This window comes from Paenibacillus sp. alder61, assembly GCF_020179875.1.
In the GTDB taxonomy this organism is placed as follows: Bacteria; Bacillota; Bacilli; order Paenibacillales; family Paenibacillaceae; genus Fontibacillus; species Fontibacillus faecis.
In genome coordinates, this window is sequence record NZ_JAIUDG010000018.1 from 57,672 (window position 1) to 113,336 (window position 55,665).

General features: G+C 53.0%; 59 protein-coding genes, 1 tRNA gene and 1 other annotated feature (2 of these 61 running past the window's edge). Of the genes, 26 read left to right on the forward strand and 34 right to left on the reverse strand.

Going from position 1 to position 55,665, the window contains the following annotated elements:
- The 4 genes from LBW89_RS18860 to LBW89_RS18875 form a co-directional block, all read right to left on the reverse strand.
- On the reverse strand, positions 1-860 hold the start of the coding sequence (locus LBW89_RS18860) for a helicase-associated domain-containing protein (RefSeq protein WP_148451700.1). The gene continues 1,021 nt to the left of window position 1, outside the view; 860 of the gene's 1,881 nt are visible here — the first part of the coding sequence; it begins with the start codon at positions 858-860; its stop codon lies off the left edge, out of view.
- On the reverse strand, positions 857-2,542 hold the full coding sequence (locus LBW89_RS18865) for a DNA repair helicase XPB (protein ID WP_148451699.1): 1,686 nt from the start codon (positions 2,540-2,542) through the stop codon (positions 857-859). The genes LBW89_RS18860 and LBW89_RS18865 overlap by 4 nt, the downstream gene beginning before the upstream one ends.
- Positions 2,543-2,645: 103 nt before the next feature.
- Positions 2,646-3,071 (reverse strand): CBS domain-containing protein, encoded by a 426-nt coding sequence (locus LBW89_RS18870; RefSeq protein ID WP_148451698.1) that lies wholly within the window; start codon positions 3,069-3,071, stop codon positions 2,646-2,648.
- 46 nt (positions 3,072-3,117) lie between these two features.
- Entirely contained in the window at positions 3,118-4,302 is a 1,185-nt protein-coding gene (locus tag LBW89_RS18875; RefSeq protein ID WP_148451697.1) for an amidohydrolase, read from the reverse strand.
- A gap of 203 nt (positions 4,303-4,505) precedes the next feature.
- Between LBW89_RS18875 and LBW89_RS18880 the strand changes: the two genes are divergently transcribed.
- Both LBW89_RS18880 and ftsW read left to right on the forward strand, forming a co-directional pair.
- Positions 4,506-4,847 (forward strand): YugN family protein, encoded by a 342-nt coding sequence (locus LBW89_RS18880; protein ID WP_148451696.1) that lies wholly within the window; start codon positions 4,506-4,508, stop codon positions 4,845-4,847.
- A gap of 11 nt (positions 4,848-4,858) precedes the next feature.
- Positions 4,859-6,106: a putative lipid II flippase FtsW gene (ftsW, locus tag LBW89_RS18885; protein ID WP_148451695.1), complete on the forward strand. Its 1,248-nt coding sequence runs from the start codon at positions 4,859-4,861 to the stop codon at positions 6,104-6,106.
- A 99-nt stretch (positions 6,107-6,205) separates the two neighbouring features.
- On the opposite strand, the gene LBW89_RS18890 is transcribed toward ftsW, so the two are convergent.
- On the reverse strand, positions 6,206-6,568 hold the full coding sequence (locus LBW89_RS18890; protein WP_148451694.1) for an Asp23/Gls24 family envelope stress response protein: 363 nt from the start codon (positions 6,566-6,568) through the stop codon (positions 6,206-6,208).
- Between the two features lie 189 nt (positions 6,569-6,757).
- Between LBW89_RS18890 and cax the strand changes: the two genes are divergently transcribed.
- On the forward strand, positions 6,758-7,828 hold the full coding sequence (gene cax, locus LBW89_RS18895) for a calcium/proton exchanger (RefSeq protein WP_148451693.1): 1,071 nt from the start codon (positions 6,758-6,760) through the stop codon (positions 7,826-7,828).
- An 80-nt stretch (positions 7,829-7,908) separates the two neighbouring features.
- Here cax and LBW89_RS18900 read toward each other — a convergent pair whose 3' ends face one another.
- From LBW89_RS18900 to LBW89_RS18920, 5 genes are all read right to left on the reverse strand, one after another.
- Positions 7,909-8,199 carry a DUF1507 family protein gene (locus LBW89_RS18900; protein WP_148451692.1) on the reverse strand — a complete coding sequence of 97 codons (291 nt, stop codon included), beginning with the start codon at positions 8,197-8,199 and terminating at the stop codon, positions 7,909-7,911.
- 183 nt (positions 8,200-8,382) lie between these two features.
- Positions 8,383-8,628, reverse strand: coding sequence for an HPr family phosphocarrier protein (locus tag LBW89_RS18905; protein WP_148451691.1), 246 nt, complete (start codon positions 8,626-8,628; stop codon positions 8,383-8,385).
- An 81-nt stretch (positions 8,629-8,709) separates the two neighbouring features.
- A complete protein-coding gene (locus LBW89_RS18910; RefSeq protein ID WP_148451690.1) occupies positions 8,710-9,825 on the reverse strand; it encodes an aminopeptidase in 1,116 nt (371 codons plus the stop codon).
- Positions 9,826-9,966: 141 nt separating this feature from the next.
- Positions 9,967-10,800, reverse strand: a complete 834-nt coding sequence (locus LBW89_RS18915) for a hypothetical protein (protein WP_148451689.1) — start codon at positions 10,798-10,800, stop codon at positions 9,967-9,969.
- A 661-nt stretch (positions 10,801-11,461) separates the two neighbouring features.
- Entirely contained in the window at positions 11,462-13,453 is a 1,992-nt protein-coding gene (locus tag LBW89_RS18920) for a sensor domain-containing diguanylate cyclase (RefSeq protein ID WP_148451688.1), read from the reverse strand.
- 469 nt (positions 13,454-13,922) lie between these two features.
- Here LBW89_RS18920 and rpsD point away from each other — a divergent pair, with 469 nt between their 5' ends.
- Complete coding sequence (gene rpsD, locus LBW89_RS18925) at positions 13,923-14,522, forward strand: 30S ribosomal protein S4 (protein WP_148451687.1); 600 nt, start codon at positions 13,923-13,925, stop codon at positions 14,520-14,522.
- A 192-nt stretch (positions 14,523-14,714) separates the two neighbouring features.
- Here rpsD and tyrS read toward each other — a convergent pair whose 3' ends face one another.
- Positions 14,715-15,968 (reverse strand): tyrosine--tRNA ligase, encoded by a 1,254-nt coding sequence (gene tyrS / locus LBW89_RS18930; RefSeq protein WP_225039875.1) that lies wholly within the window; start codon positions 15,966-15,968, stop codon positions 14,715-14,717.
- Positions 15,969-16,043: 75 nt separating this feature from the next.
- Positions 16,044-16,321, reverse strand: a binding site (T-box leader).
- A 155-nt stretch (positions 16,322-16,476) separates the two neighbouring features.
- On the opposite strand from tyrS, the gene LBW89_RS18935 reads away from it, so the two are divergent.
- The gene (locus tag LBW89_RS18935) at positions 16,477-19,581 is read left to right on the forward strand and encodes a transglycosylase domain-containing protein (protein WP_148451685.1); all 3,105 of its coding nucleotides are present in this window, start codon (positions 16,477-16,479) and stop codon (positions 19,579-19,581) included.
- 71 nt (positions 19,582-19,652) lie between these two features.
- On the opposite strand, the gene acsA is transcribed toward LBW89_RS18935, so the two are convergent.
- Positions 19,653-21,377 (reverse strand): acetate--CoA ligase, encoded by a 1,725-nt coding sequence (gene acsA / locus LBW89_RS18940; RefSeq protein ID WP_148451684.1) that lies wholly within the window; start codon positions 21,375-21,377, stop codon positions 19,653-19,655.
- 279 nt (positions 21,378-21,656) lie between these two features.
- Between acsA and LBW89_RS18945 the strand changes: the two genes are divergently transcribed.
- Positions 21,657-22,289 carry a GNAT family N-acetyltransferase gene (locus LBW89_RS18945; protein WP_148452673.1) on the forward strand — a complete coding sequence of 211 codons (633 nt, stop codon included), beginning with the start codon at positions 21,657-21,659 and terminating at the stop codon, positions 22,287-22,289.
- Between the two features lie 31 nt (positions 22,290-22,320).
- Complete coding sequence (locus LBW89_RS18950) at positions 22,321-23,514, forward strand: acetoin utilization protein AcuC (RefSeq protein WP_148451683.1); 1,194 nt, start codon at positions 22,321-22,323, stop codon at positions 23,512-23,514.
- A 17-nt stretch (positions 23,515-23,531) separates the two neighbouring features.
- Here LBW89_RS18950 and LBW89_RS18955 read toward each other — a convergent pair whose 3' ends face one another.
- The 4 genes from LBW89_RS18955 to LBW89_RS18970 form a co-directional block, all read right to left on the reverse strand.
- The gene (locus LBW89_RS18955; protein WP_148451682.1) at positions 23,532-24,245 is read right to left on the reverse strand and encodes a 5'-methylthioadenosine/adenosylhomocysteine nucleosidase; all 714 of its coding nucleotides are present in this window, start codon (positions 24,243-24,245) and stop codon (positions 23,532-23,534) included.
- A gap of 137 nt (positions 24,246-24,382) precedes the next feature.
- On the reverse strand, positions 24,383-25,387 hold the full coding sequence (gene ccpA / locus LBW89_RS18960) for a catabolite control protein A (protein WP_148451681.1): 1,005 nt from the start codon (positions 25,385-25,387) through the stop codon (positions 24,383-24,385).
- Between the two features lie 111 nt (positions 25,388-25,498).
- Positions 25,499-25,840 (reverse strand): bacillithiol system redox-active protein YtxJ, encoded by a 342-nt coding sequence (ytxJ, locus tag LBW89_RS18965; protein ID WP_148451680.1) that lies wholly within the window; start codon positions 25,838-25,840, stop codon positions 25,499-25,501.
- 109 nt (positions 25,841-25,949) lie between these two features.
- A complete protein-coding gene (locus LBW89_RS18970; protein WP_148451679.1) occupies positions 25,950-26,393 on the reverse strand; it encodes a hypothetical protein in 444 nt (147 codons plus the stop codon).
- Between the two features lie 170 nt (positions 26,394-26,563).
- On the opposite strand from LBW89_RS18970, the gene LBW89_RS18975 reads away from it, so the two are divergent.
- The gene (locus tag LBW89_RS18975) at positions 26,564-27,091 is read left to right on the forward strand and encodes a type 1 glutamine amidotransferase domain-containing protein (protein WP_225039876.1); all 528 of its coding nucleotides are present in this window, start codon (positions 26,564-26,566) and stop codon (positions 27,089-27,091) included.
- Positions 27,092-27,706: 615 nt separating this feature from the next.
- Here the strand turns inward: LBW89_RS18975 and ptsP are convergent.
- The 6 genes from ptsP to LBW89_RS19005 all read right to left on the reverse strand — a co-directional run bounded on the left by ptsP (position 27,707) and on the right by LBW89_RS19005 (position 34,246).
- A complete protein-coding gene (gene ptsP, locus LBW89_RS18980) occupies positions 27,707-29,443 on the reverse strand; it encodes a phosphoenolpyruvate--protein phosphotransferase (RefSeq protein WP_148451678.1) in 1,737 nt (578 codons plus the stop codon).
- 158 nt (positions 29,444-29,601) lie between these two features.
- Positions 29,602-30,027 (reverse strand): CoA-binding protein, encoded by a 426-nt coding sequence (locus LBW89_RS18985; RefSeq protein WP_148451677.1) that lies wholly within the window; start codon positions 30,025-30,027, stop codon positions 29,602-29,604.
- A gap of 23 nt (positions 30,028-30,050) precedes the next feature.
- The gene (gene aroA / locus LBW89_RS18990; RefSeq protein ID WP_148451676.1) at positions 30,051-31,343 is read right to left on the reverse strand and encodes a 3-phosphoshikimate 1-carboxyvinyltransferase; all 1,293 of its coding nucleotides are present in this window, start codon (positions 31,341-31,343) and stop codon (positions 30,051-30,053) included.
- Positions 31,344-31,374: 31 nt separating this feature from the next.
- Positions 31,375-31,887 carry a shikimate kinase gene (locus LBW89_RS18995; protein WP_148451675.1) on the reverse strand — a complete coding sequence of 171 codons (513 nt, stop codon included), beginning with the start codon at positions 31,885-31,887 and terminating at the stop codon, positions 31,375-31,377.
- A 196-nt stretch (positions 31,888-32,083) separates the two neighbouring features.
- Entirely contained in the window at positions 32,084-33,493 is a 1,410-nt protein-coding gene (gndA, locus tag LBW89_RS19000; RefSeq protein WP_148451674.1) for an NADP-dependent phosphogluconate dehydrogenase, read from the reverse strand.
- A gap of 156 nt (positions 33,494-33,649) precedes the next feature.
- Positions 33,650-34,246: a hypothetical protein gene (locus LBW89_RS19005; protein ID WP_148451673.1), complete on the reverse strand. Its 597-nt coding sequence runs from the start codon at positions 34,244-34,246 to the stop codon at positions 33,650-33,652.
- Between the two features lie 290 nt (positions 34,247-34,536).
- Between LBW89_RS19005 and LBW89_RS19010 the strand changes: the two genes are divergently transcribed.
- Positions 34,537-35,160: a YktB family protein gene (locus LBW89_RS19010; RefSeq protein ID WP_148451672.1), complete on the forward strand. Its 624-nt coding sequence runs from the start codon at positions 34,537-34,539 to the stop codon at positions 35,158-35,160.
- Between the two features lie 27 nt (positions 35,161-35,187).
- Here the strand turns inward: LBW89_RS19010 and LBW89_RS19015 are convergent, their stop codons facing one another.
- Entirely contained in the window at positions 35,188-36,456 is a 1,269-nt protein-coding gene (locus LBW89_RS19015) for an MFS transporter (RefSeq protein WP_148451671.1), read from the reverse strand.
- Positions 36,457-36,640: 184 nt separating this feature from the next.
- Between LBW89_RS19015 and LBW89_RS19020 the strand changes: the two genes are divergently transcribed.
- Positions 36,641-38,116, forward strand: a complete 1,476-nt coding sequence (locus LBW89_RS19020; protein WP_148451670.1) for an aminotransferase class I/II-fold pyridoxal phosphate-dependent enzyme — start codon at positions 36,641-36,643, stop codon at positions 38,114-38,116.
- A 66-nt stretch (positions 38,117-38,182) separates the two neighbouring features.
- Here LBW89_RS19020 and LBW89_RS19025 read toward each other — a convergent pair whose 3' ends face one another.
- Both LBW89_RS19025 and LBW89_RS19030 read right to left on the reverse strand, forming a co-directional pair.
- Positions 38,183-38,506: a DUF1292 domain-containing protein gene (locus LBW89_RS19025; protein WP_148451669.1), complete on the reverse strand. Its 324-nt coding sequence runs from the start codon at positions 38,504-38,506 to the stop codon at positions 38,183-38,185.
- 114 nt (positions 38,507-38,620) lie between these two features.
- Entirely contained in the window at positions 38,621-39,178 is a 558-nt protein-coding gene (locus tag LBW89_RS19030; protein ID WP_148451668.1) for a copper amine oxidase, read from the reverse strand.
- A gap of 170 nt (positions 39,179-39,348) precedes the next feature.
- Here LBW89_RS19030 and LBW89_RS19035 point away from each other — a divergent pair, with 170 nt between their 5' ends.
- Positions 39,349-40,083 (forward strand): MBL fold metallo-hydrolase, encoded by a 735-nt coding sequence (locus tag LBW89_RS19035; protein WP_148451667.1) that lies wholly within the window; start codon positions 39,349-39,351, stop codon positions 40,081-40,083.
- 67 nt (positions 40,084-40,150) lie between these two features.
- On the opposite strand, the gene LBW89_RS19040 is transcribed toward LBW89_RS19035, so the two are convergent.
- The 3 genes from LBW89_RS19040 to LBW89_RS19050 all read right to left on the reverse strand — a co-directional run bounded on the left by LBW89_RS19040 (position 40,151) and on the right by LBW89_RS19050 (position 41,407).
- The gene (locus LBW89_RS19040; protein WP_148451666.1) at positions 40,151-40,390 is read right to left on the reverse strand and encodes a DUF3892 domain-containing protein; all 240 of its coding nucleotides are present in this window, start codon (positions 40,388-40,390) and stop codon (positions 40,151-40,153) included.
- 72 nt (positions 40,391-40,462) lie between these two features.
- Positions 40,463-40,909, reverse strand: a complete 447-nt coding sequence (locus LBW89_RS19045; protein ID WP_148451665.1) for a GNAT family N-acetyltransferase — start codon at positions 40,907-40,909, stop codon at positions 40,463-40,465.
- Positions 40,910-41,116: 207 nt separating this feature from the next.
- Positions 41,117-41,407, reverse strand: coding sequence for a hypothetical protein (locus tag LBW89_RS19050; protein ID WP_148451664.1), 291 nt, complete (start codon positions 41,405-41,407; stop codon positions 41,117-41,119).
- A 139-nt stretch (positions 41,408-41,546) separates the two neighbouring features.
- On the opposite strand from LBW89_RS19050, the gene LBW89_RS19055 reads away from it, so the two are divergent.
- Positions 41,547-41,619, forward strand: a tRNA-Val gene (locus tag LBW89_RS19055).
- A 528-nt stretch (positions 41,620-42,147) separates the two neighbouring features.
- On the opposite strand, the gene LBW89_RS27560 is transcribed toward LBW89_RS19055, so the two are convergent.
- Positions 42,148-42,276 carry a hypothetical protein gene (locus LBW89_RS27560; protein ID WP_263639231.1) on the reverse strand — a complete coding sequence of 43 codons (129 nt, stop codon included), beginning with the start codon at positions 42,274-42,276 and terminating at the stop codon, positions 42,148-42,150.
- Positions 42,277-42,631: 355 nt separating this feature from the next.
- Here LBW89_RS27560 and LBW89_RS19060 point away from each other — a divergent pair, with 355 nt between their 5' ends.
- The 3 genes from LBW89_RS19060 (at position 42,632) to LBW89_RS19070 (ending at position 43,782) form a co-directional block, all read left to right on the forward strand.
- Positions 42,632-42,781 (forward strand): hypothetical protein, encoded by a 150-nt coding sequence (locus LBW89_RS19060; protein WP_249043383.1) that lies wholly within the window; start codon positions 42,632-42,634, stop codon positions 42,779-42,781.
- Between the two features lie 58 nt (positions 42,782-42,839).
- On the forward strand, positions 42,840-43,082 hold the full coding sequence (locus tag LBW89_RS19065) for a hypothetical protein (RefSeq protein WP_225039877.1): 243 nt from the start codon (positions 42,840-42,842) through the stop codon (positions 43,080-43,082).
- A gap of 307 nt (positions 43,083-43,389) precedes the next feature.
- Positions 43,390-43,782, forward strand: a complete 393-nt coding sequence (locus LBW89_RS19070) for a hypothetical protein (protein ID WP_148451663.1) — start codon at positions 43,390-43,392, stop codon at positions 43,780-43,782.
- Positions 43,783-44,498: 716 nt separating this feature from the next.
- On the opposite strand, the gene LBW89_RS19075 is transcribed toward LBW89_RS19070, so the two are convergent.
- Positions 44,499-44,807: a hypothetical protein gene (locus LBW89_RS19075; protein WP_225039878.1), complete on the reverse strand. Its 309-nt coding sequence runs from the start codon at positions 44,805-44,807 to the stop codon at positions 44,499-44,501.
- A 139-nt stretch (positions 44,808-44,946) separates the two neighbouring features.
- A complete protein-coding gene (locus LBW89_RS19080; RefSeq protein WP_148451662.1) occupies positions 44,947-45,516 on the reverse strand; it encodes a hypothetical protein in 570 nt (189 codons plus the stop codon).
- Between the two features lie 163 nt (positions 45,517-45,679).
- On the opposite strand from LBW89_RS19080, the gene LBW89_RS19085 reads away from it, so the two are divergent.
- From LBW89_RS19085 to LBW89_RS19110, 6 genes are all read left to right on the forward strand, one after another.
- The gene (locus LBW89_RS19085; RefSeq protein WP_148451661.1) at positions 45,680-45,856 is read left to right on the forward strand and encodes a YjfB family protein; all 177 of its coding nucleotides are present in this window, start codon (positions 45,680-45,682) and stop codon (positions 45,854-45,856) included.
- A gap of 121 nt (positions 45,857-45,977) precedes the next feature.
- On the forward strand, positions 45,978-46,934 hold the full coding sequence (locus LBW89_RS19090; protein WP_148451660.1) for a TolB family protein: 957 nt from the start codon (positions 45,978-45,980) through the stop codon (positions 46,932-46,934).
- A gap of 143 nt (positions 46,935-47,077) precedes the next feature.
- A complete protein-coding gene (locus tag LBW89_RS19095) occupies positions 47,078-47,443 on the forward strand; it encodes a YidH family protein (protein WP_148451659.1) in 366 nt (121 codons plus the stop codon).
- A 66-nt stretch (positions 47,444-47,509) separates the two neighbouring features.
- Positions 47,510-47,707 carry a hypothetical protein gene (locus LBW89_RS19100; protein WP_148451658.1) on the forward strand — a complete coding sequence of 66 codons (198 nt, stop codon included), beginning with the start codon at positions 47,510-47,512 and terminating at the stop codon, positions 47,705-47,707.
- A gap of 199 nt (positions 47,708-47,906) precedes the next feature.
- Positions 47,907-48,170 carry a DUF2642 domain-containing protein gene (locus tag LBW89_RS19105; protein WP_225039879.1) on the forward strand — a complete coding sequence of 88 codons (264 nt, stop codon included), beginning with the start codon at positions 47,907-47,909 and terminating at the stop codon, positions 48,168-48,170.
- A gap of 232 nt (positions 48,171-48,402) precedes the next feature.
- Positions 48,403-48,942, forward strand: coding sequence for a DoxX family protein (locus LBW89_RS19110; protein ID WP_148451657.1), 540 nt, complete (start codon positions 48,403-48,405; stop codon positions 48,940-48,942).
- Positions 48,943-48,998: 56 nt separating this feature from the next.
- On the opposite strand, the gene LBW89_RS19115 is transcribed toward LBW89_RS19110, so the two are convergent.
- Positions 48,999-49,697, reverse strand: a complete 699-nt coding sequence (locus LBW89_RS19115) for a PIG-L deacetylase family protein (protein ID WP_148451656.1) — start codon at positions 49,695-49,697, stop codon at positions 48,999-49,001.
- Positions 49,698-49,815: 118 nt separating this feature from the next.
- On the opposite strand from LBW89_RS19115, the gene LBW89_RS19120 reads away from it, so the two are divergent.
- Both LBW89_RS19120 and LBW89_RS19125 read left to right on the forward strand, forming a co-directional pair.
- Positions 49,816-50,712, forward strand: a complete 897-nt coding sequence (locus LBW89_RS19120) for a rhodanese-related sulfurtransferase (RefSeq protein ID WP_148451655.1) — start codon at positions 49,816-49,818, stop codon at positions 50,710-50,712.
- Positions 50,713-50,743: 31 nt separating this feature from the next.
- Positions 50,744-51,370, forward strand: a complete 627-nt coding sequence (locus LBW89_RS19125) for a helix-turn-helix transcriptional regulator (RefSeq protein ID WP_148452664.1) — start codon at positions 50,744-50,746, stop codon at positions 51,368-51,370.
- 92 nt (positions 51,371-51,462) lie between these two features.
- Here LBW89_RS19125 and LBW89_RS19130 read toward each other — a convergent pair whose 3' ends face one another.
- Entirely contained in the window at positions 51,463-51,717 is a 255-nt protein-coding gene (locus LBW89_RS19130; protein ID WP_211373279.1) for a DUF1450 domain-containing protein, read from the reverse strand.
- Positions 51,718-51,907: 190 nt separating this feature from the next.
- On the opposite strand from LBW89_RS19130, the gene LBW89_RS19135 reads away from it, so the two are divergent.
- Positions 51,908-52,525, forward strand: coding sequence for a superoxide dismutase (locus tag LBW89_RS19135; protein ID WP_148451654.1), 618 nt, complete (start codon positions 51,908-51,910; stop codon positions 52,523-52,525).
- A gap of 102 nt (positions 52,526-52,627) precedes the next feature.
- Here the strand turns inward: LBW89_RS19135 and LBW89_RS19140 are convergent, their stop codons facing one another.
- On the reverse strand, positions 52,628-53,656 hold the full coding sequence (locus LBW89_RS19140; RefSeq protein ID WP_148451653.1) for a substrate-binding domain-containing protein: 1,029 nt from the start codon (positions 53,654-53,656) through the stop codon (positions 52,628-52,630).
- Between the two features lie 112 nt (positions 53,657-53,768).
- Between LBW89_RS19140 and LBW89_RS19145 the strand changes: the two genes are divergently transcribed.
- A complete protein-coding gene (locus LBW89_RS19145; RefSeq protein ID WP_148451652.1) occupies positions 53,769-54,695 on the forward strand; it encodes an ROK family protein in 927 nt (308 codons plus the stop codon).
- A gap of 26 nt (positions 54,696-54,721) precedes the next feature.
- Positions 54,722-55,665, forward strand: the 5' portion of a protein-coding gene (manA, locus tag LBW89_RS19150; RefSeq protein WP_148451651.1) for a mannose-6-phosphate isomerase, class I. Its footprint extends 1 nt past the window's final position; the window shows 944 of its 945 coding nt (coding positions 1-944); the start codon lies at positions 54,722-54,724; its stop codon straddles the right edge of the window (only 2 of its three bases are visible, at positions 55,664-55,665).

The window sequence follows — 55,665 nt, forward strand, 5'->3', positions numbered from 1 at the left end:
GGCTTTTTCCGCCAGCGGAAGCAGCCTTCGCCCCCCTCATCGGTCCCGAAATCCACCCAGCCGAAACCCGCCAGGGCTTTAAGCCAGTTCTCCAGCCATCCCTGGAGAAACTCCGGCGGACTGCCGGGGACCATCCCTATGGATTGCAGGGACTTGATCATGTCTTGCAGCGAGTACCATGTCCCTTCCCGCAGATCGGGCTGAATCAGCCTGTATACGCCGTGCTGCGCGGAAACATCATCAGGAATATAGCGGTGAAGCAGTTCGCGGAACAACAGCGCATCCATCTCCTCTTGTTCCAAGCTCAGCCAGGCCGAAAGCTCCCGGGAATTCAGACTCCAGCTTGCGCGCTCCTTCACCAATAACTCGAAGGAGAGCAGCAAATCGAGCACCACGGCCAGTTGGGGGGGATAAACGTCGTGGTGGGGATAGCGCAGATGGAGTCCGGCGATATCGTTCTCCTGCAAGTACAAGTGCCCCGCCAGCTTGCCGATCGACCGTTGATGAAGGGTTCCCTTGGAGGTAACGGGCAGCCCGTTCCGGCCGGCCCACGTCAGGGCCCGGAATAGGTCCAAGGCCAGGCCGGGACCTGCTTCTCTTTGCAGCCGGGCATCCGTAGCTGCCAAAGGCGTAAGCTCGGGAAATGGCGTTCGTCCCCATAACTCCGGCAGCCGCTCCGCGGGGATGTAGTACAGCATTTCCCCCCAAGCCTTTTTGACGGCGGCCAGTTGTCCGCCTCTCAGCAGCCCCGGCAGGGCCGCTCTCAGATCGGCTCCGGTCAATCGGCCGGACGCCGCCTCATCAAGCTTCTCCAGCTTGAACGGCAGTCCGGCGAACCGCCGGAAAATCGCTTCGATCATGCGCCCTCCCCCCGTTCTCCCGTAACGGCGTATTCATAACCTTGTTCGATCAGGAACAATTGGCGCCGCAGCGCAAAATCCTGCTCCCGGGTCTCCTCCGAGACCAGGGTGTAAAAATAGGCGCCTCCGCCATCCTGTTTGGGCCGCAGTATTCTCCCGAGCCGCTGCGCCTCCTCCTGACGGGAGCCGTAGCTTCCGGAAATCTGGATCGCGACGGACGCATCGGGCAAGTCGACGGCAAAGTTGGCCACCTTGGAAACGGCAAGCACCGGGATCTTCCCCTCGCGAAACCGGGCGAACCAGGTTGCCCGCTCCTGCTGCGGCATACTGCCGGTAATAAGCGGAACGCGCAGCGTTTCGGCCACTTCGCGCAGTTGATTCAAATACTGCCCGATAATTAGAATTTGCCGGCCGGCATGGCGGCTGACCAAACGCCGCACCATTTCCGTTTTTCGCGGGTTCTCCGCCGCAATCCGGTATTTCTCCTTTCCCTCCGCGCGGATATAGCGCTCTCTGACCGCATCCGGCATGCCGACCCGGACTTCCCGGCATTCCACCGTCGCGATGAACCCCCGTTCCTCCAGCGTCTTCCAAGGGATTTCGTAACGTTTCGGCCCGATCAGCGAGAAGACGTCGCGTTCGCAGCCGTCCTCCCGTACGAGCGTAGCGGTTAACCCAAGCCGGCGGGTCGCCTGGATATCGGCGGTTGCCCGGAACACAGGAGCGGGAAGCAAATGTACCTCGTCGTAAATGATCAGCCCCCAATCCCGCTGATTGAACAGGCTCATATGCTTAAAGCCCTCTTCTTTCTTAGCGCGATGGGTCAGGATCTGATAGGTCGAAACCGTAACCGGGCAAACCTGTTTCTTCTCCCCCGAGTATTCGCCGACCGCGTCCTCCGGCAGTGTCGTTTTATCCCGGATTTCCGCAATCCATTGGCGCACCGAGGTGACGTTGGAAGTCAGAATCAAGGTTTCACTCTGAAAATGGGCCATCGCCGCGAGCCCGATGACCGTTTTTCCCGCGCCGCAAGGCAGAACGAGGACACCGCTGCCTCCGCCGTCGCCTCCCCCGGCAAACGCTTCGACACCCGCTTGTTGATAGGGCCGGAGGGCGAAAGGTTTCCCGCCGCCCGTTACGTCCCGTAAGGCCATGGGCAACGATTGTCCGTGATGATACCCGACTTCGTCCAGCACAGGGTACCCGAGATGGGCAAGGGATTGTTTAAGCGCTCCGCGCCACACCTGGGGCAGGAAGCAGCGGTAGTCACCGGCCGGCTCAAGCTTGTACGGCTCAAGGGATTTCTCCTTCAGCAGCCGGGCCATCAGGCCTTCCTCCCCGCTCACGCATTCCAGGACCAGGCGTCCCGGCTCTTCCGCCCTGAACAGCTTGAGGCTGCCGAATCTGGAAACCCACATCCGGACCTCCTCGTCCACTCCGCCCGGCAGCTCCCAGCGGGACAGCCGCCGCAGCTCTGTCAGAATGTCCTCCGCGCTCATCCCGGCCGCGGCGGCGTTCCACAAAGACAACGGGGTAACGCGATATGTATGGTAATAAGCCGGACTCTTCACCAGTTCCGCAAACCCGGCCAGCCTTTCCCGCGCCGATTCGTAGCCGGGATGTTTTTTTTCAAGCAGCACCGTCAAATCCCGCTGCACAATGCAGGATCCTTCCCTGTTCATCGGCATCCTCCCTTTCACACTGTTAAAAAACAAAGAAGCCCGCAAGCCGGTCGGCCGCGAACTTCTTCTCCCGCGCCTCCCCGTAGACCGGGGGTCGGCTGCCCTAATGCACCTGCTCCGATATCTCCGACAACGCTTCGCCGGCATTGTCGGCAAAGATGCCCCGCACGGCCAGGTCGCCGATCGAAACGACCCCGATCAGCCGGTCGCCCTCGGTCACCGGCAGCCGCCGGATTTGCTGCTCGGCCATCAGCTCGGCCGCTTCGTCCACCGAGGTGTCCGGCGTAGCCGTTCTGAGACCGCGGGTCATGACTTTTTCGACGGCGGTCGAACCCGGATGCTTCTCGGCGATGCCCCGGATGACCAGGTCGCGGTCCGTAATGACCCCGAGCAGCCGATCGCTTCCTTGTTCGCAAACCGGAATAAAACCGGTGTCATGCTCCTTCATTTTGACCGCCACTTCAAAAACGTTGTCTTCGGGAGACACCGTTACGACGTTACGGGTCATAATTTCACTCACTTTTCTCATGTTGGATCCCTCCTTCGGTCAATAGAATTCCAAAGGAGGAGCCGGTTTATGCGCCGGATCCGGACGCATGCTCCGCAAAGTAGGCATCGGCCATCGCCGCCATGAGTAAGGCGGCGTGAAGCATCGCCTCCTCATCGATATCAAACCTCGGATGATGATGGGGATAAACCGCCCCCTTCTCCGCGTTTCCCGCCCCCACCAGCATAAAGCAGCCCGGAACTTGCCGCAAATAATAGGCGAAATCCTCCGCCGGCATAATCTTCGGCGAGGTGGCCGGCTTTAATCCCGCATCGGGGGCTCCGGACTCGTAAAAACGCTGAAATTCGCCGGGATGGTTGACCAGACAGGGATAGCCCATCATATAGTCGACGTTGGCCGTAGCTCCATAAGCCGCGGCCGTTCCTGCGGCCAGTTCATGGATCCGCGTCCGGATCAGCTCCCGGGTGTCCTCGTCGAAGCAGCGGACGGTCCCCGATAACCTGCAGCGGTCGGCGATCACGTTCTGCGCGGTCCCCCCTTGAATCGATCCGACCGTAACCACCGCCGGATTGAGGGGATCGACCGAGCGGCTGACCACGCTTTGCAGTTGGAGGACCAGCGCCGAAGCCGCGACGACACTGTCGATCGTTCTGTGCGGCATCCCGCCGTGCCCGCCTTTCCCTTGGACGTCGATGAAGAACTCATCCGTGGAGGCCATCAGCGGCCCCGCCGCACTCATTGCCGTGCCCGCGGGGATCGGCGTCCATAGATGGACCCCGTAGATGACGTCCACCCCGTTCAGCGCGCCGGCCTCGATCATCGACACCGCGCCGCCAGGGCAAACTTCCTCCGCCGGCTGGAACAGCAGCCGCACTTCCCCGCTCAGTTCTTCCCTCCGGCCGCTATAATATTCCGCCAAGGCCAGGAGAACGGCCGTGTGCCCGTCATGACCGCAGGCATGCATCACCCCGGGAACGCCGGACGCGTAATCGCAGTCCTTCTCGTCCTGAATGGGCAGCGCGTCCATGTCCGCTCTCAGGGCCACCGTCTTCCCGGGTCGGCCGCCGCGCACGCGCCCGATGATGCCGAATCCCCCGACGCCGGCCGTCACCTCCACGCCGAGTTTCTCCAGCCGCTTTTGCACGTAATCCGCCGTTTCTTTTTCCATAAAAGAGAGTTCGGGATGCCGGTGCAAATAGCGCCGGTCTTCCACCATGCCTTTAAATAAAGCCTTAAGCGCTCCCCTATCCATTCGCCCACTTCCCTCTCTACCGAAATCATTGATTTCATTGTAACAGAAAACAAGTCTTCTTAATATGCGCGGCCCGCGGACGAAAAGGCGGAAACTTCACTTTGCACAAGGCTTTCCGTGCTTGCACAAGTGATGGAAACATAATATCATGGGGAGAGAACTCATGACTTTTTTACGAACATTATAAGGAGGCCTTCCGACAGATGATAGTTGAAAATACAGGTTTGGATGGACTAAAGAGCGATTTGGCCTATTTGGACGAATCTGCCGAGAAAGTTGGCTTTATTCGCTGGCAGTGGGAATATTACCGCGCTACATACGACTATAAAATCGAACACAACAACGATGAATACTACCTTCGCATCAATACGCGAGCGGTTGAAGGCAAGTTGGAGCGTCCGGACACGATTCTGGCAATCGAAGCGGTCTACATGGGGCGGGCCACTTTCCCACACGGGCTGGAATACGAATCGGAAATTCCGGCGCTGGTCATGAAGACGGCGACGCATAAGCTCGCAGAGTTGAAGGAACTCCTCGAGGCTTAAGCCCGGCTTTCATGAGAGACAACAAAGAAGAGCCCCGGCGCGGAACCCCTGATTTTCAGCTTCTCGTACTGACGCTGCTTATGGTGGGGTTCGGGATTGTGATGGTGTTCAGCTCCAGCTCCAGCATCGCCATGGTCAACAAAAACTTCGGCTACGATCCGTTGTATTTTACCAAAAAGCAAATCATATTTGCTTTTGTAGGCCTAATCGGCATGTTTATAGCGATGAACATTCCCTATGAGAAATATAAGAAACTGTTTGTCCCTGTATTTATATTAGCCATTATTCTATTGATGATCGTTCCGTTCTCCGGCGGCATCAACGGGGCCAGCAGTTGGCTGAACGTCGGCTCGCTCGGGATTCAGCCCACGGAATTGGCCAAGGTGACGACCATCATGTATTTGTCCGCCCTGATTTCCAAGAAAGGCGAACGATTCCGCGATCTTCGCACAGGCTACATACCGGTCATGGTCATTGTAGGTTTTGTGGCCGGTCTGATCATGCTTCAGCCCGACCTGGGTTCCTGTATGATCCTCGTCGCCACGGCGGGCCTGATTATTTTTGCGGGCGGAGCCAATCTGAAGCATATCATGGGTTCCATCGCGCTGCTGGTTCTGGGAGCGAGCATCGTGATGGGGGTCGGAGCCCTTTGGGACAAGATCAACCCGGGCGATACCGCCGACACGGGGAGCGATTACAAGATGGGGCGGATTCAGGCTTATCTGGATCCGTGGGCGGATCCGCAGCATACCGGATATAATCTGATTCAATCCCTGACGGCCATCGGACATGCCGGCGTGACCGGTACCGGATTTGGACAAGGCATACAGAAGTTGCATTATCTTCCGAACGCCTATAACGACTTTATTTTCTCCGTCATCGGGGAAGAATTCGGTTTTCTCGGCACCCTGATTTTTCTGTTGTTTTACATTTACTTTATATGGAGGGGTCTGCTCGTGTCCCTTCGCTGCCAGAGCGCCTTCGGAACGTTGATGGGGGTGGGGATCATGGGCCTGATCGCGATTCAGGCTTTCGTTAACATCGGCGGCGTTACCCGTACGATTCCGGTCACGGGGGTCACGCTTCCGTTCATCAGTTACGGAGGCTCCTCGCTGCTCGTGATGATGGTGGCGATGGGTATCGTTTTGAGCATCTCCCGCCAATCCTCCCTGCCGGCCAAACAGGAGCGTACGAAATCCGTGGTCATGAAAGAATCGGCCACTTACGACTGGAGCCAACGCAGACGCCGTCAAGGCTGACGAATCCAGGTGAACGCAAAAAAAGACTTCAGGATCCTTTCCTGGAGTCTTTTGATTTTTGCAGGAACAATGCCGATCGGACTGTGGACGCCCGGGCGCTTAGGCCTCGTCGTCTTTAAACGCCACGCCTTCGACCTTCACGTTCACTTCCACCACTTTCAAACCGGTCATGTTCTCAACGGCTTCACGTACATTCTGCTGCAGCATCCGGCACACTTCGTGGATCGGAGTCTCATAAAGCACGATGATCCGCAGATCGATCGCCGCTTCCAGTTGACCGACTTCTACGGTGACGCCCTTTTGCACATTTTTGCCGCTTAACCGCTTGGCCCATCCTTCGGACAGCCCGCCGGACATCGCCGCAATGCCGGGGGTTTCCAGGGCCGCCATTCCCGCGATTTTGGAAACTACATCATCAGAAACCCGAATTACCCCCAAATCCAGTTGCAATTGCTCGGTCATGGTCTTTCCTCCTTCAAACCTCATTATTACCCATTGTAATTGCTAATTTCTTATTAAGCAAATATAGACCAATTTTCACGTTTCGTTTATAATCATCACGTTATTGGTTATATTGAACTTGAAGTGTAGTTATTCCCTACACCTGCCGGTTTCACTGCCAATGCAAAATTAAATAACAGGGGTGTAAAAATGAAGAAATATTTGTCTCCCGGTTTACTCATTCTTTTCTTCGTACTCAGCGCCATCGGTCACTACGCCCACTGGCCCGCCACCTTGGAGTTCTTTATCGCCGCGATTGCGGTTATTTTTGTCGCGGGATTCCTGGGAAAAGCGACGGAGAGCGTCGCCCATTACGCCGGGCAGCGGCTGGGCGGGTTTCTGAATGCCACCTTCGGCAACGCGGCCGAACTGATTATCGCGATTTTGCTCGTGAAGGAAGGCCTTTTTGATATGGTCAAGGCCAGCATCACCGGATCGATTATCGGGAACCTGCTGCTTGTCCTCGGACTTAGCCTGTTTGCGGGCGGATTAAAGTTCAAGGTACAGAAATACAACGTCACGTTAGCCGGAATGAACGGCTCTTTGATGATTGTCGCCATCATCGCGTTGTTCGTACCGGCCATATTCCTGAACACGCATGTGCTCCATGAGGAAGACCGGAACTCGCTCAGCCTTGTCGTGGCCGGAATTCTGATCGTGGCTTATCTGCTGTGGCTGGTGTTCTCCATGATCACGCATAAAAACTACTTGGCCGATGTGACGGAAGGCGGGGATCAGGAACTCCCTCACGAACACGAGCCCGCCTGGTCCAAGAAAAAGTCGATTCTCTACTTGGTCGTTGCCACCGTCATGGTCGCTCTCGTTAGTGAATGGCTGGTACATACGCTGGATACGCTCACTTCCCGCTTCGGGCTCAGCGAGCTCTTCGTCGGGGCCTTCGTCGTTGCCATCGTGGGGAACGCCGCGGAACACAGCGCGGCGATTATGCTGGCGATGAAAAACAAAATCGGAGCCGCGGTCGAAATCGCCGTCGGCAGCAGTTTGCAGATCGCCCTTTTTGTCGCGCCGGTCCTCATCTTCGTCAGCCATTTGTTCGGCAAACCGATGGATATCGTGTTCACGGTGATCGAGCTTGCGGCCATCGGGGTATCCGTTTTTATCGCCAAATCGATTACACAGGACGGTCAGACCAACTGGTACGAAGGTTTTCTTCTGCTGGCCGTTTACCTGATTCTCGGCGTTTCTTTCTTCCTCGTCTGATCAAGATATCAAAAAAAAAAGCGCATGGCCCTCTGGAGGGTCATGCGCTTTGTAATATAACCGCTGTATAAAGGCTATGGCTACTGCTGCTTATTGTTCATCGCTTCGTAAAGCGTAGCCAGATTCCGCTCCAGCTTGCTCAGGATCTGCTTGCCTACCGTTTCCTGAACGAGTCCGACGCGTACCGCATAATCGACTTGTCTGGAGAAACCGTACATCTGGGTATCCAATACTTCCTCATAGAGAGGGCAGTAACGTGTAGCCAGATTCTCCATCTGCACTTCGATCAGCTTTTCTATTTTATCGGCATCTTCTTTCAGAAGATTCAGCGCTTTAAGATTCAATTGCTCCTGCAAATCAGATGAAGTCATGTTCATCCCCCCTATGTCCTCCAAGTCTCCACACATTCATATTCTTAATATTAGACGAAATCGGGGGCCAATACAAGAACCTCGCCAAATAATCGCCGTCCCGGAAAGCTTTGCCGGTCAAGCCTGTGGACAAATAAAAAAGCACATCTGCCAGGGAAAGGCAGATATGCTTCTTGGACCCGCTTACTCGGCCACTACCTTCACGTCCAAACCGTGCTTCGCGAATACTTCCGATACCGCCTTCTTGGCTTCATCCGCGTCCGGCCCGTGAACATGCAGTTCATAGCTCTTGGTATTCACCAGGGTTGTGAAAAGACCTAGAATACTCTTAACGTCGATATACTTGTTGTCCGCCTGCAATACGATCGAAGAAGTGAATTTCCCCGCCGTTTGGGCGATTTCCACAACTGCTTGATTATTTGTGGCCATAGCGATCCCTCCGTGTCAACTTTGAGATAAACATATTATCATGATACATTGAATCCGCTTTCCAGGCAAGGGATTTTCTCCTTATTTGAGGTTCTCCGGATTCAAAGCTTCCAGTTCCGGAAGCACGAAGATGCCGTCTTTACGAATCAGGCGGTCGTCAAAATAAATTTCTCCGCCACCGTACTCGGGACGTTGAATCAGCACGAGATCCCAGTGGATCGACGAGCGGTTTCCGTTATCCGTGTCGTCATAGGCTTGGCCCGGGGTGAAATGCAGGCTGCCCGCAATCTTCTCGTCAAAAAGGATATCCTTCATCGGATGCAGGATGTAGGGATTAAAGCCGATAGCGAACTCACCGATGTATCTGGCGCCTTCGTCCGAATCGAGAATCTCGTTCAGCCGCTCCGTATCGTTGCTCGTGGCCTCCACGATCTTGCCGTTTTCGAAACGGAACTTGATGTTCTCGAACGTAACTCCGTTATACAGGGTAGCCGCGTTGTAACTGATCGTCCCGTTGACGGAATCCCGTACCGGCGCGGTGTAAACCTCGCCATCCGGAATGTTTTTCTGCCCGGAGCATTTTTCCGCCCCGATTCCTTTAATGGAGAAAGTCAAATCCGTGCCCGGTCCGGTGATGCGGACTTTGTCCGTGTTTCTCATCAATTCGGCAAGCGGGTCCTGGGCTTTGTCCATTTTGGCATAATCGAGATTGCACACGTCGAAATAGAAATCCTCAAAAGCTTCCGTGCTGACGTTGGCCAGTTGAGCCATGCTGGCGTTCGGATAGCGGAGTACGACCCATTTCGTATGCTTGACCCGCTGCTCACTATGTACGGGATGGGAATACAGGGCATTGTACATCTTCATCTTGTCTTCCGGCACATCGGAAAGGTCGTTCACGTTGGAGCCGGCGCGGATACCGATGTAACAATCCATCATTTTCATCCGGGCCAAATCATACTCCGCCCATATTTTCATGCCTTCTTCGGTGGCGTATTTCAGTTGCGTGCGCTGAACGGCTTTGTCCGTGAGCTCGACAAACGCATGCCCGCCCTTCTTGCCGATCTCCTCGATAACCGCCTTAAGCAGATCGCGTTCTTCTCCGATCATTTCCACCAGTACCTTTTCCCCTGGCTGCACGTCTACCGAATAACCTACCAAATTCTGCGCCAGCTTCTGGATTCTTGGATCTCTCATTACAGCTTCAGCCTCCTCAAAATAACGGGCTCCCATAAAGCCCTGCGGATTCATCATATGGATCCTGCAATGTGTTGAACAATGGTTAATTCTTCTTACCTATTGTAGCACGGTGTTTGCGCGAAGTCAGCCTCCGGGGGATTAGCGGTAGTTTTCAAACCGGTTGTCCGTCAACAGGGCCTCCTTTACTTTAAGCCCCAGTCTGTTCGGGTACACCAATTCGGTTTCCGACGTCAACCGGGTCGGCAGCCCGTTGTGACGGTCGATGGTCAGGTGGTAAACCACCTTGGCTTCGGATTGGTCGAGCATCGTCAACAAGCGTTCTTTGCTGTCCGACCAGGCCTCGTTCAGTTCGGCCTCCATCCGGGGGCGGCGGGGCGCTTCAACCTGCTGCAAACGCGTCTTCCAGCCGTTCTTCACCGCCTCCATCTCCTCCGTTAACTTTGCCTTCAGGCGGGCTTTGGCCTCATCCGGGTCAAGCTCGATCCTAAGCACCTTGGTTCCCCGGGCCGCTCCTTTATCCGAACTCATCACTTTCCGCGCGGTCCGAATCCCCTCCAACTGATCCAGCGGGTTCAACCGGGCGAGTCCCTGGAGGACGGCATCCCCCTCGTTCGCTTCCAGACTCCAGTTCCCGCTTTTCCACAGCAAGTTAACTTGATAGGCCTTCGCCTTGGACTCCGCGGTCCTCGGCAGCCGGCCTGTTCCCTCCGCCGGAACGGGAAGAACCGTGGCCATTCGCAGACGGTGATGATCGTCCAGCTGACCCGAATAAGCGAATGATTCCGTAAGCTTGCCTTCAGCCCCGCTAAACAAAGCCGCCTCGCCCCGGAACGTAAGCGAGTCGCATCCGGCGAGCCCCGACCAGGTGACCCGGTACCATTGCTCCGGCGTCTTATTGTCGCGAAGGCTGCAGGAGACCAACAGAAGAACGGCAAACAGCAGAGACATGAAACTATAGTATGCGGATTTCATTTCATTCTTGCGCCCCTCTACTTCCGGCAACTAGGATGATCCGGAAAACGTATTTACGCAGTATCCTTTCCCGCCCGTTGGAAACTATGCGCAAATCAAAACCACCCGTGTGAACGGGTGGTTTGCTCTAAGGCTATAAGCCTTTATTACCGGCTCGCGTCTAAAGGCGCTTGCTTTCACTACGTTCAAGCTACATGCGCCGTTACCGCTTTTGCCTATCTCTGAAGGGGTGCGATTATTTACTAAACCCCTAGTACCTCGTCAAACAACCTTGATAACATAAAATTCCTGCATATCTGCATGCTTTTTTCCTGTTTGGACTCAAAATTTCTAAATACCTGCAAATCTGCATGAATTTTCGACGAAACCGGCTCGTTTCTCTAAAATCGCTGGAAATGCCTGCAGATTTGCATCTTTTTTCGCATTCCCCCGGGAATCGGCCTAAAACACCTGCAGATTTGCATCTTTTTGGAGTTCGAAGCCTGGAAGCACACAGGCGCCCTCTTTGGATGTGATTATGATAACCGACCCCATCAGGTGGTTTTTGACTATAAGCATCACTATACCCCCCGCATAGCAGGTGGTTTCGCACGCTTCACCAGCTCAACTGGCTAAAGCCCCAAACAAAAAGAACGTCCACCAAGACGTTCTTGCCAATTGGTCATCGTTCCCCCTCGGGGCTAAGGCCGATCTGCGTTTGATTCCGGCCGTTCTTCTTCGCTTTGTAAAGCGCCATATCCGCCAGATAAAAAAGCGATTCGACGCTGATTTTATCGCTCTCCTGGTTCCATTCCGCAATCCCGCAAGAGACGGTGACCCGGGGTTCGCACTCCGCCGCTACCTGAAGGCGAATCGCCTCGGCGATCTGGTAGCCGCTATGAATGTCCGCCCCCGGCAAATAAATAGCCAACTCTTCGCCCCCCCAGCGGGCGGCGATGTCCGTTTTGCGCACCGTACGCAGAATGATCGAACAAACCTGTTTCAGGATTTTATCCCCAATCTGATGGCCGTACGTATCATTGACTTGCTTAAACAGATCGATGTCGACGATGATGAGGGAGCCGCCTTCGTCCCGCTTCTGGAAACTCTGGATCCGGTCATCCAGATAGTGCCGGGCGTACAGGCCGGTAAGCATATCGTGATTGGCCATTCGCTGCACTTCGGCATGCAGGGACGCATTGGCTATCGCAAGACCGATGTGAGAGGACAGCACCTGCAATAGCCTGTAGTTCTCGTAGGAGAAAAAGCGTTCCGCCCGATGGGCCAGCATAATCGCCCCCATCCCCTCGCCCCGCACGATCAGCGGAGCTACGATCAACGACCGGGAGTCGGTTTCATCCATCAGCTTGGAGCTTACCTTTCCGTAGGCCTTGTAATCGGATAAAATCACCGGCTCCCTTGTGTTCAGTACAAGTCCGCTGAAGCCGTAATCCTTGGAAAAAAACGCTTTGGACAGGGCCGGGACATTCGACGCCATCACTTCAAAAACTTCGCCTTCCTTGTCCAACTGCGTGATGCAGCAAAATTCGGCCCGGAAAATGGAAAGGAGCTCCTCGGTGGCGAACTTGAAAACTTCCTTCAGCCGCAAGCTCTGATTCAGGCGCTTCGTCAATTCGTTTATAAGCCGGAGCTCACTGACCAGAAGGTTCGACTGCTCATACAGCTTGGCGCTCTCAAAAGCGGATCCCGCGGTATCCGCGAGCATGCTGACCAATTGCAGATCCACCTCTTCGACATCCCCGGGAGGCATAACCAAATGAAAAACGCCATAAACCCCTTGTTTTCCCACAAGCGGGACCGCGATTTCCAGGCAATCTTCGCCGTCGCCTCCCCCATTCCCGGAACGGAGGGGCACGCCCTCCATGAAGGCCCGCGCGCAGATGCTATCCCGCGCCTCCTGCAGTTGCAGGGATTTAACCCGTGGATCCCGACTCAAGTAATCCTGGGACATCAGCAATTCCACATCGGCTTCCGGAAACAAGCCGGCGATTCGCCCGAACACCTCGGTTAATACGGAATCCACGTCTTTCTTATCGTGCAGTTCTTGAATGACCTGGAACAAAATCGACCGGCGATATTCTTCCCGTTTGGCCAGCTTTTGAACGTGCAGCAGGTCGGAGATAAACATCGCTTCAAATTCCTTATAGAAGCAGGTTTTGAAAAACTGGGCCGCCATCACGACCCAGCTTTCGGCGAAATCCGCCGCTGTCTCCGGGCCGCGAATCGTACATCCCAGCACGGCGAACAGCTCGGCCGTATGCCTGGTCAGTACGGGGGCCGCCACACAGAAGCCTCCCGGAAAGCGGGAAATGACCACCTGATTCTCCTTGAGACAGCGACGGGTCATCTCGACGAACGTCCGCTCCGTTTCAGGCGGCGGGGAATCCTCTCCGGATTTTACGAACTCCCCGGCCGAATCCGTAACAAACCATTCCGCCCGGTAAGAAGCCAGCGTCGAGGGCAGCTGGGGGGCCCAATTACGGCAGGTATTCTCGAGCAATGCAATAATATATGGATAGTCATGAGACGTAATATCCATCAATCTGAGCCAGTTGATCGGATCCTGATCTTCCTCGGGATTCCAACTCGGCAGAGTGTAGATTGGTGTTGGCATGAACGCTTGCATCGAGTCGTCTCTAGTTTGTTTTGTCATGTAAAAGCTCCTTTTCGCCGCTCCCAGCCCCGCAGCGAGATAATTTAAACGAAGCCGTCTCACTCTGCCTTTTAGAATTACACGAATATCATAGTAATATTTGTTCAGTTCCTTGTTTATATGTTCATTTTACTATCTTCGTAGCCGTTTTGCATTATAATTTGCTTCATTTTCAAAGTATTATTAGGCCCAAAGGCCTATCGTCAAAATCCTTTATATTTAAACAAAATCCACCGCTTGACAATACTCGCCGGGGTCCTATAATATATATTGTTGATAAAGACTGGATAGAGTCTTTGATTAGGGCGTAAATCATGCGAAGCACCCTCTCGGTTTTTGTTGCTGACAAGACAGCGGCTGAACTTTCTTGTCAGAGAGCGGATTATCTATCCTCCGCCCGCCCAAACAAAGCCCGCGCAAGTAGAACCCTACCCATAAAATTTTATGATAAAAGGAGTCTACCTATACAATGGCACGTTACACTGGTCCTAAATTTAAACTCAGCCGCCGCCTTGGCATTTCCTTGAGCGGAACAGGCAAAGATTTGAAACGCCCTTTCCCTCCGGGACAACATGGTCCTAACCAACGGAGAAAGGTATCCAACTACGGTATGCAGCTTTTGGAGAAACAAAAACTGCGTCACATGTACGGTTTGGGAGAAAAGCAATTCCGCACTTTGTTTGCCAAAGCGCAAAAAATGCCGGGTATTGCCGGTGAAAACTTCATGGCGCTGCTTGAAAGCCGCCTGGACAACCTGGTATACCGTCTTGGTTTCGCCAACTCCCGTGCGGGTGCCCGTCAATTGGTTTCCCACGGTCACATTACCGTAAACGGCAAGAAAGTGGACATCGCTTCCTACCGTGTAAGCATCGGTGACGTCATCAGCCTTCGCGAAAGAAGCCGCGGTTTGTCTTCCGTTAAGGAAGCTCTGGAGAACCGCACGCATCTTCCAGCTTACCTGGAATACAACGATACGGCGATGGAAGGCAAATACATCCGTTTGCCTGAACGTTCCGAGCTGTCGCAAGATATTGACGAGAAACAAATCGTCGAGTTCTACAACCGTTAAGATTCGCAAGCTAACCGGTCCAAGTCGCTCCGACTTGGACCGGTTTTTTTATGAAAATCCCCCTCTTCCGCCACTCCAGCGATTAACGGAAGCTATTCCCGTTATATGCTAACTGCAACAAAACCGAAAAAGACCTGACCCGGACACTCACCCGGATCAGGCCAATCAGGCATTATAAATCTATTTGGCAGTTTATCTAACCAACAGCTTGGCGAATTTACGCTTGCCGACCTGAATGACTTCGCCTCCGGCCAGGGCGATCGCCGCGTTGACATCGGTCAACTTCTCTTCATTGATCTTCACGGCTCCCTGTTGAATGCTCCGCTTCGCTTCCCCGTTTGACGAAGCAAACCCGATCAGCGTGAGCAGCTTGATCAGCTTGATGCTTCCGTCCTCCAGCTCCCCGGCAGGCACCTCGATCTCCTCGATATCCTCCGGCAGCGCACGCTGCTGAAATACGGTAACAAAATGCTCTTGTGCGCCTTCCGCGGCGTCCATCCCATGGTACATGCGGACAAGCGTATGCGCGAGCTTCATCTTCGCGTCGCGGGGATGAACCGCCCCCGATTTGACGCCCTCGCTCAGCGTCTCCAGCTCCTCATTCGACAAATCCGTAACCAGCTCGTAGTATTTGAGCATCAATTCATCCGGAACCGACATCGCTTTACCGTAGATTTCGTTCGGCTCCTCGTCGATGCCGATGTAGTTTCCGAGGCTCTTGCTCATCTTCTGCACGCCGTCGAGCCCTTCGATCAGCGGGGTCATGATGGTGACCTGCGGGTCCTGGCCGTATTCCTTCTGCAAGGTTCGGCCCATCAGCAGATTAAATTTCTGATCCGTTCCGCCCAGCTCGATATCGGTGTGAAGTGCGACGGAATCCATCCCCTGCATCAGCGGGTAGAAAAATTCATGGATGCTGATCGGTTGACCGGTGGAATACCGTTTGGTGAAGTCATCTCTCTCCAGCATCCGGGCAACCGTCACCTTCGCCGCCAGTTTGACCACATCCTCAAACGTCATCGGTGCCAGCCACTCCGAATTGAAGTGTACCTTGGCTTTCTCCGGATCCAGAATTTTAAAGATCTGCTGACGGTAGGTTTCGGCATTCCGCTGCACATCCTCTTCCGACAGCTGTTTCCGGGTTTCCGACTTGCCGGTCGGATCGCCAATGCGGCCGGTAAAATCGCCGATGATCAACTGCACTTGATGCCCCAACTCTTGGAATTGGCGCAGCTTTTGCATGACGACCGTATGCCCGACATGGATATCCGGAGCGGAAGGGTCCAGTCCCAGTTTAACTTTCAGCGGCGTTCCCGTAACCACCGATTTCATGATTTTCTTCTTCAATTCGTCCTCCGGCACGATTTCCACCACGCCGCGGGAGATTACCTTGAGCTGACGCTCGACCTCCGCTTGCTGAGCCTGTGTCAATTCTTCCCACTTCATGTTCTTCATTCCTCCACATGTGATTGAAATTTAATTTTTTGCGCGCTGAAAACGACAAAAAAGCTCCTTCTCATCCCAAGGGACGAGAAGGAGCCGCTCGCGTTACCACCCTAATTAAAACCGCGCATCGCCACTACCGCTAACCAGCGGGCTTGTCGACGCCTCGGTTTTCACCTCATTTCCATAACGGTTTCCCGGTACCGGACTACTGACAGCATGAGCGTGGCCCATGGCGTTCCCCCGGACGGCTCCAGACGGTAATTCAAAGGGGATCCGCCCGTTCGGTTCGCAGCAACCACCGATTCTCTGAGCGGCGGGATTCCGCCTTCTACTGTGTCTATCCAAGCCTTTAACGATATACAATTAGCTATTTTATATCACAGGTTAAATTCCAAAGTCAAACGGAATAAATATGAAAACCCTGGCGAATGACCGGGAAATAGGCTGAAAAATCAACCATATCCCTCTTTTTATGCTATAATGTTGCTGTTAAAAAGGAGGAGCATCCATGGTTCATGAGAACGAAAACAATTCCGGAAAGCTGCAGAGAAGAAACCGGAACAACAAGCCTTCCGCCAAACCCGCTCCCAAACGGAAGCGCGGACGCTGGGTATGGTCCACCCTCGGCTGGCTTGTGCTGCTCGGTTTTGCCGGAGCTTTGTTTGCCGGAGGCGTTGTATTCGGATACGTCTCCTCGATCGTCAAAGACGAGCCGGTGAGATCGCGTGCCGATATCGAGCAAAAAATCAATCATAACGACATAACCGGATTCGCCTACTTCCGGGACGGGCAGGCGATCGGCCAGCTTCGTTCGGAAGAAGACCGGCGGCCTGTCGCCTTCGAAGAAATCCCTTCCTCCGTCATCGACGCGGTCATCGCCATCGAAGACAACCATTTTCAGGAGCACAAGGGCATCGATTTTAAGGGAACCATGCGGGCCGTGAAACAAAAAGTGCTCAAGGAAGACATTCAGACCGGCGGCAGTACGCTGACCCAACAATTGGCGCGTCGCGTGTTTTTGAATTTGGATCGGACGGATAACCGGAAGGTCAAAGAAATTTTGCTGGCTTTGCGTCTGGAGCGTTTCCTTCGGAAGGAAGAGATTCTTACGGCGTATCTGAATAAGGTCCCTTTCGGCAACGGCTCGAACGGATACCAAGTTTACGGAATCAAAGCGGCGGCCAAGGGAATTTTCAACATAACCGACCTGAAAAAACTGAACATTGCGCAGGCCGCCTATTTGGCGGGGATGCCGCAGCGACCATCGGCCTATTCGGCCTTCAACGGCAAGGGCGAATTTAACCAGGAAAACTTTGACCGCGCCATAAAAAGACAGCAGTTGGTGCTTCAGCGGATGCTGGAGGAGAACAAAATCACCCGAGCGCAATACGATGAGGCGTTGGCGTTTGATATCAAAGCGTCGCTCGCGCCCAAGACGAAGAAGGCCTATGAAACTTATCCTTACCTGATGCTTGAAACGGAGCGTCAAGGAGCGATCGTGATCGCGATGATGAACAACCCGGGAATGTCCAAGGAGGAAATCGCCAAAAATTCGCAGATTCTTGAAGAAGCGCGTCAGGAGCTGTTGACCGGCGGTTACCGGGTATACACCACGATCAACAAGAAAGTATACAACTCCATGCACAAGGTTGCGGAGGATAAGGATAACTTCTCGCCTTACAGCAAAACCAAAGGGCTGGAACAAGTGGCTAGCATGATGATCGATAATCGGACCGGCGCGATTCTGGGCATGATCGAAGGCCGGGATTTCCACACGGAGCAGATGAATTACGCTACGCAAATGGTACGTCAACCCGGCTCGACGATGAAGCCGATCGCCGCTTACCTGCCGGCCATGGAGGCCGGATTGATCCAACCGGCGAGCATCATCGACGATTCGCCGGTGATTTTGCGGGACGGCGCGAAAGGATATCATATCCCGGTCAACTCCAGCGGCGGCTATAAGGGGCTTGTCACCGCCCGTACGGCGCTGAACGAATCCCGCAATATTCCGGCCCTGAAGGTATTCAACGATGTGGTCGGCATCGATAAAGCCTGGGATTTCGCCAAGAAACTCGGCATTACGACGCTGGATGAACGGGATTACAGCGCGCAGACGGGCGTGCTCGGCGGCTTGAGATACGGGGTAACCGTCGAGGAGCTAACGAACGCCTACAGCGCCATCGCCAACGGCGGCGAGTTCAACGACGCCTATATGATTTCCAAAATTACGGATTCGCAAGGGAACGTCGTTTATCAGCATAAAGCCGAACCCAAACGCGTTTTTTCCAAACAAACCGCTTACCTGATGACGGATATGCTTAGAACGGTTATTACGAGCGGGACCGGCAAATCCATCAAAAGCGATTTCAAGAATTACGGCAAAATTCCGATCGTCGGCAAAACCGGCACAACGCAAAACTATGCCGATGTCTGGTTTATGGGATATACCCCCGACGTGACGCTCGGGGTTTGGATCGGGTACAAAGAACCGAAGAACACCTTGTCCGATGCCGGCAAATCGCGGGCCCGCTCCATATGGGCCAAGGTGATGAACGAAGTGACCAAGAACGAGAAAGAATTGTTCGTTACACCGGAGTTTTCCAAACCGGACGGCATCGTTACCGCCACGGTATCCGGATTCAGCGGCAAGCTGCCGACCAAGCTGACCCGGCAGGCCGGCAAGATGGTTACGGATATTTTCAACGCGAAATACGTTCCTAAAGAATCCGACGATGTTCTGGTCCGCATGAAGTATATCACCTATAACGAGATCAATTATATCCCGAAGGACACGACGCCTTCGGATATGGTCCGGGAGAAGGTCGTAATGAAGCGGGAGAAACCGATCAAGGAACTGATCGACGAACTGCAGAAGGCCTTCGGATCGATGCGGGGCGGCCACCGCTCGCTGAGCTACTATATTCCGAAGGACGCTGGCGAGGATGCGCCGACGAAGCAGGATCCCCGGGCGGATGACGGGGCGCCGCCGGCTCCCCCGAGCAATGTGAGGCTTAACTCGGGAAGCGTGAGCTTCAGCAAAAACGCCGAGAAAGACGTCGTCGGCTATCGCTTGTATCAATCCGCAGACGGAGGATCCTTCAAGTATACGGGGCAGGCCGCGTTGACCGGGGAAGCGACTTCCTTTAGCGTGGGAGCCCAGGACGGCTTCGCCACCTCCTATTATGTAACGGCGGTTGATGTCGCAGGCAAGGAATCCCAGCCTAGCGCCATCGTAGGAGCCAACAATACCCCGCCCGAAGGGTCCGGGACAAACGAAGGCGAACCCACCGATCCCGCCACGCAGTCAGGCGAGGGGGGCGACTTAGCGCCGGAAATCACGGCTCCTCCCGGAGCTCCCGGCCAGGTTGTAACACAGGTCAACGATAAGGATGTCACGGTGAGCTGGGGAGCGAACGCTTCCGCCGAACAGGTATCCTCCTACAATGTCTATGTCGCGGAAAGCGCGAAAGGACCGTTCAAGAAGCTGGGCAGCACCGCAAGCACCCAGTTCTCGTTCAAGCATGAAGCCGCCGGCGGTTGGATTCAAATCACCGCGGTCAACGACGCGGGTGAGTCGGCCCCTACGGCCGCGGTTCAATACGGCAAGTAAAACAAATAAACCTCCCTACGGTTCCATGGATTGTGTATCCATGCACCGTGGGGAGGTTTTCTCTTTCCGGTTTAATCTTCGATGGTGGACAGATCGCCCGCCGGAAGGTTCAGCTCCCAGGCTTTCAGGACGCGCCGCATAATTTTACCGGAACGGGTCTTCGGCAATTTATCCTTAAACTCGATTTCGCGTGGAGCCGCGTGCGCCGACAGGCCTTCCTTCACGAACCGGGCGATCTCCGCTTTCAGTTCCTCGGACGGCGTATATCCCTCGCGAAGCGAAATGAACGCTTTAATGATTTCGCCGCGCGTCGGGTCGGGTTTGCCGATGACGCCGGCCTCGGCTACCGCCGGGTGCTCCACCAGCTTGCTCTCCACCTCGAAAGGCCCGATCCGTTCGCCGGAGGAATTGATGACGTCGTCGATCCGCCCCTGGAACCAAAAATATCCGTCTTCGTCCATGTAAGCCGTGTCCCCGGAAATGTACCAGCCGGGAATCCGGAAATACTCTTCATACTTCGGCGCGTTGTTCCAGATCAGCCGCATCATCGAAGGCCAGGGCGTCCGCACGGCCAAATTCCCCATCCGGTTCGGCGGGAGGATTTTGCCGTTGTCGTCAATGATGGCGGCCTCGATGCCGGGAACCGGCTTGCCCATCGACCCGGGCTTGATCGGCATGGACGGATAGTTGCAGATCAATTGCCCTCCGGTTTCGGTCATCCACCACGTATCATGGATGCGGTGCCCGTAAACTTTATGTCCCCAGCGAACCACCTCGGGGTTGAGCGGTTCGCCGACGGATAGAATATGCCGGACATGAGAGAGATCGTACTGCTTAACGATATCCTCCCCAGCCCCCATCAGCATGCGGAATGCCGTCGGGGCGCTGTACCAAACCGTAACCTTGTTCCGCTGCAAGGTTTCGTACCAGTCGCCGGGACTAAAGCGTCCGCCGCGAACGACATTGGTCACGCCGTGCAGCCAAGGGGCAAAAATACCGTAAGAAGTGCCGGTAACCCAGCCGGGATCGGCGGTGCACCAGTATACATCGTTCTCACGGAGATCAAGGACGACACTCCCCGTGTGATAATGCTGCAGCATGGCGTTGTGGACATGATAAACCCCCTTGGGCTTCCCGGTCGAACCGGACGTATAATGCAAGATTAAACCGTCCTCCCGGTTGACCCATTCGATTTCCGTCTCCTCGGAGGCGGCTTCCATCGCCGTATTGTAATCCACAATCCCCTCTTGCGTCTCTATATCCTCCCCTACAAGGAAGATCGTCTTCAGCAAGGGAAGCTCATCCCGCTTGACCCGGGGCAGCAGCCCGGGCGTGGTTACGAGCGCTACCGCCCCGCTGTCCTCCAGCCGGTCCTTGACGGCCGTCTCCATGAAAGCTTCAAATAACGGGCCGACCACGGCACCGATTTTAATAATGCCAAGGATGCTGACATATAATTCAGGGCTGCGCGGCATAAATACAAATACACGGTCTCCTTTGGAAATACCTTGGCCGCGAAGCACATTGGCGAACTGATTCGACTTGCGCTGCAGATCCGCAAACGTATACGTCTCGTTCCGCGCCGAATCGCTGAACAAAAGCGCGGGGCGGTCTCCCTTGCCTGCGTCGACATGCCGGTCGATCGCTTCATAAGCGAGATTGACCTTCCCGGTCACATACCAGGAGAACTGCTTCTCCACATCCTCCCAATGAAAATTCGCATACGCCTCTTCATAATTGCCCAAGTTCGATGAAGGCGCGTCCGCTGTAATAATTTCACCTTGCAATTGGCTCATCGTTCCATCCTCCCTTGATCTTTGCAAAAAATATAATAGAATAGATCAAACTCATGAAAACGGATACAAAGTTACTTACATAAGCGGGATGATTTTTGTTCGGGTCGCGAGACAAGCAGTAGAATCGGAATAATGTAACAAAAATCACGATGTCAAGTTATATTTGTGAATAAATTATGTCGGAAATCATTATAACACACGTCTTTTCCTCCGGCTATACTTTTCAATTTTGCATTTTTCTGCTATATGTTAGGGGAACGAGCAAAGGAGGCGGCAATGATGGAACACCGAAAAACGTATATCCGCCATACCCTGCCCCAAGCCGATCGCGAGATCATATTGGAAGGTCCTGTTCCTCCTTCCCATTTGGCCACACTCCGAATGCACCCGGATCTCGACGCTTTCCGCCGTCCCGAAGAGCAGTTGGAAGCGTTGATTGAAATTGCGGGGCTGCCGGAGGGGCGGATCATTATCGCCCGGGAACAGGAGGTCATTATCGGCTATGTGACGTTCCATTATCCCGACGAGATGGAGCGGTGGTCACAAGGAAATATGCCCGATTTAATCGAGCTGGGGGCCATCGAGGTTTCCAATGAATACAGATCCCGCCGGATCGGGTCCAGTTTGATTCGTACCGCTTTCGAGGACGGTCAAATGGAGAAATACATCGTATTTACGACGGAGTATTATTGGCACTGGGATTTAAAAAGCAGCGGCCTTTCCGTTTGGGATTACCGCAAGATGATGGAGCGGCTGATGCAGACCGTCGATATGGTCTGGTATGCGACGGACGATCCGGAAATCTGCTCCCACCCCGCCAACTGCCTGATGGTCCGGATCGGCAAGGACGTTCCGCTCGAATCGAAGGAACAGTTTGACCGGATCCGTTTCCAGCAGCGCTTCATGTATTGAACAAGTCTTCCGAGAAAGGACGCGTGACGCCATGTCTGGAAACGCTTTATTTGTCCATCATGAACAATCGCTGAAGTACCGTTTCCACGATCATCACCCGTTTCACCCGCTCCGGCTACAGCTCACGCTGGACCTTCTGCGGGCCTGCGACGCGCTGAATTCGGAGGAGATGCTAATCACCCGTCCCGCCACGGAGGAGGAGCTCCTCTGGATTCACCAGCCCGCCTACATCGAAGCGGTCAAGGCGCTCAGCGAATCTCCGCCTGACCCGGCGTGGATGGAGCGTGCGGAGCAGTACGGGCTGATGGACGAGGACACTCCGTATTTTCCCGGCATGCACGAAGCGGCGGCTTACGTTGTCGGGGGAACGATCACCGCGGTGGATGCGGTCCTCTCGGGCCGGGCGGACCACGCGCTGCACCTGGGCGGCGGTCTGCACCATGCCTTATCGGCGAAAGCCGCCGGCTTCTGCGTCTATAACGACGCCGCCGTGGCCATCGCTTACGCGAAACGCCGGTTCGGGGCCCGGGTGCTGTACGTCGACACCGACGTTCACCACGGAGACGGGGTACAATGGAGCTTCTATTCCGACCCGGATGTGTGTACATATTCCATTCATGAAACGGGAAAATACTTGTTCCCCGGGACGGGGTTTCTCCAGGAACGGGGTGAACATTTGGGCTACGGAGCCTGCATGAACATTCCGCTCCAGCCGTATACGGAAGACGCCTCCTGGATGGAGTGCTTCGAAACCTCCATTACCCGGCTGATCGGTTATTTCAAGCCGGACTTGATCGTCAGCCTGCATGGCTGCGATGCCCATGCCCTGGATCCGTTAAGCCATATGCACTGCAGCATGGCCATTTACAGCAAAATGCCGGCGATTCTCCACCGGCTGGCCCATGCGCATTGCGGCGGCCGATGGGTAGCCGTAGGCGGAGGCGGCTACGATATGTGGCGGGTCGTTCCCCGCGCCTGGAGCCTGCTTTGGTTGGAAATGAGCCAACACCCGCTGAAAGAGGCGCTGGATCGGGAGGACCGACCGCAAACCGAGCTGCCGCAGAGCTGGGCCGGGAAATGGCAGAGTCAAACGCCAACGCCCCTCCCCGCGTTTTGGCTCGACGATTTGACGCGTTGGGAGGCGATTCCGCGCAGGGCGGAAATTACGGCAAAAAACCGCGAGAATCTCGCGGTTGCGCTTCAGGACTACCCTAGGGTCCCCTAACTTAAGTTCCGGTAAATTTAATTTAAGGCATCGACATGCCGGATCATATCTTCGATAATCTCGAACGACCGCTTGGATGCGATCACGGTAAATTCGGCGAAGTTCACGTCCGCCGTTCCATCCGCTTTGTCGGACATCGAGCGCAGCATCACGTAAGGCACGGCGTTCATATGGCAGACTTGACCGATCGCCCCGCCTTCCATCTCCACGCAGGCCCCGTCCATATGCTCATAGAGAAAGCGGACGACTTCCGGATCGGCGATAAACTGGTCCCCCGACAAAATTCGGCCGACTCTGTAGCCGTTCTCCCGGCAGACGCGGGCGCAGGCTTCCTCGGCAAGTTTAATCAGCCGGGGATCGGCCGGGAAGTCGGACACCTCTTGAAACGGGGTGATCCCGCGCGGAAACCCGATCGGCGAGCAGTCCATATCGTGCTGCTGACAGGACGACGAAATGACGATATCGCCGATATCCAGCGAAGGGTGCAGCGCGCCGGCCACCCCGGTAAACCAGATCATTCCAACGTCAAAACGGTCGACCAGCACCTGCGTGGTAATCGCCGCATTTACTTTGCCCACGCCGGATTTGCACACCACGACGTCTTTGCCGTGGAACTTCCCTTTCACAAAGGAAAGCCCGGCCTGCGCCACCGGCTCTTTGTCCTCCATACCGTCCAGCAGCAACGCCAGCTCTTCATCCATGGCTCCGATGATTCCGATTGTTTTCAGCATCTTCAATCGCTCCTTTATCGAGTTTATGCAGGCTTTATTTGCCCCGCAGCCTAAAAAAAGCTCCTTCAAGAGGAGCTTTTTCCGTTATAACCTTTTTCATATATTTGTCTATCTAATCTCTATAAAATGGAAGCAGCCTATACGTGGCTGACGGACAACCGCAAAATCGTTTCATGCGGCAAAATGACCCGAGGATTCTCCACGGTTTCCTTCTTCATCAGTTTCGTCAGAAGACGCATGGCTACCGCACCCAAGTCGTACATCGGCTGGGCAACCGTCGTCAACTGCGGACGAACCATGGACGCCATACGAATATTGTCCACGCTGATGATTGAGAAATCATCCGGGACTCTTAAGCCTTCGTCCTGAATGCTGTGAATCGCACCGATCGCCATTTCGTCCGTTGCGGCGAAAATCGCGGTTGGGCGCTTCTTGAGACCCAGGAAATATTTCATCGCTTCCACCCCGGACTCGTACCGGTAATTGCCGATCCGCACGAGATCCTCGTCATAAGGAATTCCCGCGGTTTCGAGGGCGCGTTTGTACCCTTGGAAGCGCGCATAACCGTTGGCCGGATCCTGCAGCGTGCCGCTGATCATAGCGATATGGCGATGGCCATGGCGGACCAGCGTGCTGACCGCATCGAAGGCCGCTGCTTCATGGTCGATATCCACCGAAGGGATCATCCCGTTCTCGTCGCTTGTTGCGCACAGAACGATTGGGACTGCCGAGGTCTGGAACGCCTGTACATGTTCTTCCGTCACGGTTCCGCCCATGAACAGAAGCCCGTCCACTTGTTTCTCAAGCAAAGTGTTGATAACCCGGATTTCCTTCTCTTTCTTCTTGTCCGCATTACATAAAATAATATTGTAGTGGTACATGTTCGCGATATCTTCGATACCTCGTGCAATCTCGGCAAAAATCGAATTCGAAATATCCGGGATCACCACTCCGACCGTCGTCGTCTTCTTGCTGGCAAGACCTCTTGCCACCGCGTTCGGACGATATCCCAAACGTTCAATCGCTTCGTATACTTTTTTCCGAGTTTGCGGTTTCACGTTGGGATTGTTATTCACAACCCGGGAAACCGTAGCCATCGAGACGCCCGCTTCACGAGCCACATCGTAAATGGTAACCGTCACATTATTCTCTCCATTGCCAATAGATTTTCACTCATTTAATTCACGAGCCCAATGTTTCAATTAAATTTATGATACGACAAAATACTACTTTGTGCAATGATAACGCTTCATTTACACAAGAATTCCTCGCAGAGCCTCTGCGGTGATCCTGGAGTGCGAGGTATGCCAAACCGTTTGTCCATCTTTCACCAAAAGAGCCTGCGGCGACTCATGCTTCACGCCGAGAACCTCTGCCGCCTCGTTGGAGACTTCCCGGTCCTCCACCACATAAATCAATCCGTATGTAATCTTCTCATTCGGAGCCCCGTTCAGGTAATTCTCCAATTCCCGGTATGCCCCGGAACTGATCGGGCATCGCGTACTGTGTTTAAACAGCAGCAGCGGCTCCGTCGCCGAATGTTCCACAACACGGTGCAGATCCTCTTTCGTTGTGATTCTCCTCAATTCTGGCATCTCGCATCCATTCCTTTCAGAAAACCAATTTTCATTTTCCTAAATCATATCTTACCAAAAACGGTATGCGAAAAACAACTCGGGACGACAAATTCATCAAGAAAATCTGTTACTTCGCACCCATAAACTGACGTTCTTTAACAAATTTCGACAAAGTTGCTAACCGTGAGGCTATTTCTTTCATCCAATTTTCATCGTTCATCTTTTGAGCACAGCCGTACAAATCGAGCAGCAGATTGATGCGCTCTTCACAATGCTGTTCCAGCATCGCTTCAAACAAGACGGAGTCCGCCTTGGTCCATTTGCGGAACAATTCATAAAGAACATCCGCCAATTCATTGACTTCGGTGAAATATACACGTCCTTTGACGTCCTGTTGTTTTAACTGATTCAGCAAGTCCAGCAAATCCGGCTTAACGAACGGCAGTACTTCATAGAAGTCGCAGCTGTCGCATTCAAAGATCGGCACCCGGTCAATTTGAAACTTATTTTCAAACATGACCAGCCGGAATCCGAAATTCATTTCTTGTCCGCAGCGGCAAAGCCTGCGCATAGGATCACCTCATAAATAGTCCATCGCGTTTTGGGTCGGTACAAAAGATTTGCCAGTGCAAGAAAGAATATCCTTGCACTATGGGCATGAAGAAGAACATCATTTTTGATACAATTAAAATATTGAAAACGATTTTCGTCAAGGGCAAAAGAAGACAGGAGGAGACGAATTTGAGATTATCTGGTAAGAAGATCATCGCTCTGGTGGATGAAGAATTCGAGGACTTGGAGCTGTGGTACCCGATTTATCGCGTTCGCGAGGAAGGAGCCGAGGTGCATCTGGCCGGGTTCGAGAAAGGCAAAAAATACATCGGTAAATACGGGGTGCCCGCCGTGGCGGATCTGTCGTTCGCGGAAATCCGTTCCAGCGAATACGACGGCATCCTCGTGCCCGGAGGTTGGGCCCCGGACAAGCTGCGCAGGTACGGGAAAGTACTTGAGGTTGTCCGGGAGATGAATGAAGCGAAAAAGCCGATCGGACAAATTTGCCATGCGGGATGGGTTCTCATTTCCGCCGGCATCCTGAAAGGCGTCACCGTCACCTCCACGCCGGGCATACGCGATGACATGGAAAATGCCGGAGCGGTTTGGAAGGACGAGCCCGTCGTCATCGACGGACATATCGTCTCCGCCCGGCGTCCGCCCGATTTGCCGGAATACGGAAAAGCGTTCGTCGATGCTTTGGCCGCCAGGGCTTAAAACGAAAACCACCCGTGTGAACGGGTGGTTTTCTCTAAGGCTATAAGCCTTTATTACCGACTCGCGTCTAAAGGCGCTTACTTTCACTACGTTCAAGCTACTAGGCCGCTGCCGCTTTTGACTACCCCTGAAGGGGTGCGATGATTACTAGTACCCCTTCAAACAACCTTGATAACTTAAAATTCCTGCAGATCTGCATGCTTTTTTCCTGTTTGGACTCAAAATTTCTAAATACCTGCAAATCTGCAGGAATTTTCGACGAAACCGGCTCATTTCTTTAAAATCGCTAGAAATTCCTGCAGATTTGCATCTTTTTTCGCATTCCCTCGGGAATCGGCTTAAATACCTGCAGATTTGCATCTTTTTGGAGTTCGAAGCTTGGAAGCACACTAGGCGCTTCTTTGTATGTGACATATCACTTCGATTAGCCATTAAGCCACCTTTTCCTTTCGTTATACATAGTAGCTTGAACATTCCTATGATAACGCCCCCATCAGGTTTTTTGCTATAAGCATCACTACCCGCATAGCAGGTGGTTTCTTGTTTTCGAACGCTTTGCCAGCTCAACTGGCTAAAGCCCCAAACAAGGCGGACACGTGTCCTCCCCGGTATGTCCTAACGGCCAAGGACCGGATCTTTGCCCAGGTAACGGGTAAGCTCCGCCTCGATTTCTTCGCTCGTCGACAAACCGTAGCAGTAGCGCCCTTCTTCCTCGGCTTCCTTCAACGAGCTGTTTAAGATCCGGTGTTTGACCCGCAGCAAGGACTGCGGCGACATACTGAGCGTGTCGACCCCAAGGTGCAGCCAAATCGGCAGCGCCTTTTCGTCGCCGGCCATCTCGCCGCATACGCTGACCGGGATGCCGGCTTCCTTCGCGGCCGACACCGTTTGGCGAAGCATGCGAAGCACGGCCGGGTGGTAGGAGTTATACATGTGGGCGATCTTTTCGTTCATCCGATCGACCGCAAGCACGTACTGCACCAGGTCGTTCGTGCCGATACTGAAGAAATCGGCTTCCCTGGCGAGAAGATCGGCGATGGCCGCAGCCGCCGGCACTTCGATCATCACGCCGACTTCCACTTCGTCGGAATACGGCAGCCCGCGATCGGACAATTCCCGCTTGGCTTCTTCCACAAATCCTTTGGCCCGTTTCAGTTCCTCCAGCGAGGACACCATCGGCAGCAAAATTTTGATCTGGCCATAAACACTGGCCCGCAAAATCGCCGTCAACTGGGTTTTGAACAGCTCTTTGCTGTCCAGACTGATACGAATCCCCCGATAACCGAGCACCGGGTTTTCTTCCTCCGGAATCGTAAAATACTCCAGCTGCTTGTCTCCGCCGATATCCAGCGTACGAATGACGACCGGGTGGCCGTCCGCCTTCTCGACGATTTGGCGGTATACTTCAAACTGCTCGTCTTCGGTCGGAAATGCCGGGCGATCCATGTACAAAAATTCCGTACGGAACAGGCCCACGCCCTGCGCCCCGTATTTGATCGCCTGCTCGAAATCCTTGACCGAGCTGATGTTCCCGGCAAGCCGCATCCGATAACCGTCCCTCGTCACCGCCTCGACGGATGCGAGCAGCTGCAACTGCTCCTTGCGGCGGCGCTGTTTCTCGGCGATCTCGGTATACCGGTCGATAATTTCCTGCTCCGGATCCAGGTAAAGCCTGCCGTCGTCACCGTCGATCACCAGCAGGTCCCCGGTCTGCAGCGGTTTCGTCAGCTTGTTCTCCAGACCGGACACGAGGGGAATACCGAGCGCCCGGGCCATAATCGCGGAATGCGAAGTTTTCCCCCCGGCCATCGTGACCATGCCCAGCACGTTCTCGGGATTCAAATGCACCAGCTGGGACGGCGACAATTCCTTGGCCACCAAAATGTAAGGCTGGGTATCCGACGGCAGCGTAATCTCCGGCGTGCCCAGCAAATGTTTCAGGAGCCGGTTGCCGACATCCTTGATATCCAGCGCCCGCTCCTTCATATATTCATCATCCAACAGATCGAACATCGTAACAAAATGGTCGATCGCTTCTTTTACAGCAACCTCGGCAGCCTTATACTGCCGTTCGATAATGCCCTGAATCTCGCTCATGAATACAGGGTCTTCCAAAATGGCGATATGCGCATCAAAAATGCTGGACTCCGCGACCCCCACCGTTTCCTTGATTTCATTCTTCATGAATTCAATCTCGGTTTTGGAGGTTCGGATTCCCTCATACAGTCTCTCGAACTCTTTGGCGAGATCCACCTTCTCCATCCGGCGATCCGGCACATCCCACTCCCAGGCGGGCAGCACAAACGCCTTGCCGATGGCGACGCCAGCCGCTGCTCCGATGCCCTGTATCATGTTTCGACCCCCTAAGTCCTTACTGTGAAGTATAGGATACCCTCTCTCTAATACTTTATGGTAAGCCCAGCTTCGCAAATTTGTCAAAGGAATTTAAACAAAGAAGGGCGCCCCCGCCATCTCCGATGACTCCGGGACACCCTTCCGGTATGCATATATTAGCGTTTGCCGATCAAAATGCTGTCCTCCACTTTAATGCAGCGGTCCATAATGACGGTCAAGCCGCCTTTGGAGGCAATTTCATACGCTTCCTCGCTCACGATGCCGAGTTGAAGCCAGAGGACGTGCGCCCCGATTTCCACCGCTTCGCGGGCCACTTCCGGCGTATACTCGCTGCGGCGGAACACGTTAACGATATCCACCGGCTCGGGAATATCCTTCAAGGATGCGTATACCTTCTCGCCGAGAATCTCCCCGCTGACGGACGGATTTACCGGAATAATCCGGTAACCGTTATTTTGCAGCGCCTGCGAGACCATGTACGAGGTCCGGTCCGTCTTGTCGGACAATCCGACGACGGCGATATTTCCGGCATTCTCCAAAATTTTCTTGATTTCATCACGCCCTGGATTTTCAAATGCCATGATCCATCACACCTTTCTTGACCTTATTTTACCCACTCGACCGATGCGCCAAGCGCCTTCAGATGATCGAAAAATTGCGGATACGACTTCGCCACGTGATGCGCATCTTTGATCAATAACGGTTCCTTGCACCGCAACCCTACCACGGTAAGCGCCATGATCACCCGGTGATCGTAATGCGCGTCGATCGTCGCGCCGCCTTCCAATCCCGCGGGCCGGCCGTGCACGATGATTTCGGATTGCCGTTCCTCCACTTTGGCCCCCGCTTTTCTCAGTTCATTCAAGTAGTCTGTAATCCGGTCGCATTCCTTATACCGCAAATTCTCCACGTTGTAGAAGCGGGAGGTTCCGTCCGCAAATACGGCGGCCGCCACCATAGCCAGCACCGCATCGGTTGCCGCGTCGCCGTCGAATTCCACCGGACGAAGCCGGCCGTTCCCCAGTACGTGCACCGTATCGTCACGGTGGCTGAGCGGAACGTCCATCATTTGCAGCACATCCACGATCGCCCGCTCCCCTTGCTTGCTTCTCTCCATCAACCGGTGAATTTTCACGTCGGATTTGGTGACGGCCGCCGCCGCCAGAATGGCCGCAGATCCGGGATAATCCCCTTGCACCGTATATTGTTTCGCCTGGTAGCTTTGGCGCCCCTGAACCCGGAACACCTTATAGTCGCTTGAAGCGTCCACGGTGATTCCCGCTTGCTCCAGCACCTCCAAGGTCTGTCCGATCACGACTTTCGATTTCAGGTCACCCAGCACCTCGATCTCGCTGTCTTCTTCCAGCAGCGGGGTCAAGAAGAGCAGCGCGCTTAAATACTGGGAGCTGACCTCGCCCGATACCCGGATTTTCCCGCCCTTCGGGCGTCCGCCGCGGATCGTGATCGGAAGGCGCCCCTCCCGGTGCTCGATATCCACGCCCATGCTTTCCAACGCTTCGATCAAGTCGCTGTGCGGACGTTTGCCCAAAGAATCCGGGTAGGTGTTCACAAACGTGACTTCCGGACAAAGCGAAGCGATCGCCATCAAAAACCGCAGCACGGCCCCGGCGTTGCCGACATTGAGTTCCTTCACATCCCGCGGATGCTTGCCGAAGCCGGTGATCACGATTTTCTCGTCGTCTTCTTCGAGCACCGCCCCGAGATCCCGGATACAGCGGCGCATCGCGTCGCTATCCTCGCTATGAGCGGGGTAGTATATCGTGCTGGTCCCTTCCGCCAAAGCGGCGACGAGCAAATAACGGGTCGTATAATTTTTGGAGGAAAGCGCCCCGAACTCTCCCTTCAGTTCTGCCGTAGGCCTTACGATCATGTCCATATGTAAAAATCCCCTTTGCAAATATTGTCGATTAGCCGCGGTAATGCATTAAAATCTCAGCGGACACTTCTTCCGCGCTCTTTCCGGTTGTTTGAATTGTGATATCGGCAAATTCATAGGCGTGTTTACGTTCCTCCAGCAGCGCCGCGATTCTGGCTTCGGCTCCGCCGGCGAGAAGCGGTCTGTTCGGATCTTCCCCGACCCGGGCCAGGATCTCTTCAGCCGTAGCGTGGAGGGCTACAACCCAGCCATGCTCAAGCATTTCCCGGCAATTCTCCGGCCGAAGCACCGCGCCGCCGCCGGTCGCCAGCACCGCGCCGCGCTCTTTCAGCGTTTCGCAGAGAACCCGGGTTTCCAAGTCGCGAAAATACCGCTCCCCCTTCTCCTCGAACAGCCGGGGGATGCTGCAGCCCGCTTCGGCGGCAATTAAAGCGTCCAGATCCAGCAGCCGATAGCCGGTCTCCGCGGCGAGACAAGCTCCTACCGTCGATTTGCCGGTCCCCATCATTCCGACCAGCACGATGACATCTTTCTTGCTCTTCATGACCCCACCCATTTCCTGTCGTACACTAAAAAGGCCAAAATAACTTTTTCATATCATAACACAGGCGCGGCTACTTTGGCACCCTTCTTCAATAACGGCATACTCTTCCAGCGTTAAACAAAAAAGCGCCGCGGCAAACGGAGTAATTCCGCAGCCGTGGCGCTGATTTGTAATAGCTCATATTAGGAGACGTCGCTTAGAACCATTGGTGATGGAAGACGCCTTCCTTGTCCACGCGTTTGAACGTGTGGGCACCGAAGTAGTCGCGCTGCGCTTGCAGCAGGTTGGCCGGCAGGCGCTCCGTCCGGTAGCTGTCGTAGTAGGACAGCGCGCTGGCAAAGCCCGGTACCGGAATGCCGTTCTCCACGGCGACGGACACGACTTTGCGCCATGCGTCCTGGTAGCTTTCCACCACGTTTTTGAAGTAGGAATCCAACAGCAGGTTTTTGAGAGCCGGATCGCGGTCGTAAGCTTCCTTGATGTTGTGCAGGAATTGCGAGCGAATGATGCAGCCCCCGCGGAAGATCATCGCGATGTTTCCGTATTTCAGATCCCAGCCGTATTCGTCGGAAGCGGCGCGCATTTGCGCGAAGCCTTGGGCGTAGGATACGATTTTGCTGGCGAACAGCGCCTTGCGCACATTCTCGATGAACTCCGCTTTGTCGCCGCTGAACGGTTTCTTGGCCGGACCGCTGAGCACTTTGCTTGCCGCTACGCGCTCTTCCTTCATGGCGGACAAGAAGCGGGAGAAGACGGACTCCGTGATCATGGACAACGGTACGCCGAGATCCAGCGCGCTTTGGCTTGTCCATTTGCCGGTGCCTTTCTGGCCGGCGGCATCGAGAATCACGTCGACCATCGGCTTGCCGGTCTCTTCGTCATACTGCGAGAAAATGTCGGCCGTAATTTCAATCAGATAACTGTCGAGCTCGCCTTTGTTCCACTCCGTGAAAATTTCATGCAATTCCTTGGCATCCACGCCAAGAACGTCTTTCAGCAAGTGGTAGGCTTCGCCGATCAATTGCATATCGCCGTACTCGATGCCGTTGTGGACCATTTTCACATAATGTCCGGCACCGTCCGGTCCGATGTATGTACAGCAAGGATCGCCGTTCACTTTCGCGGAAATCGCCGTCAAGATCGGCTCGACCAGCTTATAGGCGCTTTCTTGGCCGCCAGGCATGATCGCAGGTCCTTTCAAGGCGCCTTCTTCACCGCCGGATACCCCGGTTCCGATGAAACGGAAGCCCTTGGCTTCAAGCTCCTTGCTGCGGCGCTGCGTGTCCGGGAAGAAAGCGTTGCCTCCGTCGATAATGATGTCGCCTTGATCCAGGTAAGGAAGCAGGCTCTCAATGGTAGCGTCGGTTGCGGAACCGGCTTGTACCATGATCAAAATTTTGCGAGGCGTTTCAAGGGACTGTACAAATTCCTCGACCGAGAACGTGCCGACCAGGTTTTTACCTTTGCCTTCGTTCTCCAGAAGGTCATGCGTCTTTTGCGGGGAACGGTTGTATACCGAAACGGTAAAGCCCCTGCTTTCAATATTGAGGGCCAGGTTTTTGCCCATAACGGCCAAGCCGATAACGCCAATCTGTTGTTTTGACATGGTCTCCATCCTTTGCACACTATTTTTTTATCAATAATATCATTTTAACTCTTTTGCGTACAGAAGTGAACCCCTTGCGGCCGGCGCCCAAGAAAACAACCCCCATGTATTAGGGGGCCGGCAATGATTTTAATCATAGTTTACCTTAAAATACGCCTACCATTCCAGGGCGATCAGTTTGATCCGAATCTTGCGCAATCTTTCCTTGCAAGCTTCGGCCGACGCATCGTCGCCCTTTTGCAGCGCTTCATACAATCGTTCCAGTTCCCGGTCCAGCTCTTGCTGCAGGGTTTCCAACTGCTGTTCCGCCGATTGGGAGGCGTAGATTTCCGCCATCTTCTCCAGGTCCAAGACCGGGCCTTTCTGGTAGATGACGCGGTGTTCCATCCCGTTGATTTCCACCAGTCGAATCACTTCGCCGAACAGAATATTCTCGATAAAAATTTGGCGGTCCTTGAATCGCTTCACCACCGCATGCCCCCGCAGTTCGCCGATCAGCTTCTCCAGCCATTCGGCCAGCTTGGCGTCCTTGATCACATAATCGCCCACGAGCTTGTATCCTTTTCCCAGACGCTGAAAGCGCAGCTTGGTCAGCTTGCGTCCCGTGCGTACGGAAATGATAAAAATGGATTCGTTTTCACTCCAATATAAAGAATATCCGTCTTGGATCAAATCGCGGATCAGCTGCTGTATGTGCCGGCGGTCGAATCGGAGTTCCAGGTTGCAGTATTCCACTTCATAGCTTTTGTTCACGGCACTCCCTCCCTTTTTTCAAGACTCCGTTTCCCTTGTCTTGAAGGGCTTCGGCGTCTTCGCTTTCCTCCCACTTTCGGCTTACCCTATCTTATACTTCATCTTATGTAAAAGAACTTGGATTATTGATTATTTTTACCCTCATCGGGCTGTTTCTGACGCAAAAGGGCGCAGTTCTTCCATCCTCCGGCCGTTTTGCCCCGCCCCGAACCCGGGAATCCGGTCGTGCCAAGTGTGTTATACTTGGGACATAAGTCAAACAGTTAGCGTTGTAATGGAGGTCGGAAAACATGAGTTTTAACGGATTTACCGAACAGGATTTTGATGCGTTGACCGTACCGGGGCTCGAGCCCCGAATGGAGGCCATCATCGGCCATATTCGCCCTAAACTGGAGGCTCTGGGAGGTTCGCTCGCTCCTTATCTGTCCGCGTTGTGCGGGGAGGAAATGCATCCTCATGTGGCCAAGCATGCGCGGCGCAAGGTTAACCCGCCGATCGATACCTGGGTGGCGTGGGCCGGGAGTAAACGAGGGTATAAGGCACTTCCTCACTTCGAGGTCGGTATGTTCTCCACCCATTTGTTCGTCATCTTCGCGGTGATCTACGAGAGCCCGAATAAGTCGGTTTTTGCCGAATACATGATGAAGCACGCCGACGAGCTGAAGGCCGTCGTCCCCGCCCGATTCTACTGGTCGATGGACCATATGAATCCGGACGGCACGCCGCATCGTGAAACCGGCCTTACCGAGCTCCGGAGCATGGGCGAGAAGCTAAAGTCGGTCAAAAAAGCGGAAATCATGTGCGGCCTTCGGCTGGACCGGAATGAACTGATTCTGCGGGACGGGGACAAGCTTACCGCCAAGATCGAAGAGACGTTCCGTTCCCTGCTTCCCTTGTACAAAGCTTCTTTCTAAACCACTGCAAACTTCCCAGCCTGCTTCTTACCGGATCGGTTTTCCGGGGGAAGCGGGCTTTTTGCGCGACAGATGCAAATGGAGAAAGAACAGCAGCGCCATCGAGACGGCACTTGCCACAAACGGAGCCGGCGCGCCCCAGCCGTCCCACATTTTCCCCGACACGGCGGGGCCCATAGCCATGCCGAAGCCCTGGATCGTCAGGAAAAGCCCCCAGACCGTCCCTTTTTCCCCTTTCGGCAGAATCCGGGAAATCATCGTGTCCCACGTCGGCAGAATGCAGGCGTAACTCAGTCCGATCAGCATAACGAGCGCCCATACGGCCGGAAGATTCCGAGTAAAGGCGAACAATCCGACCGCCACGGCGGAGAGCGAAAAGCCGATGTTCAAAAAGAGCGCGGTGCCGTACTTGTCGACCATTTTGCCGACCGGAATCAGTCCGAGCACGGTAATTCCCCCACCCGCGATGAGCATCAAGCTGAACGCCTCCGGAGAGAGTCCGAGCTCCGTCCTTACGAACAGGGTGATCACGGGGGTCAGCAGGCCGATGGCAAAAGACTGCAAAAACAACGCCGGGTATAGAAGCGGGCTGACCTTCAGATTGTTGCGAATCTGCCGGTGGGTCTGCTTGATATTTTCCCAAAGCCCCCCCTTCCACAGAGAAGTTTGGTCCTCGCTCCCTGCCGCTGAAGGCGATTTCGACTTCCCGCCGGTATTCCCCGGTAAGAGCAGGGAGACAAGAATGACGATGCCGATGCATCCGAGCAGGATCCAGAAAACGAGCGTATACGACAATCCGACCAGAAAATTGATGATGACCGGTCCCAGCCCCGTTCCGCCCAGGCTCGAAATCTGAATAACGCCCATGGCGGTGGCGAAATTTTTGCTTTCTTCCGTGACGGACGTGATGCCCATCAGCACACAGGGCCATAACGGAGCGGTACCGACCCCGAGCAAGGTGCACCCCAATACGATGAACCCCATCGTTTTCATGACCGTTATCAGAAAAACGCCCCCAAACGTGATGCAAAGCCCGATCGTCATCGTCATCCGGAAGCCGATCCGTTCGATCAGCCAGCCCGCCGGGCTGCGAAACAGATTATCCCCGATATATTGGCACGAGAAAGACAATCCGATGGCAAACGCACTGAGTTTCAGCACATCTCCTATATAAACGGGCAGGATCGAAACGATCAGAGCCCCCTTTACGAATTCAACCAAAAACATAATAATCCACAAGCAAATAAAAGTGGGGGTAAGCAGTTTTCGCGATGGCAATTTGGCAGCCAGTTCCATGGTCGGTTCTCTCCTTTCTCTTGGCTAACTTTTAAAGTCCGTCCTCTCCAGTCTATCCTTTTTCGCAGTCAACTTAACCTGCCTCGGCTGCTCCCAGGGCCTGGCAGCAAACTTCGCTTGCATTCCGGTCCCAGTTTGCTATACTCAACCTTGTTAAAATTTTATGAAAGGCAGGGATGGCCCTATGGATCACCAAAAAACGCCGCTCTTCTCCACACTTAAAAAACATGCGGCCGCCAACCCCGTTCAATTTCACATTCCCGGGCATAAAAAAGGGCTCGGAACCGATAAAGAATTCCGCGAATTTATTGGCGATAACGCCCTGTCCATCGACTTGATCAATATCGCTCCGCTGGACGATCTTCACCAGCCGACCGGAGTGATCGAGGAAGCGCAAAAGCTGGCCGCCGACGCATTCGGCGCGGACCATACCTATTTCTCGGTACAAGGCACGAGCGGAGCCATCATGACTATGGTCATGTCCGTTTGTTCTCCCGGTGATAAAATTATCGTTCCGCGAAATGTTCACAAATCGGTGATGTCCGCGATCATTTTTTCCGGGGCCAAGCCGGTATTCGTATCCCCCGCGCAGGACACGAACCTCGGGATCGATCACGGGATCACCTCCTCGTCCGTGCGGCGGGCGCTGGAGCGCCACCCGGATGCAAAAGCCGTCCTGGTCATCAACCCGACCTATTTCGGCGTCTGCGCCCATCTCAAGGACATCGTCGATCTGGCGCACAGCTATCATGTCCCTGTGCTTGTGGATGAAGCCCACGGGGTTCACATTCATTTTCACGAGGAGCTTCCGATGTCGGCCATGCAGGCCGGAGCGGATATGGCGGCCACGAGCGTACATAAGCTGGGCGGCTCCATGACGCAAAGCTCCGTGCTCAATATCAACACCAAGAACGGTCTCGTCAGCCCGAATCGCGTGCAGACGATCATCAGTATGCTGACGACGACTTCGACCTCCTACCTGCTGCTCGCCTCACTCGATACCGCCCGCAGAAATCTCGCCCTGCACGGGCGCGAGATGGTCCAGCAGTCGCTGGAAATGGCCCATTATCTGCGCCGGGAAATCAACAAGATCCCGGGGTTGTACAGCTTCGGCGAGGAGATTCTCGGCAGCGAGGCGGCCTATGATCTGGATCCGACCAAAGTGACGATCCATGTGCGCCATCTGGGGATCACCGGCTACGAAACGGAGAACTGGCTCCGCGAGCATTATAATGTGGAAGTGGAGCTCAGCGACATGTATAACATTCTGTGTATCATTACCCCGGGGGACACGCAGGAATCGATCGAAACGCTGCTGACGGCCCTGCGGAGCTTGTCCGAGTGCTATTACAAGGAGAACAACGCGAACGAGCTGATCGTCAAAATCCCGGAAATCCCGCAGCTCTCCCTGATCCCCAGGGATGCGTTCTACGCGGATACGGAGGTCATCCCGTTTCGGGAATCGGCGGGACGCATCATCGCCGAGTTCATTTATGTATACCCGCCGGGTATTCCGATCCTGCTGCCGGGGGAAGTGATCTCGCAGAGCAATATCGACTATATCGTCGATCACGTGGAAGTCGGTCTCCCCGTAAAAGGGCCCGAAGACCGGTACATTAACAACGTCAAGGTTATCGTCGAGGCCGATCCGATTTTCTAGGCTTGAAACGAAAGGGCTGTCCCAAAAGCACACTCGCTTGGGACAGCCCTATTTATGTTCGAACGATTAAGCTTCGTCCTGCTGGGAGACCAGCTCGTTATAAGCTTCCTCCACTTGACGCCATTCGTCCTCGTCTTCGATATTGTAAAGCACCATTTCCTCGTTCTCTTCTTCCATACGCAGGATGATGCCGTCGGCTTCCGGATTGTTCCGTTCCAACAGAAGGGCATATAATTTGTCGCCGACGTCAAACGTCTCGACAAGAACCATTTCTACGTCGTTGCCATGTTCATCCGTCAGCGTCAATACGAACTCCTCATGCTCATGATCATGCTCATGGTCGTGTCCGCAGCCGCAAGCTTCACCGTGTTCGTGCTTGTGATCGCTCATTGAAATACCTCGCTTCGGTTAATTTGATGGGTTGCCAAAACCTGTCGGTTTCCCTCGTATCGTATCATTTTAGAAGGGGCAGGTCAATTTTGGCAAAGGCGCGGTATCCCCCGGTTATTTCTCGGCGATGACCGTCTTCTCCGAAACCAGGGTATAGTCGCCTCCTACAGGCTTCATATAGAAGCCAATGATATACTTCCCTTCGGATTTGAAATCATACGTGTAATCATTTGTACGGAACCAGAAATTATCCCGCTGCTCCTTAATTTCGTCGGACTGAATCACTTTGGATTCGCCGTCGGGAGCGGTGATGGAAACGCGCACCGCGGAAATATCCGTCCGCAGTCCGTCAATTTGAGCGAACACATTGAATTTTAGTTTACCGGTTTTCTTAATATTGATGTTTCCGATGACCGTGTCGCCCGTAAACAAGAACATGTGAACATTCGGTTTATAGTATTTGACCGTTTTCGTTGCCTCATCATATTCGACAAGGCCTTCCAATTCACGAACCGGGACATAAGTTTTTCCGTCGACGATGTAGCCCCCGTCCTGTACTTCTTGTCCGTCCAGGAACAGTTTCACTTTTTGGGTGGCCGAATCGGCAAATAACATAGAACCTCCCATCAGGGAGAATGCAACGACCAGTACAGCAACTCTTCTCCATTTCATCCAAGTAACCCTCCATTACATTCGTGTTGATGTAAATTTATACTCCGGGGATAGGCTCAAGTTGCGGTCATCGACTGAAACAATCCACTTTTTTTGCCGGGCCCGCTCTTTCGTTCGGATTCAAAATCGTGTACATTAATGGGAGCAGATTAAACCAAGGAGGGGTAACATTGCCACTGCGCCTTCAAATGCTGGGTACGGGCAGCGCATTCGCCAAGAAGTATTACAACAACAACGCTATATTGTACGCGGAAGATTACACACTGCTCATCGATTGCGGAATTACGGCTCCGCTCTCCCTGCATCAACTGGACAAGTCCCTGGATGAGATCGACGGGATTCTGATCACGCATATCCACGGGGACCACGTTGGCGGCTTGGAAGAATTCGCTTTTCGCATGAAGTTTATTTGGGGCCGCAAGCCCGTTTTGTATATCGCCGACAAGCTCGTTCATCCGCTGTGGGAACATACGCTGAAAGGAGGATTAACCCAGGAAGGCATCGCATCGCTGGAAGATGCCTTCGAGGTGAAAGTGCTGTCGGAAGGCACTGCGCACCACCTCTCTCCATGCCTGTCCGTCGAATTGATTCAAACGCCGCATATCCCAGGTAAAGACAGCTACTCCCTTTACATCAACGGCGAGACTTTTTACAGTGCCGATATGATCTTTCAACGGGATTTGCTGACCCGTCTGGTCGAAGAAAGAAACTGCCGTAAAATTTTGCACGAAGTTCAACTTCAAGGCCCCGGCCAAGTACATACCGAGCTCAAGCAGCTTCTGTCCCTTCCGGCGGAAATCCGCCGAATTATTTTGCTGATGCATTACGGGGACGAGATGGAGAATTTTATCGGACAGACCGAAGAAATGGAGTTTTTACGCCAGCATCAAATCTATACGTTGTAACAAAGAGAAGCAGCCCGGCCGGAATTCACGGTCGGGCTGCTTGTTTAAGTTATGGAATTTCAAGGATTTACTCAAAACGAGGGAGCGCGTCCAAGTTGTTGCTCGGATCGCCGTCCGCATCGCTCCGGATGTACATTTCTCCGTCCCTTCCCTTAAACAGGTTGGCCCCGGCAATCGCTCCGGCCTGGACCTCGCGCTTGGCCTGCTCGTAATCCAAAACGCGGCCGCTTGAGGTTTTAAAAGCGGTCAGATCTCCGTCGCCGTTTTTTTGCACCGCAATAAACCTTTCTCTTGTATCCATAGCCATCTGCCCTCACATCTCCTCTGTTTGAGTTTGGGTGATGGGTATAGCATGTCCTGTTTTTCGCAGAATATGAATCTACTTGAGCGGTTTGACCATCCGTACATGCGGAATCCCCGCGTCATCGAACGGCTCGGTGGAAATCGTTTCGTAGCCGAGCTTGCGGTAGAAGCCTTCGGCCTGGCATTGCGCATCCAGTACCGATTGCGAAAGGGCCAGCTCTCTCGCCAGCTCCTCCAGCGCGATAAGCAGGATTTTTCCGATCCCATGGGAGCGGAACGCTTGGCGCACGGCGATCCGCTGCATTTTGGCCGAATTGTCCTTATAGTACGTCAATCTCCCGGTTGCCGCGTAGGTCCCGTCGACCTCCACCAGGACATGATGCACATCCGGGCTAAGCTTGTCGAATTCATCGATTTCCAGATCGATCGGGACATTCTGTTCCTTGACGAACACTTCCTTGCGAATTTCAAGACAATGCTCCAATTGCTCCTGCGTCTCCACATGTATAATCACTGCAGCCATTTACATGCCTCCCCTAGATGGTGTTACATCAATAAACATTGAACTGCAACATTATACAAAAAAACCGTTTTCGTGTATAGTTGGTTGCAGAAGCGATTTATTTGGGAGAGGGGTCGATCCGGCTATGGTTATGGGCGTTACGATCGCAGCGGCTGTGCTTATCGCGGTGTTATTGATCGCCTCCATGTTCTATGTCACCAAAAAAGGCTACTCCCGCAAATGGGACGAAGAGTAGCCCGAGCTTGGCTCTTCGCTTTGGGGATGGATGATGGTCTCTTTCGAGTAGACCTCTTCCTCCACGGTCGGCGCATAGACGCCATCGGTGACGAAGGGACCAAGCCACCAAGGCGAAGCGACCGCTTGCCGGTCCAGAGTGGCCTGGCTTGGAGCCAGCATACATCCGCCAGCCAAAGTCATAAACGCCAAGGCGACGGTCATTCCCAGAACCCCCTTGCGTATAGGGCGCTTGGGAAGGGCCGTAAGTTTGCGTTTGAACATAAGGTTTTTACCTCCTTGGCAAATGAGTGTCTTGGGTTCTAGTTCTCATTGTTGCCCGGATAACCGCACCTATTCAGAAAAAAAGAATTGACATCTCCCTATGTTCCTGCTAATATAAATTTTGTCTTCACTATATTCTGATCTGTTAGCTCAGCTGGGAGAGCACCATCTTGACAGGGTGGGGGTCAGTGGTTCGAGCCCACTACAGATCATAGCTGAGAGCCCTTGCGTAGCAAGGGCTCTTCTTTTTTCTTACGATTTAATAAGGGACCAAAAAACCTATATTGGGGCCGAATTGGGGTCTCATCAATTTTTAATTTTTTTTAGACCGTTTTGTCTATTTTCATAGAATTAATTTTGCTACTTCCAGTAGAGGGATTTAAACTAAATTCAAATATAAAGCGGCCACTGGTAATCCACCATGTGGTAAATTTATATCTATCTTTGGTTTTCCGGTAGCTGTTCCATTAAGGTAATTCAATTTGCTTCTGGTTTCTCTAACAGGAAAATACCACAATTGGTATGATGCAAAGGATGCCGGCAGCGGCCCATCCAAATACGCAATTGACAAGCACAATAACAACAAAGGACCGTTCAGCAAACGTACTGATTACGTTATTTTCAACAATATCCTAACGTTCGAAGTGAATGAATATACTGCAACGTCTGCTACCTATAAGTAAAAAGGCGAGACAACGAAAAGACCACTTTGGCTTATGCCTCGGTGGTCTTATGTCATTTTATTGCTTCGACTTTTGGGACGTTCCTTTAGGGGGATCTGCATCAGCAAATTCCGTATTAAGATTTGGAACACCTAATTTCTTTTTTACTTGCTTGGAGCTGTGCTTCGCATTATTCTTCTTATCCATCAATACACCTCCTGTTGGTAGTATTATGCGGCGAGCAACTTCGCCCTATGCGTTGTGATGGTCGCGGATAACAACTCGCCCATAACTTACCGCCTCACTACTGGATAGCCAAACGCTATAATCGGTAAAGAGGTGTTTTAAATTTATTGATCCAATGTTACTCACAACAGCCCCGGTCCGTTCAGCGATCCGCGCTCCATATTTGAACCGAAAATCACGGACACCGGTTGATCTTCTCGCAAGAGTCCGCTAACGTCCACCCTGCACTCGGCAGTACCCGGAGATTAGCTGCGGTTTATTTTCACACGACATCGAACTTGACGGTGAAATCGCATGCGTGGACCCGGCGACCGGGGTGTCCGATTTCGAGTCGGTAATGACTCGGTTCCAGGCGAAGCGCGCCGGCAAAATTGCACGCCTCTCCGCTACCCTTCCGGCCTATTATGCTGTGTTCGACATTCTGCGGTACAAAGGCGAGGACCTGCGGAAGTTGCCGCTCCTTTAGCGCAAAGAAATCCTCGCCGGCCTGACGATGCCAAACGCAAATTTTGGCGTTGTCCCGTATGTTGAAAGGTGTGGGCGAAGCTTTGTTTGAACAGATCAAGGCCCGTGGGCTGCTGGCGTACATGCTCTCCAAACTTGACAGTTTCCGTTTTTACATTGACGAGCTGGTCAGGCACACGACCGAGGGAAAGGACAGTATCCGCGCCGGCATGAAGGAGCTCGAGCAACTGGGAACCCGGTCAAAAATGAGCGCGGCAAGATCATGTCGTGGGGGCTGGATATTTACGAAAATCCCTATATAAAAACCTATTTGAAATACTTCAGCCAGAAAAAGAATAAACAGCATATGAGGGTAACAACAGATCAGTATGGATGGATTATGAATCAGATAGATCACCTGAAATCCTCCGACATTACGGTGAAGCAATGGGAGGACCAGGTGAGAGATCATTTCGAAAAGCTCCCGGCAAAGAACAACGGGAATATCATTGCGTTCCTGCATGCGTCGCACAGGCGGGTTGATGTGGGGATATTTGATCAGTTTAATTGGTGAATAAAAAAACATACACTCCACATACTTACGATAAATAAACTTAAGAGGTGGAAGTTATGGCATTAATTTTTCCGGCAAGTTTAGACGAATTGGCTAGGGAGACTTATGTTTCAATTGATATTCCTGCGGGGGAAAATAGGAAGCTCACCTTTTCAGTCAATGCAAGTAGACCACAAGGTATTGGCATCTACGGACCTGAAAAACTTAAGTACACTGAAAAATATAGTACTTCCGATTTTCAGAGCATAGTCCTACACGGCTTTAATGATATCATTGCAACGTACTGCATAGCTGGATGGGCCTTTTTTCCGACATCAGACGGTGGAAGGTGGCTTCAGAGCAAAGTCCGGGTAAATGAGCAAAATGTAGTGGGGTTTGACGATTTTGTGGATGATGGAGATTTTAATGACCTTGTAGTAGAAGTAACCGCTACTGGTTCATCTGACTAAGAGCATGTAATTCGAATTAAAAGCCATGACCAGGCAGCACTTCTTACACTGGCTCGCCTCTTTATTTCGGAAATCCTCCAAGATATTTGTTACGGGCTACCTTGCCTATTTCAGCCAATCCCTAATTGCTGCCAATTCGATATCCGATTTTTTTATCCTAAAGCGATCGGGTAAAGCCCATTCAGGGTGGGCAACTTGGAATCCGGCCCATCCAACTTTTAGATAATTCAAGTATAGAAAAGTGGCCTCACCTTCTCTCGATACTCCAAATTTCTGGTGCCAAATCTGGTGCCGAAAGTTAAATATCGGCACCAAAAACCAACAAACACGAACAATGATACGAACAAGAAAACCCCTTATATACTAAGGGTTTTCGCACTCCAACAATATTCAACAAAATAAAAAACATTCTTAACAGGGTGGGGGTCAGTGGTTCGAGCCCACTACAGATCATAGCTAAGAAGCTTGGTGTAGCAAGGCTTCTTTTTTGTCTTGCGATTTAATAAGGGACCAAAAAACCTATATTGGGGGACAATTTTAAAATTGAGCCAAATATCCATTTTCCCCGCTTAAGTCGCAGTCGGAGCACCGGACAGATTCTCAATATCGGTGGATCCGAATATCAGCAACGTAATGACAATAATTAGGAGAACATTGTTAGCAAAATTTTCTCCATCAAAATTACTCATATCCTTCACCTGCTCTTGAAGTTTTATTTAGCTGTTACCCGTCTTCTTTTTCAATGCTTCCATAAAGTCGTTTAAAGTGATATTTCCATTTTCATTCATAAAATTAACAAGTTTATCGACAGTGTCATTATTCAATGTTTTAAATTTGCCAACGAGGCTGACGAATAATGATGAATCTGTATACAACTGAACCGAATCCACTTTAAGCCTTCCCGTTAAAAGCAGGGCTGCAACGACGAGCTCAAGTTTTTTGTTTCCTTGAAAAATAGGGGGAGAACTTTGTTTGTTTCTCTGCACCCGCTTAGTCTGTTTATTTTTTTGAGTTCGAGCAGCCATTCTTCCTTCCCCCATTACCTAATAACACTACTAATGAACTGTCATTTCATCAATTTATTCACTGAAAATGCATTTAGTGAGGGACAAAGTAGAGATTTGTTCAAATTGATTTTATGCCTCGCATAATTCTGCCCGGACATCATTTCCCCTTCTCAAGTTTCGACATAACCGACTGCACCTGCCCCCATTCCAGCAAACATCTTTCGAGTTCGGGTTCCAACCTGGTTTGGATACTATCCTTAAGATCTTTAATTTCTTCTTCTAGTCTTTTTAATTTTTGATCTGTGGCTGAAGCCTTTCGTTTTTCGGACATTTCAATGAGTTCTGAAAAATTCTTTTTTTCGTTGATTAGATAGGAAATTCTGTTTTCCAACTGCCTCTTGCTTTCTTCGAGATGTTCTCGATTCGTCATATCCGAATATTTATTGGAAGCGTCCTTTGCGGGCTGCTCGGATTCAATATAAATCGTACCCCCTTTGTATTTAAAATCGGCTTCTAGCGCATCAGCTAAAGGGCGAATCGGGACTGTTGTTTTCCCGTCGATGACAGCACCCTTGTCTTCCAACGGGCTACCGTTAACCACCACCGACACTTCTCCCGTTACCTTCTGACCGATTAAACTCTTCACTTTAGCTGAAACCGTTCCGGCCGAGGCTGCCACCATCACGCCAAGAAGAAATGAACCCGCAATATACGCCGTTTTTTTCATAGATATAACCTCCAATGGTATAATTATTCTAATATTGCCCTACCCAACACTTATTGTGAAGGAATCGTCGTCTCACCGATATGATTTATGATCCTTCAAGATTTCCCCTCCGGGAACCGATAATAACGGAGTATACTCATTCCATAGGCGAGGAGGAGCAAACATGGACATTGGAGCCTTATCCACCGCATTGTCCCAAAGCAGCCTGAAGCAGGCCGTGGGCATCTCGGTGCTGAAGATGGCGAAGGAGCAGACGGTTACGGAAGGACAAGCCCTGATAAAAATGATGGAGCAAAGCGTAAACCCGAACCTGGGCGGTAACATCGACATTAAAGTTTAACCCGACTTGTCGCGACATTTAGGAAGAGGCCTTTATAAGGTCTCTTTCTTTTTTCCCTATTCGCCCAATTTCAACTCTCGAATAGACTGTTAGCAGTTCAAATTCGGAAGGTGGAAAGCGAATGAGTTTATCGTTGTATCGGGAAAAGATTCTGTTTACCGCGGGCACGGGGCCAGCAGGCTATGACATCTGGGCATATGTTCCCCTGACTCGGTGGATCATCCGGCTTACCCGGGGACTCGCCGAGGCTTTTTCTGTGCCCTATCCCTCCCGGGATGGCCGCCGTCTAGCCTTTATCGGCAGGAATTCCATCCTTTACGCCCTTGATCTGCGAAGCGGATCGCTGGCTCAACTGGATCGGCTCGAACCTTACACCCTGCTGGACTGGTCCCCGGATAACGGGTATCTGAGTTATGTCAAAGAAGGACGCATCGTTATTTATCACTTGGATTCCCATCGACATACCGTTATTGCCACAGTCGGCGCCACGGACGCCGGGTGGTTTCCATCGGGAACCTCTCTGCTTTATGCCGCGCCCGATCCTATCGGTAACGTACAGCTATATCAAATTAACCCGAACGGAACGAACGTACGGCAGCTAACCCGGAATGAGGAAGGGCCGCTGCACGATGTTCGCCTCTCCCCTGACGGACGATTCGCCCTGTATACGTCTCCGGGGGCCAGCATCTCCCTGATCAGCGTAGTTAACCTGGCGACCGGCCAAACGACCCGTCTTGAAGGGGGGCCTGAGGCAAAAAACTATAATCCCGCCTGGTCTCCCGATTCCTCGCGCATCGCTTACAGCGCCACTTCTTTGATTCAAAACCGATACATCTCCTATATACAGACAGACCGCAGAGAAGGCGGACAGATCGCGACCTGGGCGGTATCCTCGTGCTTCTCCACTCCGGTCAGCTGGTCTCCGGACGGCCGGCGCATCGCTTATTTGTCGGGATGTGAAGGGCAGGAATCCGCAAAAGAACTCTGGATTGCCGATACGAACGCGCTCCGTTACCCCGCCAAAGTTCTCGAAGCCGGCTCCCTTACCGCCATCGCATGGATAAAACAGACCCCTTGAAGCAGACTAAAAACCAGATGAACGAACAGATTCGAGTGAACAACCCCGCTGCTTCTCCCCTATAAACTCATTTATTTAGTCCGAAAGTAAGATCGGGCGATTGAAACGGGTAATGGGAAGTGACGGGAGGGAGGAATGGCAGATTGGAGGAGCATACCAATACGGAAAACCGTTATGTTCAGCAGCATTTAGCTAATGAGCGGACGTTTTTGGCCTGGATTCGCACGAGCGTCTCGATCATCGGCATAGGCTTTCTCGCCGCCGGATTGGTATTTAACTCCACCTACAGCGAGATTGCCCGGGTTTTTTCCGTAATTGCGGGAATGGGATCGCTCGTTTTCGGAACCGCCGTCATCGTGGCCGCCGCCCTGGAATATCGCATAAAGCGGACGCAGATCAACCGGAATGAATTCCGCTCCTCTTACATCATCGTCAGCTTGATTCTGATTTTGATGCTGATCCTATTCGGCCTTCTCTTTTTTCTGATGTATTTTCTGTTGTTTGCTTAGCCGGATGCGGCCTAATAGCTGTACAGAAACGTCCGCCTTTTAAATCCGCAAAGGAAGGTGTTATTCATGGATCGCAAAAAAGAAGAGTTCAAAGGCTTAGGCTACGGCCCGGGAGTCGACCCCATCCCCGAGGCCGATAACGGCACAGCCTCCACGGACATGCTGGAAGATATCGTCGACGAAATGTTAAATGATCCGGTGGAGAACGACCAAGCGAAGGATCAAGCTCGACAGCCGGGCAACAAGAGAAATACGGACAAATGAGGAGGGCCATAGTGCCCTTCTTTTTTGGCTTCGACGTTCAACGATCTCATAGTAACTTGGAAAAATAATCTGGTGTACACAATGGTCTGGCGTGCTTCCGCATCTGAATAAGCGTCCAGGCCCGCATTTTTAGGCATTAGCCCAATCCATTTATAGGCATCTGCGTATAATGCCGTATAAATATTTGGGAGGTAATTTTTTGAATAATTATCCAATGATGTATCACATGCCCCACAATCCACATATGCAACACATGCCTCACACTGTCGTGGTCAATCCTGTAGATCATTGTGTTGTTGACGCTTTAATATGTCTCATCGGAAAAATTGTTATCCTGGAAACCACACGCGGTAGACTCGATGGACGTGTCGTTGAAGTCAAACAAGACCACGTCGTCCTTGAAGAAAGACACAAGAAATTTTTAGTCCGTATCGCCGAAATCGTTTGGATAATGCCGGAATAATTCATGAATCAAAGGAGCTGTGCGTACAGCTCTTTTTTCTTTCGATTCAGCTACAGCCTACGTCTCCCTGCTTAGATCCTGGCCGCCTGGAACGATAGATAAAAATTAAATTATAAAAATTTAAATAAATGTGATTTAAATCACATATCATGTGAAATAAATCACTTATACTTAAGACATCAAAGATGATCATCCAAAAAACAAAAACACAAATCCTAAAGGAGTGGTTCATATGTTTAACAATTTCCTCAGAACGAACAAAGTTGCGATGTGGTTCCTCACCGTGATCCGTGTTTACCTTGGCTATCAATGGATGACGGCCGGCTGGCACAAAATTACGGGCGGTTTCGACGCCGCCGGCTTCCTGAACGGCGCAATCGCCAACAGCGCCGGCGATCACCCCGCCGTTCAAGGCTGGTGGGCCGCTTTCCTGGAAAACTTCGCCCTGCCGAATGTCGACCTGTTCAACTTCCTGGTTCCTTACGGTGAATTTCTCGTCGGTCTCGGTCTGATCCTCGGTACCTTCACTACTTTCGCCGCTTTGATGGGGCTGGTCATGAACGCGGCCTTCCTCTTCTCGGGAACCGTAAGCACGAACGCGCAAATGCTGCTGCTTGAAGTGCTGGTCATCGTAGCCGCCGCCAACGCCGGCAAGATCGGCCTTGACCGTTTCGTCCTCCCTTACCTTCGCGGCTTGTTCCGTAAGACGGACGAAACCGAACCCGCGGCACCGGCACCCAAGCATCCGACAAAAATGAAACATACGGCATAACATAGAGTGTATCGCAAAGACGCCGGGGGAACATCCCCGGCGTCTTTGCGCAATATTTAAAGCAGGTCATTCCAGACGGAACGCTCTGTTTTTGGCGGAAAATGAACGCCCCGTTCCCAAGCCAGTTCAAACGCCTCAAAGCGGTGATGGGGCGGCACTTCGGGCCCCAGATCGCCGAATACCCGCTCGATACTGAGTATCTGCGATTCGTGCGCCTGCAAAGCGAGGCGCTTCGCCTCCCAGTAACCTCCCGCCTCCAGCTTGACTACGCTGGAGCTTTCGGATTGATAGTTCCCCAGTTGATTATAATACAGCTTTTGTACCGTCGGGGTCCGCCGGGAGAAAACAACCGCATTAACGGCATGATGGATTACAATGTGGTCCTTATGCCCGGAAATGCCGTCCGCCGGAAACGTGACGACCACCTCGGCGTTGTGGTGAGCGATAAATTCCGCGATCTGTTTCTGTAATTCTTCCGCTGGAACATCCTTAAGCTTCCCGTCTCCCAAGCCAAGCTGCCGTACCTCCGCAATTCCCAGAATCCGGGCGGCCTGCTCGAGTTCCCGTTCCCTTCTCGCCGCCAGCTCCTGAGGCGTCATGCTTCCCAATCGTCCCGTTTTCCCGGCATCGCCCCGCGTCGCCGTGAGCAGTACGACCCGGTGCCCTTCGTCGACAGTCTGACGGATCAGATAAGAAGAACTAAAGGTTTCGTCATCGGGATGCGCGTAAATAAATGCGATCGTTTTGTGTTTCATCGTGACTCCTCCAAACCCAAATGTGTAATCTTTACTATACTTACTATACTTTAATATTGACTAAGTACATAAAATTCACTACAATTCAGTAGAATCTAATATAGACAGGTGATCTAACATGAGTCAACAACATGCTTACCGCATTTTGCTGTTTTATAAATTTACAAACATCGCCTCCCCCGAGACATTTACGGCGGAGCACTTGCAATACTGTAAAGATCTTGGGCTGAAAGGCCGCATTCTTATCGCCGCCGAGGGAATTAACGGCACGGTATCGGGAACCGTGGAGCAAACGGATCGCTATATGGCCGACTTGCGGGCGATGCCCGAGTTTAAAGATATCGTCTTCAAAATCGATGAAGCCGACGGTCATGCCTTTAAGAAGATGTTCGTCCGTCACAAGCAGGAGCTGGTCACCTTCCGTTACGAGCAGGAACTCGATCCCAACACGTTGAGCGGTAAACGCTTGTCGCCGGTGGAGTTTTACGAGCAACTCCAGCGCGACGACGTGATCGTCATCGACGGCCGCAACGATTACGAGTACGATATCGGCCACTTCCGCGGCGCCATTCGCCCAGAAGTCGAGTCGTTCCGGGAGTTTCCCGAATGGATCCGCGAGAACTTGGGCGAACACAAGGATAAAAAGGTGCTGACATACTGCACCGGCGGGATCCGCTGCGAGAAGCTGACCGGCTTTTTGCTGAAAGAAGGATTTCAGGATGTGGCTCAGTTGGAAGGCGGTATCGTGACCTACGGCAAGGACCCGGAAGTCCAAGGCAAACTGTTCGACGGCAAATGCTATGTCTTTGACGAACGGATTTCCGTTCCGATCAACCGGACCGAAGAAGACGTCGTGATCGCCCATTGTCATCATTGCGGCGTGTCCCATGACCGCTACATCAATTGTCCCGTGTGCAACCTGCAATATGTTTGCTGCGAAGATTGCGAAGAGGAGCATCAGGGCTTCTGCTCCGACGCCTGCATGGAATCGGTCCATGCCTTGAAGCAGGCCTGATCTCACGTCCCGGAGGAGTCCTCACATGAATTTGAATCAACCCAAAGAATCGTCGACACGCGAACGAATTTTGCAAATGATGAAAACATCCGGTCCTCTCAGCACCAAGGAAATTACGCTGGAGCTCGGCATCACGGAAATGGCGGTCCGCCGCCATCTGGGCACGATGGAGCGCGACGGGCTAATCGAGTCGAAGATGATCCGCCAAACGTTAGGCCGGCCGACTTCCGTTTACGGATTGACCGAATTGGCCGAAAACCTGTTCCCCAAAAAATACCATACGCTGACGCTGGATCTTTTGGGCGAATTGGAACAGGAGTACGGGGCGGAATCGATCGAGCGCCTATTCGAGCGCCGCAAAGATAAGCTGAACCGCCAGTATCAATCCGATATGCAAGGGAAGAATCTTGCCCAAAAGGTGCAGAGGCTTGCCGAGATTCAGAACGACAACGGGTATATGACCGAATGCGAGCAGCGCGGAGACGATCATTTCGTGCTTATGGAGCACAATTGTCCGATTTCGCAAATCGCGAACCGCTACAACCATGCCTGCGAATGCGAGCTGCGCTTGTTCGAATCGCTGTTGGACGCCCGGGTGGAAAGGACAGAATGTCTGGCCCAGGAAGGCCGGAAGTGCGTGTACGTCATCAAGCGCTAATATTCCATAAGCAGGCAAAATAAAATAATAACCTCCGGCAGCTTCAAAATGCTCGTCCGGAGGTTATTTATAATTAGGCCTAGTTCAGATCCTCAGATCCCATGGAACGCTTCCAGCTCTTGACGGATCGTTTCTTTGATCTGAGCGAGGCATTCCTCGGTCGTCTTGGCGAAGACCTTCTTCCCGTTGACCATCGCATAAGGTCTGATTTTACAAAGGCCGCATAAATTCAGGCAGTCCAGCCGGAGCACGGCGATTTCGGGAAATTCCTCTTCCAGCTGCTCCAGGTCCAGCGCGCTTAACAAATTGCTGTCGCACACTTCCACGACAACGATGCCCATACCCATGTTCCATTCACCCCAAACCTGAATTCTTCGTCATCCGATCCCTCATTATGATAAACGCCGACGGTTTTGTCAATGTAGGACCTTCATTTAATATACTTAATATACATTTAAGTTGACTAAGGGGGATGGGATAATTATAATAAATAGTGTTCAAAATAGTATTACATAATTTAAGGAGAGGATGATAAAAATGGCACATCAATTACCAGCACTTCCTTATGCCAACAACGCTTTGGAACCGCATATCGATGAGCAAACGATGATGATCCACCATGACCGTCACCATAATACTTACGTTACGAACCTGAACGCAGCTCTGGAGTCCGCGCCTGAACTGGCTTCGAAATCCGTTGAAGAACTGATTTCCGACCTGGACAGCGTACCTGAAAGCATCCGTACCGCGGTTCGCAACAACGGCGGCGGACATGCGAACCATTCCCTCTTCTGGGAGACGATCGGACCGAACGGCGGCGGCCAACCTTCCGGCAAACTGGCGGACGCGATCAACAGCGAACTCGGCGGTTTTGACAAATTCAAAGAGGACTTCAGCAAAGCGGCTACGACTCGTTTCGGCAGCGGCTGGGCGTTCCTCGCGGTAGACGCAAACGGCAAATTGTCCGTTTACAGCTTGCCGAACCAAGACTCCCCGCTGATGGAAGGCAAAACGCCGATCCTTGGTTTGGACGTATGGGAGCATGCTTACTACCTGAAATATCAAAACAAACGTCCGGATTACATCGCGGCCTTCTTCAACGTCATCAACTGGGCCGAAGTTGAGAAACGTTACGAAGCAGCCGTCAGCAAGTAATACGAACGGTACTTAGTAAAAACGGCTGGACCCGCTTACTCGGCGGTCCGGCCGTTTTTTTATCCGCTTTTATCCGCTTTTATCCGCTTGACGACTTGCGGCTTACATCTCGACAGTACGAACCGAATCGCGCAGAACCAGCGTAGCCGGAATCTCCACACGCACAGCCTCCCGGACGCCTCCCGGCAGGGACAGCAGAACCGCGGCGGCGGCATCGCACATTTTTTCTTTTTCCACGCGCATCGTCGTCAGTTTGGGACCCAGTTCCTCCGCATCGTCGAGATCGTCAAACCCCACGATGGATACGTCGGCAGGAATCTTCAATCCCCGTTCTCGCAGCTGCTTGGCCAACAAGTAAGCAATCCGGTCGTTTCCGCAAAAAAACGCGCTCGGCCACAGCTCCAGGTTCCGCAAAAACCGGTCGATTTCCTCCTCCGTACAATCAAAGCTCTCCGACGTCGTCAAAATAAACCGGTCCTCGATCCGCAGACTGTGATCCTGCATCGTTTTCCAATAGCCGTACCATCTCTCTTCGTGACTGGTCGTCAGGTTCGTCGGTCCGATGAAGCCGATATCCTTATGCCCCGCCCGGATCAGAACGGAGACCGCCTCGGCCGCTCCGGCAATATTGGCGGAACACACCACGGGACATGGAAGTTCGCGGTGGTAGGAATCCAGCATGACGAGCGGCGCGTCAAGCTCCCAAACCAGCCTGGCGTAGGCTTTGTCCACAATGCCGAAAAGAATGATGCCTTGATAAGCGATGTCCGTACAATGCTGCGGCAGTTGAAGCCGTGATTCCATCTCCCGGCCGATCGGGGCGATGACGGCGTTCATCCCCTTGCTCCGGATACTCTTCTCCAAGCCCCATATCAAGTCATGGAAAAACCGGAAATGATCGTTGTCCTGGTAGCTCATGATCCTCTCCGGCACCAACACAAGGATGTTCTTGCTATCCGGTGCCTTCTGCGCAAACGGGCCATAGCCCAGCTCTTTCGCCGCCTGCAGCACTTTGCCGCGCATCTCGTCACTAACGCCCTTTTTGTTCATTAAGGCGAGGGAAACCGCATTTTTGGAAATCTGCAGCCGATTCGCGATATCCTGCATAGACACCTTCTTTTTACGTCCCATGTCCTTTTCATTCCCTCCGAAACATGCTAAACTAAGCCTAAATATACTTTACATATTTTTATTTTGTCAAGTTTGTCAAGTTACGATTAACGGTATAATGGAGGTATGACACTTGAAATATGCTGTTGGCATAGACATCGGCGGGACCAAAACAGCGATCGGCCTCGTCGACGCCGGAGGAGCCGTTCTGCTGAAGCACTCGCTCCCCACGGACCATACGGTCTCCCCGGCGGAAATGGTCGACCGGATCGCCTCGGCGATTCGTGAACTGACCGCGAAAGCCGGGATCGATCTTGCGGCCGATGTGCTGGGGATCGGCATCGGGGCGCCCGGCCCTTTGAACACGCGGCTCGGCCAAATCGTAGAGCCGCCGAACATGCCGGGCTGGTGGGGCTTCCCCGTCGTGGAGTCGTTCCGGCGTCATTTTCCCGCCCTGGACATCGCCTTTGAGAACGACGCGACGGCCGCCGCCCTGGCGGAAAAATGGCAGGGTGCCGCCAAACAGGCCGATCATTTCGTATTTATTACGATCAGTACCGGCATCGGCGCCGGGATTTACAGCCACGGCAGGCTGCTCACCGGAGCAACCGGAAACGCGGGAGACGTCGGGCATTTCGTCATCGATCCGGCGGCCGGGACTTGCGTATGCGGTCAGCGGGGCTGTTGGGAGCATATCGCCTCCGGCACCGCCGTCGCCCGGCAAGCCAGCGAGTTGCTCGGCCGCCCCGTCACCTCGAAAGAGGCCTTCGATCTCGCCGCCTCGGGGACGGAACCCCGGATAACGGCATGGATCGATCAAGTGTTCCGCTATATCGGTATCGGCTGCGTCACCTTGATCAATACGCTCGATCCCGAGCTGCTCGTGATCGGCGGCGGCGTCTCCCAGGTGGGAGCCCCGCTGTTCGACGCCGTGAAAGCCTACGTTGCAAGGCATGCGCTGAATCCGTCGGGCCGGCAAACCCCGGTCGTTCCCGCCGCCTTGCACCAGGATGCCGGCCTGATCGGCGCGGCCGCACTTGTACATGTAGCATATAAGTAGAAATTTCCTGAGGAGGACCCATGAACATGAACCAACCTATTTTTTTGGAACCCGTATTTCAAGAGCGCATTTGGGGAGGAACCAAGCTTAAGCAATTGTTCGGTTATGAAATTCCGAGCGATCGTACCGGCGAATGCTGGGCGGTATCCGCGCACCCCAACGGTCAAAGCGTCGTCAAAAACGGACCTTACCAAGGAATGAAACTGGGGGATCTTTGGAGCAAGCATACCGAGCTCTTCCGCTCCGGCTCTCCGGTGTTCCCGCTGCTCACCAAAATTCTTGACGCCTCCGACGATCTGTCCGTTCAAGTACATCCGGATGACGCCTATGCCGGCGAACATGAAAACGACGAGTTGGGGAAGACCGAATGCTGGTATATCGTCGATGCCGAGCCGGGCTCCGTCATTATTTACGGCCATGAAGCGAAGAGCCGGGAACAATTGGTGCAAATGATCGAGGATGGTCGTTGGGACGACCTGTTGACGCGGGTACCCGTGAAACGCGGCGATTTCTTCTATGTCCCGAGCGGAACGATCCACGCCCTCGGCAAAGGCATCGTCGTTCTTGAAACCCAGCAAAGCTCCGATACAACGTACCGGGTCTATGATTACGACCGCAAGGACAAGGACGGCAACCTCCGGGAACTGCATCTGGAGAAAGCGATCGACGTCACCACCATTCCGCAAGCCTATGAACCGGTCTCGTACAGCAGCAAGGAAGAGGCCGGCATGACGGTAACCAGTTTTGTATCCAATTCCTTCTTCACCGTCGAAAAATGGGAGGTTTCGGGTCAAGCCCAACGGTCCGCTCGCGAAAAATATACCATCTGCAGCGTCATCGACGGAAACGGCCTGCTGCGGACGCCGGATCAAACCTATCCCCTTGCCAAAGGTGATCATTTTATCCTCCCGGCGGAGTTTGGCCCGTTCGAACTCGAAGGAAAGATGACCTTCATCATTTCGCACGAATA

What these genes read in the sequence shown, in the direction of transcription:
- LBW89_RS18900 (WP_148451692.1), bottom strand. Translation starts at nt 8,199, where the DNA reads ATGACTTCATCTGATTTGCAGGAGCAATTGAATCTTAAAGCGCTGAAT.
- LBW89_RS19120 (WP_148451655.1), top strand. Translation starts at nt 49,816, where the DNA reads ATGAGTCAACAACATGCTTACCGCATTTTGCTGTTTTATAAATTTACA.
- LBW89_RS19090 (WP_148451660.1), top strand. Translation starts at nt 45,978, where the DNA reads ATGAGTTTATCGTTGTATCGGGAAAAGATTCTGTTTACCGCGGGCACG.
- LBW89_RS18920 (WP_148451688.1), bottom strand. Translation starts at nt 13,453, where the DNA reads ATGACAAAACAAACTAGAGACGACTCGATGCAAGCGTTCATGCCAACA.
- LBW89_RS19085 (WP_148451661.1), top strand. Translation starts at nt 45,680, where the DNA reads ATGGACATTGGAGCCTTATCCACCGCATTGTCCCAAAGCAGCCTGAAG.
- LBW89_RS19130 (WP_211373279.1), bottom strand. Translation starts at nt 51,717, where the DNA reads ATGGGTATGGGCATCGTTGTCGTGGAAGTGTGCGACAGCAATTTGTTA.
- LBW89_RS19015 (WP_148451671.1), bottom strand. Translation starts at nt 36,456, where the DNA reads ATGGAACTGGCTGCCAAATTGCCATCGCGAAAACTGCTTACCCCCACT.
- LBW89_RS19020 (WP_148451670.1), top strand. Translation starts at nt 36,641, where the DNA reads ATGGATCACCAAAAAACGCCGCTCTTCTCCACACTTAAAAAACATGCG.
- acsA (WP_148451684.1), bottom strand. Translation starts at nt 21,377, where the DNA reads ATGAGCCAATTGCAAGGTGAAATTATTACAGCGGACGCGCCTTCATCG.
- LBW89_RS18945 (WP_148452673.1), top strand. Translation starts at nt 21,657, where the DNA reads ATGGAACACCGAAAAACGTATATCCGCCATACCCTGCCCCAAGCCGAT.
- cax (WP_148451693.1), top strand. Translation starts at nt 6,758, where the DNA reads ATGAAGAAATATTTGTCTCCCGGTTTACTCATTCTTTTCTTCGTACTC.
- rpsD (WP_148451687.1), top strand. Translation starts at nt 13,923, where the DNA reads ATGGCACGTTACACTGGTCCTAAATTTAAACTCAGCCGCCGCCTTGGC.
- LBW89_RS19030 (WP_148451668.1), bottom strand. Translation starts at nt 39,178, where the DNA reads ATGAAATGGAGAAGAGTTGCTGTACTGGTCGTTGCATTCTCCCTGATG.
- LBW89_RS27560 (WP_263639231.1), bottom strand. Translation starts at nt 42,276, where the DNA reads ATGGATAAGAAGAATAATGCGAAGCACAGCTCCAAGCAAGTAAAAAAG.
- LBW89_RS18935 (WP_148451685.1), top strand. Translation starts at nt 16,477, where the DNA reads ATGGTTCATGAGAACGAAAACAATTCCGGAAAGCTGCAGAGAAGAAAC.
- tyrS (WP_225039875.1), bottom strand. Translation starts at nt 15,968, where the DNA reads ATGAAGTGGGAAGAATTGACACAGGCTCAGCAAGCGGAGGTCGAGCGT.
- gndA (WP_148451674.1), bottom strand. Translation starts at nt 33,493, where the DNA reads ATGTCAAAACAACAGATTGGCGTTATCGGCTTGGCCGTTATGGGCAAA.
- aroA (WP_148451676.1), bottom strand. Translation starts at nt 31,343, where the DNA reads ATGGACATGATCGTAAGGCCTACGGCAGAACTGAAGGGAGAGTTCGGG.
- LBW89_RS19080 (WP_148451662.1), bottom strand. Translation starts at nt 45,516, where the DNA reads ATGAAAAAAACGGCGTATATTGCGGGTTCATTTCTTCTTGGCGTGATG.
- LBW89_RS19040 (WP_148451666.1), bottom strand. Translation starts at nt 40,390, where the DNA reads ATGGCTATGGATACAAGAGAAAGGTTTATTGCGGTGCAAAAAAACGGC.
- LBW89_RS19045 (WP_148451665.1), bottom strand. Translation starts at nt 40,909, where the DNA reads ATGGCTGCAGTGATTATACATGTGGAGACGCAGGAGCAATTGGAGCAT.
- LBW89_RS18890 (WP_148451694.1), bottom strand. Translation starts at nt 6,568, where the DNA reads ATGACCGAGCAATTGCAACTGGATTTGGGGGTAATTCGGGTTTCTGAT.
- ftsW (WP_148451695.1), top strand. Translation starts at nt 4,859, where the DNA reads ATGAGAGACAACAAAGAAGAGCCCCGGCGCGGAACCCCTGATTTTCAG.
- LBW89_RS19110 (WP_148451657.1), top strand. Translation starts at nt 48,403, where the DNA reads ATGTTTAACAATTTCCTCAGAACGAACAAAGTTGCGATGTGGTTCCTC.
- LBW89_RS19010 (WP_148451672.1), top strand. Translation starts at nt 34,537, where the DNA reads ATGAGTTTTAACGGATTTACCGAACAGGATTTTGATGCGTTGACCGTA.
- LBW89_RS18970 (WP_148451679.1), bottom strand. Translation starts at nt 26,393, where the DNA reads ATGCGCAGGCTTTGCCGCTGCGGACAAGAAATGAATTTCGGATTCCGG.
- LBW89_RS18875 (WP_148451697.1), bottom strand. Translation starts at nt 4,302, where the DNA reads ATGGATAGGGGAGCGCTTAAGGCTTTATTTAAAGGCATGGTGGAAGAC.
- LBW89_RS18995 (WP_148451675.1), bottom strand. Translation starts at nt 31,887, where the DNA reads ATGAAGAGCAAGAAAGATGTCATCGTGCTGGTCGGAATGATGGGGACC.
- LBW89_RS18955 (WP_148451682.1), bottom strand. Translation starts at nt 24,245, where the DNA reads ATGCTGAAAACAATCGGAATCATCGGAGCCATGGATGAAGAGCTGGCG.
- LBW89_RS18910 (WP_148451690.1), bottom strand. Translation starts at nt 9,825, where the DNA reads ATGAGAGATCCAAGAATCCAGAAGCTGGCGCAGAATTTGGTAGGTTAT.
- LBW89_RS19065 (WP_225039877.1), top strand. Translation starts at nt 42,840, where the DNA reads ATGTTGAAAGGTGTGGGCGAAGCTTTGTTTGAACAGATCAAGGCCCGT.
- LBW89_RS18905 (WP_148451691.1), bottom strand. Translation starts at nt 8,628, where the DNA reads ATGGCCACAAATAATCAAGCAGTTGTGGAAATCGCCCAAACGGCGGGG.
- LBW89_RS18915 (WP_148451689.1), bottom strand. Translation starts at nt 10,800, where the DNA reads ATGAAATCCGCATACTATAGTTTCATGTCTCTGCTGTTTGCCGTTCTT.
- LBW89_RS19070 (WP_148451663.1), top strand. Translation starts at nt 43,390, where the DNA reads ATGGCATTAATTTTTCCGGCAAGTTTAGACGAATTGGCTAGGGAGACT.
- ptsP (WP_148451678.1), bottom strand. Translation starts at nt 29,443, where the DNA reads ATGATACAGGGCATCGGAGCAGCGGCTGGCGTCGCCATCGGCAAGGCG.
- ytxJ (WP_148451680.1), bottom strand. Translation starts at nt 25,840, where the DNA reads ATGCCAGAATTGAGGAGAATCACAACGAAAGAGGATCTGCACCGTGTT.
- LBW89_RS18865 (WP_148451699.1), bottom strand. Translation starts at nt 2,542, where the DNA reads ATGAACAGGGAAGGATCCTGCATTGTGCAGCGGGATTTGACGGTGCTG.
- LBW89_RS18985 (WP_148451677.1), bottom strand. Translation starts at nt 30,027, where the DNA reads ATGGCATTTGAAAATCCAGGGCGTGATGAAATCAAGAAAATTTTGGAG.
- LBW89_RS19115 (WP_148451656.1), bottom strand. Translation starts at nt 49,697, where the DNA reads ATGAAACACAAAACGATCGCATTTATTTACGCGCATCCCGATGACGAA.
- LBW89_RS19050 (WP_148451664.1), bottom strand. Translation starts at nt 41,407, where the DNA reads ATGTTCAAACGCAAACTTACGGCCCTTCCCAAGCGCCCTATACGCAAG.
- LBW89_RS18950 (WP_148451683.1), top strand. Translation starts at nt 22,321, where the DNA reads ATGTCTGGAAACGCTTTATTTGTCCATCATGAACAATCGCTGAAGTAC.
- LBW89_RS19025 (WP_148451669.1), bottom strand. Translation starts at nt 38,506, where the DNA reads ATGAGCGATCACAAGCACGAACACGGTGAAGCTTGCGGCTGCGGACAC.
- LBW89_RS19135 (WP_148451654.1), top strand. Translation starts at nt 51,908, where the DNA reads ATGGCACATCAATTACCAGCACTTCCTTATGCCAACAACGCTTTGGAA.
- LBW89_RS18880 (WP_148451696.1), top strand. Translation starts at nt 4,506, where the DNA reads ATGATAGTTGAAAATACAGGTTTGGATGGACTAAAGAGCGATTTGGCC.
- LBW89_RS19140 (WP_148451653.1), bottom strand. Translation starts at nt 53,656, where the DNA reads ATGGGACGTAAAAAGAAGGTGTCTATGCAGGATATCGCGAATCGGCTG.
- LBW89_RS19075 (WP_225039878.1), bottom strand. Translation starts at nt 44,807, where the DNA reads ATGGCTGCTCGAACTCAAAAAAATAAACAGACTAAGCGGGTGCAGAGA.
- LBW89_RS18870 (WP_148451698.1), bottom strand. Translation starts at nt 3,071, where the DNA reads ATGAGAAAAGTGAGTGAAATTATGACCCGTAACGTCGTAACGGTGTCT.
- LBW89_RS19100 (WP_148451658.1), top strand. Translation starts at nt 47,510, where the DNA reads ATGGATCGCAAAAAAGAAGAGTTCAAAGGCTTAGGCTACGGCCCGGGA.